We start from the raw sequence: 51144 nt of genomic DNA, 5'->3' as shown, positions 1-51144 counted from the left end.
CCTGGTGGGTTTACACACCTAGATCGCGGGCAGAAAGCTATGCGCCTGGGCCTTGAGCCACGCCTGCTCGTAGCGCCCGTCGCCCAGGCGGGTGAGCAGCTCGCCGGTTCCCAGGAATCGATAGACCTGGTCGGCCGTATGGATTTCGGAATCGGTGGTACGTCGGCACAGATGTTCAGGGCGCAGCTGGCCGGGGTGGTCGAGCCCGACGGTGGCTACGACTTCCTGCATGGCCGCGACCGTGCGGCGATGGAAGTTGTATACGCGTTCGCCCTTGTCGGGAACCACGACCGCGCGCTGGCGCCATTTGTTCTGTGTGGCAACGCCGGTCGGGCAGCGGTCGGTATGACAGGATTCGGACTGCACACAGCCCACGGCGAACATGAAGCCGCGCGCGGAATTGCACCAGTCCGCGCCCAGCGCCATGTTCGCGGCCATCTTGAAGCCTGAGGTGATCTTGCCCGAGGCACCAATACGTACCCGATCGCGAAGGCCTGCGCCCACCAGCGTGTTGTGAACCCAGATCAGACCCTCGCGCAGCGGCGTGCCGACATGGTCGGCCAGCTCCAGCGGCGCAGCCCCGGTGCCGCCTTCGGCGCCGTCGACCACGATGAAGTCTGGGGTGATGCCGGTCTTGAGCATGGCCTTGGCCAGCGACATGAACTGCCAGCCATGGCCTACGCATAGCTTGAAGCCCACTGGCTTGCCGTTCGCGCCCTCACGCAGGTCGGCGATGAATTCCATGAGTTCGATGGGCGTGGAAAACGCGGAATGCGACGGCGGGGATACACAGGTCTGGCCGATTTCGATACCACGCGCTTCCGCTATTTCGGGCGTGACCTTGGAGCCTGGCAGTACCCCGCCGTGGCCGGGCTTGGCCCCCTGGCTGAGCTTGATCTCGATCATCTTGACCTGATCGTCGTTGGCGACCTGTACGTACTGGTCGCGATCGAAGCCGCCATCGGCGCGCCGGCAACCGAAATAGCCACTGCCGATTTCCCAGATCAGGTCGCCGCCGAATTCCTTGTGATGCCGGCTGACCGAGCCTTCGCCGGTATCGTGGGCAAAGCCGCCCCTGGCCGCGCCGAGATTGAGCGCCCGAATGGCGTTCGCCGACAGCGAGCCGAAGCTCATCGCGGAAATATTAAGCGTGGAGGCTTCATAGGGCTGGGTGCATTGCGGCCCGCCGATGCGCACCCGCGGCGGCGTTTCGCTGGGGGTTTTCGCGGCGATCGAATGCACCAGCCATTCGTGACCTTCGGCATACACGTTATGTTCGGTGCCGAACGGGTCGGCATCGTTGACGTTCTTGGCGCGCTGGTACACCTGCGAGCGATGTTCGCGCGAAAACGGCGCGGCCTCGGTATCCGACTCCAGCAGATACTGGCGAATCTCGGGGCGGATCGCTTCGATCATCCAGCGAAAATGTGCCAGCAACGGATAGTTGCGTAACAGTGCGTGCTCGCGCTGGAAAAAGTCGTGCAGGCCCATGCCCAGAAACGCGACACTGATCAGAAAGAACAACCCGAAATAGCGCGGCATGCCCAGGGTGAGATAGCCGAACCCCACGGTCGCGACAACGAAGGCGATTAAAGCGAGATAGCGCATGGACTCAATCTATGCGGTTGGAAGCGGCGCGCCAAGACTGCGCGTTCATTTCTGGCAGACCGGGCAGAAGAAGGTACTGCGTTGACCGATCACTTCGCGACGGATCGGTCCGCAGCCCCGCGGGCAGGGTTGGCCGGTTTTGCCGTAAGCGGCCAGACGCAACTGGAAATACCCGGTGTCGCCATCGACGCCAATATAGTCGCGCAATGTCGTGCCGCCGGCCACAATGGCATCGGCCAGTACCTGCCGGATGGCTGCAGCGAGCGCATCGTAGCGTTTGCGCCCGATACGCCCGGCGGCCCGGCGCGGATGTATACGCGCTGCATGCAATGCCTCGCAGGCGTAGATATTGCCTACGCCGACCACGGTCGCGCTATCCATGATGAACGTCTTCACCGGCGCGCGGCGCCCGCGCGAACGCGTATAAAGCCAGGCGCCGTCGAATGTGTCGCCGAGCGGTTCCGGCCCAAGATGTGCAAGCAGCGAAAAATGCTCCGGTGCGTCGTCGAGCCAGAAGATCGAACCGAAACGCCGGGCATCGTTGAAGCGCACGGTCCAGCCATTATCGAGCACGATATCCACATGGTCGTGGGTGGCCAGCGGGGTATCGGCTGGCACGATACGCAGCCGCCCGGACATGCCCAGATGCAGGCACATATGGCCGGTCTCGGCTTCGAACAGCAGATACTTGGCCCGCCGGTGCACGGTGCGGATGGTTTGGCCCGGCAATTTTTCTGCCAGGGCTTCGGATACCGGCCAGCGTAGCTGGGGCTGGCGCACGATGACCGTACGCACGCGCTGGCCGCGCACATGCGGTTCGATCCCCGCGCGCGTGGTTTCGACTTCGGGCAATTCGGGCATCGCGCCATTCTGCCATGATCGTTGAACGAGACCGGATTTCGGCACGATTTCGAGCAACGCGGCGGGTAATTGAAATGTGTATATTGCCCGAGCCCGTGCCCGCTGAAGCTCGTGACTCCGAGGGGTGGGTTCTTGAATCAACAGCTTGTGTGAACTTTGGCTTGGGGTCTCGCACGGTTGTGCTAAGCCAAAGGTTCGGCTGACTCGCGAGTGCAAAAAGACTCTGCCGGAACGCAAGTGTTGAAACAAAAAAACCGGCTCAAGGCCGGCTTTTTCGATCCAGACCGGCATAGCCGGTCAAACCAAGATCACTTGATCTTGGCTTCCTTGAAGACGACGTGCTTGCGCGCCTTGGGATCGTATTTCTTCATCTCGAGCTTGTCGGGCGTGTTCCGCTTGTTCTTGTACGTGGTGTAGAAGAACCCGGTATCCGCAGTCGAGACCATGCGTACTTTTTCGCGCATTATGCTTTCTCCTGCTTGCGGATCTTGGCAAGCACAGTGTCGATACCCTGGCGGTCAATGATGCGCATGCCCTTCGCAGACACGCGCAGGCGCACATAGCGCTTTTCAGATTCCACCCAGAAACGATGCCAGTGCAGGTTGGGCACAAAGCGACGTTTCGTCTTGTTGTGGGCGTGCGAGACGTTGTAACCGGTGACCGGCTTTTTGCCGGTGACCTGACAGATCTGGGACATGACTAACTCCTGGGTCGCGCGCTCATGCGTCAGCGAGCCGCGCATTTAACCATCAAAAACCGCGCGACACAACCGTTGTGCGCCAGAATTTGCGGGCAGACGGTACGAAACGCGACCGCCCGCCAGCTCGGCTGCTGTCTTAGAAGTTTACGCGTGCGCCCACACGGATTTCGTTATCGAAACCGATATCCCGGCGCGAGGTTTCGATATCGCTGGCCTGGAAGTCGGCGGTCAAGGCCACGGCCTCGTTCAGATAGCCCAGTGCGCGCACGCCATAGCGTACGCCGTCGGCATCGCCGAGGCCCGAGCCGAGATCGCCGTAGTCGACCCAGCCGACGTGCGGATTGATCTCGATCTGCCGGTCTACCATCCAGCGCAGGCCGACATCGGCGCCGTAGCCGTTGGAGTCGGCGTCGCGCCCGCCGGTACCGGGTACGTTCTCGAGGTTCAGGCGTTCAAAAGATACCTGGCCATAATAGCCGATGCCGGTGCCGTCGCCGCGGCCGAAATCGTAGAAGTCGTTCGCGCCGACGCCGATGCTGGTGCGGTTGGCGTCGAACGCGCTGCTGTCGACGTCGAGCCAGTCGTAACGACCATTGACGAATACGTTTGGCGTGATCGCGACCGAGCCTTCGAGCGCGTAACCGTCATAATCCTGGCCGGTGCCGTGGGCATTGCCGTCGACGACCCAATCACCTTGGAAATAACTGTAGCTCGGTGCGCCGGGCGTATCGTTGGGCGCGGCGAAACCGACCAGCGGAACGACAGCCAAGCCGAGGGCGATGACGGTGTTTTTCATGAAGACCATTCCAGTTGTCAGTAATATTGGTGACCGTTCAAGATTTTGAACGAAAAGAATTTATGCGATGGTGACGATGCGATAGACACATGTCAAAAGTTCTGCGGTGTAGCCCTGAAATATATAAAACACCCCGCCGTAGCGGGGTGCCGGGACCGCGGCCGCGCACCCGCGCGACCGCTTGAACCTCAACGCGGTGGCGCTAGAAGCTGTAACGCGCGCCAACGCGGACTTCGTTGCCGAAATCGAGATCGGCCGGGCCGATGTCGTAATCGGTCTTGGCGTATTCCGCCGACAGCGCCACGTTGTCGGTCAGGTAACCGACCGTGCGCAGGCTGTAGCGCATGCCGTCGGCCTTGCCCAGATCCACGCCGTCGCCGGAGTTGCGGCCGTAGTCGACGTAGCCGATGTTCGGGTTGATTTCGACCATGGGATCGACCATCCAGCGCAGGCCGGCATCGATGCCATAACCCGTCGCACTGGTGTCGGCGCTGCCAACGACATCATCGAACTGCAGCCGTTCGTAGGAAACCTGGCCGTAGTAGCCAAGGCCGGTGCCTTCGGCTCCGCCATAATCGTAAAAGTCGTTCAGGCCCACGCCGATGCTGCCGCGATCAACATCCGTGCGCGAGTTGTCGACGTCGAGCCGGTCATAGCGGCCGTTGACATAGACATGGGGCACGATGGCGGCCGAGCCTTCCAGACCGAAACCGTCGTAGTCGGCGCTCGTGCCGTCGACCTTGCCACTGGGGATGTAGTCGCCCTGGACATAGGTATAGCTCGGACCCTCGGGGGCGGTCGGGGCGGCCATCGCAGCGAACGGCACACAGGCGGCGCCGAGCAGAATCGCGGTTTTTTTCATGATGTACTCCAAAACAGTGGTGCCGGGAAGGGTTCCGGCTGCGGACAGAAGTCTGTCTGCGCACATCATCTTAATTTTAAATTAACGAAACATTAACGCAGCTTAACGCTTCTTGAAACCCTTGCGCGCCAACGCTATAGCAAACCCCGTTCGGCGAATGACACGGTTTGGCGCGCAGCAATAACCAGGTGATCGAGCACCCGAACGTCCACGAGAGAGAGTGCGTCTGCCAACCGATGAGTAATATCCCGATCCGCCGCGCTGGGCTCGGCGACGCCTGACGGGTGGTTGTGGGCCAGAATCACAGCGGCCGCGTTGTGACGCAGCGCCGCCTTGACCACTTCGCGCGGATAGACGGCTGCGCCGTCGATCGTGCCGCGAAAAAGCTCCTCGAAGGCGATGACATGGTTGCGCGTGTTCAGGAACACGCAGGCAAACACTTCGTGCGGTACGTGGGCCAGCTTGAGCGTGAGATAGCGGCGGGTGGCTTCCGGCGCGCTGAGTACATCGACTTCGGCCAGCGTTTCGGTGGCGTGTCGACGTGCCATCTCCATGACCGCCTGTAGTTGCGCGAATTTGGCCACGCCAAGGCCGTGCGTGGCGCAGAATGTCTGCTGGTCGGCGGCAAGCAGCGCGCCCAGGCTGCCGTATTCGGCAAGCAGCTGCCGGGCGAGATCGACCGCGCTGGACCCGCGCACGCCCACGCGTAGAAAGATCGCCAGCAGCTCCGCGTCCGAGAGCGCGCCCGCGCCGCGCTCCAGCAGTTTCTCTCGTGGCCGCTCGGCGGCAGGCCAATCGGAAATACCCATACCGCGCCCTCCCTATTATTGTTGTCGGTCGTGGTGGTTGATTCATCCTGTAGGCGCCGGCCGGGCGCCGTCCAGTCAGGCAGGTACAATGTTTGTTATGTCTATGCTTGCCCATCGCAAAATTCTGCTCGGCGTAACCGGCAGTATCGCGGCCTATAAGTCGGCCGTGCTGATACGTCGTCTGGTCGAAGCCGGTGCCGAGGTTCAGGTGGTGATGACCGAATCGGCAAAGCGATTCATCACGCCGATGACGCTGGCCGCGCTGTCCGGAAGGGCGGTGCGCGAAAGCCTATGGGACGAGGCCGCAGAGCTGAACATGGGCCATATCGAGCTGGCGCGCTGGGCCGATCTGATCGTCATCGCGCCGGCCTCGGCCGATACGCTTGCGCGCCTGGGTGCCGGACGCGCCGACGACCTGTTGTCTACCGTGTGTCTGGCGAGCCACGCCGACGTATTGGTCGCGCCTGCGATGAATTACGTGATGTGGGCGCACCCGGCCACCTGTGCGAACGTCGAGACGCTGGCTGCGCGGGGCGTGCACTTCGTCGGTCCGGCCGAGGGCGAGCTTGCCGAACGCGAAACCGGCGCGGGTCGCATGGTCGAGCCCGAGGTCATCCGCGATGCGATCGTCGATTATTTCGAAGCGGCCGGCGGCGACGGTGTGCTCGCGGGTCGACACGTCGTGATTACGGCCGGGCCGACGCGTGAAGCACTCGATCCGGTGCGATTCATCACCAACCACTCCTCGGGCCGTATGGGCTATGCCCTGGCTGGCGCTTGTGTCGATGCCGGCGCGAGCGTCACGCTGGTCTCCGGGCCCACCGCGCTCGATGTGCCGGCGGGTGTGGAACGCGTGGATGTGCAGTCGGCTGCCGATATGCACGCCGCCGTGATGGCCGTTATCGACAGCGCGGATATCTTCATCGGCGCTGCCGCGGTTGCCGACTATCGGCCGGCGACCACCGCGGCTGACAAGATCAAGAAATCGGACGGCGATACGAGTCTGGCGCTGACTCGTACACGCGACATCATCGCTGATGTGGCGGCTGCCCATCCTTATCTGTTCACGCTCGGCTTTGCGGCCGAAACCACCGATATGCAAGCAAGCGCCCGCTCCAAGCGCGAGCGCAAGAAACTGTCGATGGTGGCTGGCAACGTTGTCGGCCCGGAACACGCCTTTGGCCGTGACGACAATGCGCTGTTCGTGGTCTGGGACGGCGGCGAACGCGAACTCGCGAAAGCGAGCAAGCATGAATTGGCCGATCAGCTGGTCGCGCTCATTGCCGAGCGCATGGCGGCAGAGGTCGGTCTGTTACCTGATTCACCGGAAGGAATGCTTTGATGTCCACCCTGCAAGTCAAGGTGCTCGACGCCCGTCTGGGCCGTGATTTCGATATGCCCGGGCGGGCGACTGCCGGCTCGGCGGGTATCGATCTGCGTGCCATGATCGAGCAGCCGCTCACGCTCGCCCCGGGCGATTGCGAACTCTTGCCGACCGGCCTGTCGATTTATATCGCTGATCCCAATCTGGCCGGCATGATTCTGCCGCGCTCGGGGCTGGGTCATAAGCACGGCATCGTGCTGGGCAATCTGGTCGGGCTTATCGATTCCGACTACCAGGGGCCGCTCATGGTGTCCTGCTGGAACCGAGGTCATGCCGAATTCACGATCGACGTGGGTGAGCGCATCGCACAGTTCGTGCTCGTGCCGGTCATTGCACCGGAGTTGCAGGTGGTCGAAGAATTCGACGAGAGCACGCGCGGTGTCGGCGGGTTCGGCTCGACCGGCACGCGTTAGGCCGCGCGCATGAACCCCTTTGACCAGAATAAACGTATGTCACTCGATCCCGAACAGGCCGCACGCGTTGCCCGCGTGCTGGGCGAGGCACTGCCCTATATTCGTCGCTTTGCCGGCAAGACGGTCGTGATCAAGTATGGCGGCAACGCCATGACCGATCCAGAGCTCAAATCCGGCTTTGCGCGTGATATCGCGCTGATGAAGCTGGTCGGTTTCAACCCGGTGGTAGTGCACGGTGGCGGCCCGCAGATCGGCAAGCTGCTCGAACGCGTCGGCAAGCAGACCGAGTTCATCAAGGGCATGCGGGTCACCGACGAAGAGACGATGGACGTCGTCGAAATGGTGCTCGGTGGGCTGGTCAACAAGGAGATCGTGAACCTCATCAATCAGCACGGCGGTCGCGCGGTGGGCCTGACAGGCAAGGACGGCGGGCTGATTCATGCGCGCAAGCTGGCGCTGGTGGGTGACGACACCGATCTGGGTTTCGTCGGCGAGGTCTCGCATATCGACCCGCGCATCGTGAAACGGCTGGAAGCCGATGACTTCATTCCGGTGATCGCGCCGATCGGTGTCGGCGCGGATGGACGCAGTTACAACATCAATGCCGATCTGGTGGCCGGCAAGATCGCCTCCGTGCTCGAAGCCGAAAAGCTCATGCTGCTCACCAATACGCCCGGTGTGCTCGATGCCGAAGGCCATTTGCTGACGGGTCTGTCGCCGGCGCAGGTCAGCGAGCTGATCGAAACCGGCGTTATTCACGGCGGCATGCTGCCCAAGATCGAATGCGCGCTGGATGCCGTGGCTTCGGGCGTGAAGTCGGCCCATATCGTCGACGGCCGGGTGGAGAATGCGGTGTTGCTGGAATTGTTCACCGACGCCGGGGTGGGTACGCAGATCACCAGTCAACGCACAGAACCGCCGGCTGCGAATGATCCCGAGCCGGCCTGAACGCCAGGCCGGCTCGGGCGGATCAGCAGCGCCGCCGCGTCACGCTTAAAAGGTGGCCCAATCGGCGTCTTCGTCCAGCGCAGGCTGTGTTTTTACCGGCGCGGGCTGAGGCTTTGTTTCGATACGCGTAGCGGTCGCAGCATGTTTGGGCAGCCGGTGCGGCGGCAGGCGTTGGCGCCTGACCCGGCAGCTTGAAGAACGCAATCTGACGCTGGAGCACGGCGGCCTGTTCTTCCAGAGAGAGACTTGCTGCTGCCGACTCCTCGACGAGAGACGCATTCTGCTGGGTCATGGTATCCATTTGCGATACCGCGATATTGACCTGATCGATGCCGTGGGCCTGTTCGTTGCCGGCGGCTGCGATTTCGGAAATGATGTCGCCGACCTTGTTGATCGACTCGACGATTTCGCTGAGTACCGTGCCCGACAGTGCGACCTGTTTCGAGCCGTCGGCCACCTTGTTGGCACTGTCCTCGACCAGCGTCTTGATGTCCTTGGCCGCGGCCGCGCTGCGGCTGGCCAGATTACGCACTTCCGAAGCGACGACGGCAAAGCCGCGCCCCTGTTCGCCGGCGCGTGCGGCCTCCACTGAAGCATTGAGCGCGAGCAGGTTGGTCTGAAAGGCGATATCGTCAATCAGGCCCACGATTTCGCTGATACGCCGGCTCGAGGCGTTGATTTCGTCCATCGCGTCGACCGCGTTCTTGACGACGTCATTGCCTTCGCTGGCACGGGTGCGCACCTTGCGCGAGAGCTGATCGGCTTCGGTGGCGTTGTCGGCATTCTGTTTGACCGTTGCCGTCATCTGCTCCATCGACGCCGCGGTCTCTTCCAGGTTCGCCGCCTGTTCCTGCGTACGCGTGCTCAATTCATCATTGCCGGAGGCGATCTCACGTGCACCGGTGTGTACGTTTTCGCTGAGCTGGCGTAGTGACGACACCAGGGCGGCAAGGCGCTCGCGCTGGGCGCTCATGGCAGCAAGCAGTTGCCCGATTTCATCTTTTCCGCTGACCTTGATTTCGCGACGCAGATTGCCATTGGCGACGTCTTCGACCACGCCGACCGCGTAGCGCACGGGGCGCGTGATACTGCGTGTGATCACCCAGGCGAATACGATGGCCAGGGCGATACAGATTGCAGCGAAAATCAGCAGGGCCACCAGCGCCTCGCGTTGCTGGACTTCGAGCGTTGTAATGGAGCGCGCCGTCTGCGCCTGGGCGGCTTCGTCAATGGCCTGTGCCATCGATTCCAACTCGTATATGGAGGATTTGTATTCGCCAAACGCCGTATTGGCCGCGGCGGTCGACGTGAGCTCGCCCGCGCGGATCCGGTCGTAGACACGATTGAAGCCCTCGCGATAACCGGCGAGCGCTGTCCTTGCATCCTTGTAGAGGGTGTGCTGCTTGTCGCTTATCGCGATCTGGTCGCCGCGCTCGAGCGCGGCGAGCAGAGCCTGGTGATTATCGTCCCATGCCTGCTTGTAGCCGGCATACTTCTGTTCGTTGGAGATATTGATGAAAATATCTTTCTCGTAACGCCGTGCTTGCAGCGCGAGATTCTGAACTGTGGCCGAATTAAGGGCGACTTGCGTATCGACGTTAATGGTTCGTTTCGCCGTCGTGGCCACGTGGTTCAGGCCATAGGTGGCCACTGCGGTGTCGATAATAAGAAGGAGCGTCAGTAGCCCGAACGCGATTCCAAGACGGGGCCCGATTTTAAAGCCGTTGAGCATGGTGAGGACCGGTAGAAAATATCGGTTTTCTATCGGCGTACGACTCGGTTGCTTTAGTTGAGCGCCGCAGGGCCTGCAAGGCGCAGTTTATAGCGCCGCTCGTCTCAATCCACAGTAAGCCGGCGCCGGTGCGTTCGGATCCTGGTCGAATGGTTTGAACGCCTCCGCGAGTATGCGACCGTCGAAGGTTTGGCCGTCGGCGAAATCCTCTTCAGCCAGGGGAAGCCCTAGCAGCCACGCGATAGTCGGCGCGATATCGATGTTTTCGGACTGCTCGGGGAGCCGATCGAACGGTGTCGGGCCGGGGATGGAGGCCGTGACCTCTCGGCCGCGATGAATGAAGTCGATACCGCCCGCGATGAGCATCGTGTTATGGAATGTGACTGGATGGCCATGGTTGCCAGGGATGGGGTTCGCGACACCCACCGGTTCGCCGAAGTTGAAACCGTCGTCTGCCGCGAGCACGAGATCGCCGAGATTGGGATGAGCTGAGGCCGCGATCGAGCCGGGCAGGTTGCCGGGCGGAGCATCCGCATTCGGCGCGGTATACCAGGCACCGAGGATATGCTCGACTTGGGGCGGCAGAAACGCCAGGCCGCCGCACATGGAACGTACGCGGGTACAGGTCTGGCCGTTAGGTTCGGAAAGGCAGGCGCGGACGGTCTCGAGAGTATTCTGTCGGCTTGCCGGTGTGGCATCGGGGTTGCTGATATAGAGGCTGTCGGTACCGCCATTGTCCACGGCGAGCATTGGCTCATAGCCGCACTCGGCAAAGCCGTCGAGTGTGGCCTGTACCGAAATGTTGTCGCCGATACCCAGTTGATCGGAGAAGTCCATGCCATGATCGCTGGCAACGATCAGCACCGTGTTCTCCCATTCGCCACCCTCGCGCAGCGCTTCGACGATCTCGCCGACATGGGTGTCGGTCGAGAGTATTTGCCCGGCCCGCGCTGCAGCGCCAAAGGCGTGGGCGACACGATCCACCGAGCCGAGATTCACGAACAGAAAGTCGGCACCGGGTATGCGTTCGATCACTTGCGGGGTGGTGAAGTCGTCCGGGGTGTATTCGAAACCGGGGTCAATATAGCCTTTCGAACTACGTGGATCCCAATGGTCGTCGGGCGCGAGATTTACGATGCCGGCATCGTTGGGCTGCAAATCGGCGGCGTCGCCTTCGAAGATTTCGTAGAGATAGGTTTTCGAAAGTACGGCGGCAGTCGAGAATCGGGGGTTCGGCGGGTTGTTGCCGCGTCGGCATTGTTCGTCGATATGTGTGAACAGCGTCTTTGCTTCCAGCTCGTTCGGGTTGTCGAGATCCTCGGCCTCGGGCGTGTCCGGTTTGGCGTCGCGATCCCAGAAGTTGTTGGTCGGAATACCGCTACGCCCGCTGTACATGCCGGTCATCATGGCGACATGGTTGGGAATGGTTTCGGCCGAGAACACCGCGCGGCTTTCAGCGTAGAACGTGCCGCTTTGCTTGAGCGCGAGCAGGTTGGGCGTGTTGGTGCCGATTTCGTCCGGCATCAGGCTGTCGATGACCAGTACGACAACCTTGAGCGGCGTATCGGTCAGGTCGTCCGGTATCTCGGGCTCCGCTTCGCTGTTGTCGGTGGGCAGCGAGTTGGCACCGCTGCCTGCTGTCAGGTCGACGGTGTCGTCGTCGCTACAGCCGCCAAGCAATGCCACGCATACAACAACAAGCCAGGCGGCAATACGCCATTTCGTCGACATCGTGCTCCCCCCAAATCCCATGCCATGGGCGCCGTGTGCTGCATTGCCACGCCGGCGTGCCTGCAGAATGCAGGTTGGCACGAGCATGCTACGGCTATCGGGTTTCAACCATATGACGTGCTTGAACGGCCGGTCAGCGTCTATCACTCAGATCGCGCAGGTAGGCCTCATTGGGAGTGACGACATAAACACAGCGGCTATCTTCAAACGCGACAAACGGCCCAGGCAGTGCCTTTGGAGCCACGTCGGCGTTCTTGTCCGATACTGATTGTTCGCTGCAGCCGCGTGAAGAGACCCGGCCGATCTGACGCCATTGGCCGTCGATCTCGCCGTAGGTCCGACCGCTTGGATGACTTGATGCCGGGTTCGTGACGATCCACCAGAACGTCATGGCCTGGCATTGCACGCGTACCAGCGCACAGCGGCCGGGTGCGTTTAGACACCACGGCATTGTCTGCGGGACAGCCGCGATGAGTTCAGTCGGTACGGCTGCATCGCCCGGCATGATATCGAATACCGCGGTGACCGCGTCGGGGTCGTTCGTATCGACCGCGAGTGCGGTGTCTCGGCCCGATGAAGGTTGGAGTACCGCCGCGATACGGCGAGCGGCAAGCGGATGGCCTTTGGCGAAATCGCTGTCCTGTAACCGCTTCAATTCGGCGATGCCATAGGCGCCGAGCTCGTCGCGCATATAGGGATAGTCGAAGCGCTCCGGCGTGACCCGAGACTGGGTCAACCGTTGCGCCTGGTCGTGCGCGCTTAGTGCGCGCAGATCGGCCAGGGGCGTGTTGACGAGAATAAGCGTGCCGACGACGATCAGGCCCATGACGACGTTGATTCGCTGCAGTCTTGCGCTTGCCTTGGCACGCGACCACAGGATCACCAGCGCATAGCTGAGCGCGTAGGCCGCGATCAGGGCCAGCAGTACGGCCGCCCAGAGGCGGTCGACGCTCAGCCCGTGCTGGCCGATACGCAGCCCCAGCGCCCAACTTGCCAGAACGACGTTGAGCGGCAGGAGTATGACGGCCACCCAGACCAGTGCGCGTAGTGGGCGCGGATACCCCGACTCGTGCGGTGCTTCGAGAAATGCCGTGGCGAACAATGCCAGCAGTACCACACTGAGCAGCATCATCAGCGACGCCGCCCGGCCGGTCGCCCATATCTGTTCCAGGCCAACCCATGGCAACGCCGTGGCGAAGAGCACGATGGCCAATGCGACCGGTACCAGCAGCACCCGTAGCAGGCCGCGGGTGATGGCGCTCAGAGTCGCGATCAGTCGTGGCTGATTGCGTATGACCACCAGCGCTATGCCGGCGATCAGGCCATTGCACAGGTAAACGAACAGCGTGTTGTCGAGCAGCTGAGAGAACAGGGTGATACCAATGGCATCGAACAGCTGCGCCCATAGTGCGAGCACTCCCCAGGAGATGCCGACAAACGTACTGACGAGCACAACGCTGAATACCTGCTCGTGGGTGTAGATCAGCAGCTGCGGATAGTCAAAGACGGGTTTTGCTGCGCGGGCCAGGCACGTAGATAGCTCGCAAGCACGAATACCGCGGCGCCGATGCTCAGTGCAAAGCTGAACACGAAGTTCTCGGTGTGGTAGCTGCGATTTTCGAACGGCTCGCACAGCCAGCCCAGATGCCAACCGAGGCCGAACAGCAGCGGCGCCAGCACGGCGGCCGCGATCAGATTGCGTATGTCGTACAGGCGTGTGCCGCCCAGATAAAACAGGAGGGGCAGCAGACCGACGACGGCATAGGCGCCGTAGAGCCAGCGCAGATCGTCGAAATCGTCGATAACCTGCGCAAGCCCGTAAAGCGCGAGCGCCTGTGCCACGGCGAGGGCGACCAGCGCATAGCGCGTTAACCGGTCGAGACCCGGCGTGTAGTCGCCGTTCGCGTTGGCGTGACGCTCGCTCACGCCACGCCGTATTCGTCGCGATAGCGTTTGATTGCGGCCAGCCTGTGATCGTCCAGTCCGGCGCGTTCGGCATAGCCGATCACGTCGTCTAGGGTGGAGACGGCCACGGTGGGGATGCCCTCGTCGGCAGCCAGTGCCTGCAGCGGCGAGCGCGCATCTGTGCCGCGTTCCTGGCGATCGAGCGCAATGAGCACGCCGGCGACTTCGCTGCCCGCGTTGCGAATCAGGGCGATGGCTTCGCGCACGGCCGTACCGGCAGTGATGACGTCGTCGACGATCACCACGCGCTGGCCCAGCGGCGCGCCGACCAGCGTGCCGCCTTCGCCGTGGTCCTTGGCTTCCTTGCGGTTGTAGGTAAACGGTACGTCGTGGCCATGATCGGCGAGCGCACAGGCCACCGTCGCGACCAATGGGATGCCCTTGTAGGCCGGCCCGAACAGGCTGTCGTACTCGATGCCCGAACTCGTCAGTGCAGCGGCATAGCCCGCGGCCAGGCGTTTCAGCCCCGCACCGGAGGCGATCGCCCCCATATTGAAGAAGTACGGGCTCACACGGCCGGACTTGAGTTGGAACTCGCCGAACTTGAGCGCGTCGTAGGTATCAGCAAGGGCTAGAAACTCCTGACTGTGTTCGGTCGGCTCGGCAGACATCGGCGGTTCCCGGCGTAGTTGGATCGTGCACGGTTGGCAAGCACGTATGATAAGGCCTGCGCGATGCGCCCGCGACCGGCTCACGGCTCGGTCACCGGCGTGCAAGCGTTTGTACAGAAAGCCATACAGGTTCAAAGCAAGGGAACGTCGATGCGGGTCATGTCCTTCAACGCCAACGGTATTCGAGCCGCGCAGCGCAAGGGTTTTTTCGAGTGGATGGCGAGTCAGGACCCGGACGTGGTCTGTATTCAGGAGCTCAAGGCGCAACAGCATCAGCTCGAAGGTGTCGAGGCGTTCTGGCCCGAGGGCTACCACTGCTTCTATGAAGAGGCGACCAACCGCAAGGGTTATTCGGGTGTGGCGATCTATTCCAAGCGCGAACCCGACGCCATCATTCGCGGCATGGGCCACGAAGAGTTCGATGCCGAAGGCCGTTATATCGAGGCCCGCTACAAGATGCCCGATGGCGATCTGAGTATTGCCAGTCTTTATGCACCGTCGGGTTCCTCTGGCGATCATCGCCAGGATTCGAAAGAGCGTTATCTGGTGCACTTTCCCGAATTGCTGGCGGCCCGCGTGGCCGCCCCGGGCGATTATCTGGTTTGTGGCGATCTGAACATCGCGCACAAGGAAATCGATCTCAAGAACTGGAAGAACAACAAGAAGAACTCGGGCTTTCTGCCGCACGAGCGCGAATGGATGGACCGGCTGTTCGGCGAGATGGGGCTGGTGGACGTGTTTCGCGAGATCAACCCGAACGAAGACCAGTTCACCTGGTGGTCGAATCGCGGCCGGGCCTGGGACAACAACGTGGGATGGCGGATCGATTATCACGTCGCCACGCCCGCGCTCGCTGCCAAAGCCACCGCCGAATCGGTGTATCGCGCCGAGCGGCTTTCCGATCATGCGCCGCTGACGATTGATTACGATGTCGAATTCTGAACTGTCTACGCCGGCCGGCGATGGCAAGCGCGGCTGGCGCGCCGCGCTCGAAGTCTATGGCCAGCCCCGGGTCATCGGCATGGCGTTTCTGGGCTTCTCGTCCGGCCTGCCGTTTCTGCTGGTGTTTTCCACGCTCTCGGCGTGGCTGGCCCAGGAAGGCGTGTCCAAGACCACGATCGGGTTCTTTTCATGGATCGGGGTGATGTACTCGATCAAGTTCTTCTGGGCGCCAGTGGTCGACCGTTTCCCCTTGCCGGTGCTCGGGCGGCTTCTGGGCCGACGACGTGCCTGGATGCTGTTGGCCCAGTTCGGTCTCGTGACCGGTCTGATCGCGATGGCGATGACCGACCCGACCGAGAACCTGGCTGCGATTGCCTGGTTCGGGCTTCTGGTGGCGTTTTCTTCGGCCACCCAGGATGTGGCGATCGATGCCTGGCGTATCGAAGCCGTCGACGAAAGCATTCAGGGCGCAATGGCCGCGACTTACCAGGCCGGCTATCGCATTGCACTGCTGACAGCCGGTGCGGGCGCGTTCTATATCGCCGCCGGCACGACCTGGCCGTTTACGTATTTCGTGATGGCTGGGCTCGTGGGTGTCGGCATGGTGACCGTATTGCTGGTGGCCGAACCGGAAGCCTCGGCACGCGCGTCCCTGCTGCCGGACGAACCGTGGGTGAATGCCCATCTGGCGCGCTGTGACTTCCTGCCGGAGAAATTGCGCAAGGCGTACGGCTGGGTACTGGGCGCAGTGATCTGTCCGCTGGTGGATTTCTTTTCTCGCTACGGTGTACCCGCGCTCATGATCCTGTTGTTCGTGAGCCTGTTTCGAGTCACGGATATCACGCTGGGTGTGATGGCCAATCCGTTCTATCTGGACATGCACTATTCGCTCAACGAAATCGCGAGCGTGACCAAGCTGTTCGGTATTGCAATGACGCTCGGCGGGGCCGCGCTGGGTGGCGTGCTGATCGTGCGCTACGGCATTCTCAAGCCGTTGCTGGCAAGCGCCATTCTGGCCGCATCCACCAATCTGGCGTTCGCCTGGCTCGCCGCGCAGGGCCCGGATGCGCAGACGATGCTGCTGTTCAACACCGGCCTGATGGATATGGCCACCCGGCCTGACAGCGCTGCATTTCTCTGGACGCCGTTGTTGAACACCCCTTGGCAGCCCGGCAATCCAGGGCTGCTATCGCTGGCGTTGACGGTGTCGGCAGACAACCTCTCCGGCGGCATGGCGGGTTCCGCGTTCATCGCCTATTTATCTAGTCTGACCAACACTCAGTACACCGCGACCCAGTATGCGTTGTTCTCGTCACTGATGACCTTGCCCGGCAAGTTCATTGGCGGCTTCTCGGGCTGGGTGGTCGACAGCTTTGGTTATATGACGTTTTTCAGCTATACCGCGCTGGCCGGCGTCCCGGCGATTTTGCTGGCGATGTGGCTGTTTCGTATTCACCGGCATGAAAAACCGGCCCACAAACAACAGGAATCGGCGTCTTCATGAAGCAACCGAATCATCTGCTCAAAGCCCTGGTCGTCGTATTGCCGGCCAGCTTCCTACCGCTGGCCGCATTTGCGGCCTCGTCGTCCGACCCGACCCGGGTTGATGCCATGGCCCTCTACAATCGCGGCGCGGCCGTGGTGCAGACCACGCGCGATATCGATCTCAAATCCGGTGATCAGACTATCGGTTGGCCCATTTCCGGGCGTCTGCGTGCGGATACCGTCTGGCTGGAAGGTGAAGGCGTGCGCCTGACCGGATTGACGGCGCGTGCGGGCGACGACAGCGGCCAGGGTCTGCTCGCCGGGCGCGTCGGCCAGCCGGTTACGCTATTGCGCGACAACGATGCCGGTGACGCGCGTTCGCGTGAGGCCACGCTCGTCGGCGTCAACGGCGATACGCTGCTGGTACGTGTCGACGACCGCATCGAACGTCTGACCGGCGATTCGCCCTGGCGAGTGGCCTGGCCGGCCGGTGACGATAGTGGCGACGGCCTGCAACTGGATATCGATGCCGACAAGGCCGGCAAGCAACCCCTGACGGCGACGTACCAGATCGACGGGCCGAGCTGGCAGGCCAGTTATACAGGGCGTTTCGATGCCCAGGCCGGCCAGCTCGAACTGGCCAGCATGGCTATCATCGACAACAGCGCGGGCGCACGTCTGGCCGCCGAAAAGGCCTGGCTGGTGGCGGGTGATGTCGCGCGTACCAACGGCCATGCGCCGACACCGATGATGATGGCCCGCTTCGAAGCCAAGGCCAGCGATGCCGGTGCGCCCGAGGCCAATGGCGATACCTACCGCTATGCGCTCGAGGATGGCATCGACGTGGCCGCAGGCGGCACGCGTGCGGTTTCGATCATGGCCCCGAAAACGTTCGACGCAACGCGCAGCTATCGTGTCGAGAACAGCTTTTACTCGGTCAGCCGTGAAGGTCAGCGTAGCCACGCCCAGATTCGGCTTGCGTTCGACAATACCGCCGAGGTGCCACTGCCCGCAGGCGCGGTCCGAATCTATGACAGCAGCGGTAGCGCGAATCTGATGGGCGAAGATCGTATCGACGATACGCCCAAACAGGCGCCGGTCACGCTCACGCTCGGCACCGCCTTCGATCTGACCAGCGAGCGCCGCCTGGTCGAGGATCGCAAGACCGGCGAGAACGAGCGTCGGCGCACTGTCGAAATCACGCTGCACAACGCCAGCGCAGACGCCGCGACGGTACAGGTCGTGGAAAACTTGCCGCAGGGCGCGACGGTCGAATCGGCGGAACCGAAGACCGCTGATGACGCGCCGGCCAATACCGCCGAGTGGCAGATCGACGTACCGGCCAACGGCGAGCAGACGCTGCGCTATACCGCGGTGTGGTCGAACTAGGGCGCGAGACCGTGGCGACACGTGATCTCGCGGTCATCGGCATACGACTGATCGCCTTCTACCTGGTCGCCCGCGGCATCGTGGTGCTGGCTCAAAGCGCGCCTTATTTCTGGGCGGAGGGCCCGTCCGGCGGCCAGCCCATGCTCTATGTGACCGTGGCGATACAGATCGTAGCGCCTCTGGTTCTGGGGGCGCTGTTGTGGGCCAGTGCGCCGTGGCTCGCGAGGCTGGTTGTTCGCGGCCGCACGGCGCATATGGACATGGGCGGTTTAAGCGCCGAGTCTGTCGCAGCGACGGCGTTCGGCGTGGCCGGCATCGTCATACTGATCCACAGTCTGCCGCAGCTGTTCGTCACGCTTGTCACGGTCTGGGAAGTGAGTCGACAGGGCGGGGCGACATCCATGCCCGGCCAATGGTTACAACCGGCGGCGATGGCGCTGCGCTGCGTACTGGCGTTCGGGGTCATGGTGGGTGCCCGCACCATCGCGCGCTGGTTACTTGCAGCACGTAAGGCGGGGCTCTATCGCGAGGATCGCTGAAGCGATCGTGGCTAGTGATCGCGTTTGACGATCTCTGCGGCGATCGCCCGCAGCGGATCGGCGTCGCTGGCGAAAACTGCCAGTGCGGCCAGGGCATCGTCGTGTAGACGCATTGCATAGTCGCGTGCCGCATCGAGGCCGAGTAGCGCAGGATACGTGGCCTTGTCATGGGCGATATCCGCGCCCTGCGTCTTGCCGAGTGTCTGTGTGTCGGATTCGATATCGAGCACGTCGTCTCGGACCTGAAAAGCCAGGCCGATGTTCTCGGCGAAGCGATCCAGGGCGTCGCGGCGATCGGCATCCAGCAATGGATCGGTATCGGCGGCCATGCGTACGCAGGCGCGCAGCAGTGCGCCGGTCTTGTGTTGGTGCAGACGCTCGAGCGCGGCCTGATCGATGGCCTTGCCTTCGCTGGCCATATCCAGCACCTGGCCGCCCACCATTCCGCGCGAGCCACAGGCTTTGGCGAGGGTGAGCGTCCGTGCATTACAGATCGCTGGCTGTGCGGCCGCGCTTTCGTCGCCGGCCAGCACTTCGAACGCCAGGCTTTGCAACGCATCGCCGGCCAGAATGGCGATCGCCTCATCGTAGGCGATATGCACCGTGGGCTGGCCGCGGCGCAGCGCATCGTCGTCCATGGCCGGCAAGTCGTCGTGAATGAGCGAATAGGCATGAATCAATTCGACCGCTGTGGCCGGTGCGTCCAGTTGTTCTAGCGCCAGTCCCAGGGTCTGGCCGGTGGCATGGACCAGGCGTGGACGCATGCGCTTGCCGCCGCCCAGCACGGCATAGCGCATGGCGCCGTGCAGCGTTACGGGCTCGGTTTCTGCCGGCGGCAACGCGCGCTCCAGCGCGGCTTCGATACGGGCGCTAAGGTCGGTCGGGGCATCGATGGCCATGGGCAGGCAAGCCGTTGTTGAGCGGCGCGTTGATAGGCGATGGCGCGCTAGCTAGCCACTAAAGATTGAAGCGGTCAAATACGGAGCCCGGCGTACGGGCTGAACGCGCGTTGAAGATTCGATGACAGCACGCCATCGCAACGAACTGTGGGCCGGCCTGCGTGGTCACAGAGCGGAATTTGCGGATGAATCGACGCGCCGGACCGCGCAGGACAACGCATGAACGCGAAGTACAAATCACTCAGACAAACCGCGGTTTGTGTCGTGGCCACCCTGGTGGTCGTGACATGTATCGGTGTATGGAGCGCGGCTGCCAGCGAGCCGGCACGAGCCGTGGTGGAACGTTTCGACAGTTTGCTCTTGAGCACGATGAAACAGGGCCGCGATCTCGACTTCGCCGCGCGTTACGACAAGCTCGCGCGGCGTATCGATACCGATTTCGATATGCCGCAAATTGCCCGCCGCAGCCTTGGAAAAAGCTGGGACGCGTTGGATGCGGCCCAGCAGCGCGCCTACATCACGCGCATGCGCCGGATGCTGATCGCAGGCTATGCCCGAACGTACGACCAGTACGCGAACCAGCGTTTCGATATCGCCGGTCGGGAAAAGATCGATCCCGAATCACGCCAGGTCGATGCGGCACTGATCGCGCCCGACGGTACGCGACAGGTCACGCGTTATACGCTTGTCGATGAGCGTGGGCGATGGCGCGTGGTGCGTATGTCGCCGTCGATGGGTTTCGATGCATCGAGGGCGGCCGAAATCGTGCAGCGCGATGGTGCGCAGGCTGTGCTCGCCTGGATGGATCGCGGGCTGGCGCGTTATCCGCAGCTGCCGAAAGCCTAGCCGGCGAGCATGCGCTCGACCGTGTCCCAGTGGTCGGTGCGAATACGCGGCCATTCGAGCTTGAGCCAGGGCGTATAGAGCGACGGATTGTCGACGAGCTCGCGATCCAGCATTCGTGGCGTGACCGCCTGGCTTGCAGCGATTTCATTGGCGTTGGTCGCCACGGGCGTATCGGATTGGGCCACGTAGACCGAGCACAGCTCGTGTTCGGCCCCGATATCGCCGAAATGCGCGTGGTACTCGAAGCGATACAGGAACGTGAGTTCGGCGTTCACGCCCAGTTCTTCGTGCAGACGACGGGCAGCGGCATCGTCGAGCGTTTCGCCGCGGCGCGGATGGCTGCAGCAACTGTTCGCCCAGTAGCCGCCCCAGAGCTGCTTGCCCGGGGCGCGTTGTTGTAGCCAGACCTTGCCCGTGCCGTCGAACAGGAAGATCGAAAAAGCACGGTGCAGCACGCCGTCGCCTTCATGGGCTTCTGCCTTGGGCTTGTAGCCGAGCACGTTGTCTTGGCTGTCGACGAGAATCAGCGGCTCGTCGTCGAAGGATACGATCGGGGCAACGGAAGAAGGGTCGGACATGAACGGCTACCGGATTTCGGTAATGAATGTGTTATAGCCCGCGCTGCGCATGGCAGATGCAATCGCCTGGCAGTGGTCGGGTTCGCTGATCGCGATCATCGCGCCGCCACCGCCGCCGCCGGTGAGCTTGGCGCCCAGCGCGCCGTTATCGCGCGCGATCTGGACCAGTTCCTCAATCTCGCGCGAGGAGACCTGCAGCGCATTGAGCAGGCCGTGGTCGATGTTCATGAGTTCGCCGAGCTCGACCAGGTCGCCTTTGCGCATGGCCTCGGCGCCGGCCAACGCCAGTGCATCGATCTGAGAAAAGATCGATTCATATCGTTCCGGGTTTTTCTGCCAGGCAGCACGCACGCTGCCCACCGTCTGCATGGTGAGCGTCGCCACGCCCGACAGGCCGATGACTACCGGAATGGGGTGTGGCGTGGTCAGATCCTCGATATCGGCACGGCTATTGGCGTTGTCGCGGCGAAAGAGAATCGGCTTGCCGAACGTCGCCAGCGTGTTGTCGATGCCCGATGGCGTGCCGTGAGCGATTTTTTCGCAGTCGAAGGCAAGATTGGAAATCTCGCGCTCGCTGATTTCGATATCGAAACAACGTGCCATGGCACGGATCACGGCGACCGCGAGCGCAGCTGATGCGCCGAGCCCGTTCGCGCGCGGGATATGCGGAAAGACGTCGATACGCATGCCGCGATCGGCCAGGCCGAGGCGCTCGGCGATAAGCGTGATCGACGCATGCAACGAGCTGATCGCGCGTTCCGGCTCCGCCAGGCGCATTTCCACGCCCCAGCGCGGAATGACCAGATCGATATGGTTGGCTTGCGCGGTGACTTCCGCGCGCACATGCAGCGGAATAGGCGCAGCGATCGCATGCCGGCCATACACCACGGAATGCTCGCCGAGCAGGATGATCTTGCCGTAACCGATATCGCCGGCGGTATCGGCGTGTTCGATCACGTCCTGATGCGTGTTCGTACTCGTATTAACCTGCTCGAGCCGGGCGGTGTCTTCCAGCTCGGCGATGATCTCGCGTGCTTTCCATACCTTGATATCGCCGGCGGCGATCAGCCGGTCGACTACATCGTCGAAGATCGCGGCATCCGCACCCGCGGCCATCGCGACGCTGCGTGCATGCAACGTCATATGGCCGCGCTGAATGCCGTGCGTCGAGAGTGCCTTGATCGCGGCAAAGTTCTGGGCCAGGCCCACCGCACCCATGACTTCGGCCAGTTCGGCCGCGGATTGAATACCCAGCACGCGATGCGCGATCTTGACTGCCTGGTTCGACTCGACCTGGCCGCCCACCGTGCCGATCTTGAGTGGAATATCGAGTTCGCCGACCAGATCCCCGGCCGCGTTGGCATACCAGCGGGTCAGCGAACTGTAGCGCCCGGTGCGCGCGGCATAGGCATGGGCCGCAGCTTCAATCGCGCGCCAGTCGTTGCCGGTGGCAATCGCTACGGCATCGATGCCGTTCATGATGCCCTTGTTATGGGTCGTGGCCCGATAAGGGTCCGTTTCGGCGAACTCGTTCGCGAGGATGATGCCGTCGCGCACTTCCTCTCCCGAATAATCGCCGGCGGTGAGACGGGCAGTCGGGATCACCGCTTTCGAGCGCACCAGCGCGCGGTCAGTGAGATTCGACAGAATGCGCAGGAAAACGCGTCCGCCCGAGACCTTTTCCACCAACGGCGCGGCGCCTTCGCACATCGTATTGACGAGATTCGCGCCCATTGCATCGCGCGTATCCACAAGCAGGTGCACGACCAGCATTTCGCCGTGCGCGGCGGTGCTGCCGTGGGTATGCACCTCGATTTCACGCGCGCCGCCACCGCGCGCGACCATGTTCGGATGCAGGCTGTTGGCCAGATCCAGAATTTCCTGGGCGTTCTGCAGCAACGCCTGGCGCGCGTGTGCCGCATGCGGCACGCCCACGATCTGTATCTGGCCGATGAGCAAAGGGCGCTCGGCATGACTTTCGAACCCGCCGGCGCCACGCACGATCTTGGCCGCGGAGCTGACTGCGGCGATGATCGAGGGCTCTTCGACCACCATCGGTACGAGATAGTCGCGGCCGTTGATCTGGAAATTCAGGCCCAGGCCCATCGGCAGCCCGAATACGCTGATCACGTTCTCGATCAGCCGGTCGGCCTGGGCGGCATCCATCACGTGGGCGCCATCGACGAGCATCTCGTATTCGCGCTCGTCGATGACCTCGCGCTCGAGCAGAACGCGCAGCCGGTTGGCGACGGAAAACTTGTAGAACGAAGGTATCCGGGAATGACTCATCGCAATTGAAAGCGTTTCGTAAAAGGGCGAAAACGAGGCCGGAGCCGGGTTCCCGCTAAAGATCAGGGGCGCAGTTTATCGCAGACCGATGGCAGACCGGCGTCAGCCCGGCGATTGCGGCGTCCGACAGGCCACGCCGGCGGCGCCGAAATCCAGGTCCACGACCCGTGCGCCGGCCTGTTCAAGCGCGGCGTGCAACCGCTTTTCCTCATCACCACGTTGTGCGAACACCAGACCCACATCGCCGCCACCGGCGCCCGATGTCTTGAATACGCCGCCGTGCTTTGCCGCCAAATCGGCCAGTTGAAAATGCTGCGGTGTGACAATACCGGCGCCGGCCGCGGCATCGAGTCGACATAGCGCAGCAAAATAATCGGCGGCGAGCGTGAGAAAGCTGCGCGTATCATTGAGGCTACCCACGACGGCGTCCGCCAGCGCGCGCAAATCTGCCATGTATCGGGCATGGGCGTCCGGCGCGCGGTTGCCGTAATCCGCTACGCGTTCGACGAGGTCGGGTGTGCTCGCGCCAGTGCCCGTAACCAGCGCGTAGGCCGCGAGATCGGCAGGCCAGGTGAGCGGTATGGGCGTGTGATCGCGGGTATAGCTGATCAAACCGCCGTAGACGGCGGCTGCCACGTCGCCACCGCTGCCGCGTCCGTTCTGGGCTGTGCGATGGGCGGCGATCGCGCGCATTGCCAGGGCGCCCTTGTCGAGCGATTCACCGCTTGCCTGCGACAGGGCCGCGGTCAGCGCGGCAGCCACCGCCGCGCTCGATCCCAGCCCGAGCTTATGGCCGTCCTGGGCAAAATCCCGGCTATCGATCGTAACGTGCTGCGCGGTCAGGCGTGTGCCCAGCGCTGCAGCGCTATGCGCGCGTACTGCCTCGAACACAGCGAGCTTGCTGCGTGTGGCGGCGTCGAACTCAGGGGGGGGCTGAAGGTCGGCGCCGAGATCGAGATCCCGAATACCCAGATTCGCAGCGGTGAGGCGCCAGCGCGCATCGGGCGAGGGCGTGGCTCTGACATGCACGCGCCGATCGACAGCCGTGAGCAACGCCGGCGCGCCGGCGAGTACCGCATATTCGCCGATCAGAAACAGCTTGCCGGGGGCGCTGGCTTCGACGGTCACGTTCAGTCGAGCGGGTGGGCGCCGGGCCCAGGCCGCTGATACGCGTATCCAGCACGCCAGGTACGCCGGCCAGTACAGCCGCAACCTCAGCTGTATGTTCGGGCGCACAGATCGCCTTGACCTGGGGCCCGGCGTCGATCGTGAATAAACCGGCGTACCGGCAGCGCGCAGCGCGCGTATGGCGTGCATCGCGGCAACCGTCGCGGCATTCCAGTAGATCAGCCCGGGGCGCGTCGACAGCATCAGGCCGTGCAGCTTCAGACAGCTCATTTCCGTGAGCGCGCCTACGGTTTCGAAATCGCGGGCGGCGATGGCATCGCGCATGCTCGCCAGATCGTCCGGTGCTCGTGCGACCCAGGCATCGTAATAATCGGAACGCTCGTCGAGTGCGGCCATGCCGGCGGTGGAATTCACGCTTTTCGCGTTGCGATCGGTAATCGCGACGACCACGCCCAACGGCCAGTCCTCGGCATTCAGTAGCGGCTCGGCGTAGGCGTCTTCGCCGCCGTCGGCCTGGCCGCGGTGCATTTCCACGATGCCGCCGAATATCGAACGCGCTGCCGAGCCGGAACCCTGGCGGGCCAGAATCGATAAGTCGCGCGCACTCGTTTCAAGGCCAGCGGCTCGACAGGCGGCCAATGCCAGCGCGCTGTAACCCGACGCAGACGACGCCAGGCCGGCACCAGTGGGAAAATTGTTCCAGGATTCAACGCGGGCGCGATGCGCGATGCCGGCGCGTGCGCGAATCAGGTCTAGAAACTTCGTGAATGGCGCAGCATCGACCTTGCGCCCGCCGATATCGACGCTGTCGCGTTCGGCGCCGGGATGAAAACCCACGCGGGTATCCGTATAGAGCGCATCGAGCGTGATCGAAATGGAGCCCACGGCCGGCAGATTGAGCGCCGCGTCGCGTTTGCCCCAATACTTGATCAGGGCGATGTTGCTATGCGCGCGTGCAGTGGCAGGCGAAATCGGTGCAGCACTCATGTGGCGGGTTCAAAGCCGGTCGAAGTCAGACGAAAGGATACGCGAAAGCGCTGGCGCGGCGCAGTTGCACGGCGTATTACAAGGTGCAGCATTTGCTAGCATATCGGTATTCAACTTGGCCTGCCGAACTCGGCACAGCCGCGAAGACAAGAGATCGCGATGCCTGGAATCAGTGGACTGGCGCTATATCTGCCGCCCTATCGTGTACAGCTCGCCGACTGGTGCGAATGGAACGACCAGTCCTGGGACAAGATTCGTAACGTCGTCGGGCGCAGTTTTCGTATGCGCGGGCCGGAACAAAGCGTGTATACGCTCGCGGCGAACGCAGCCTGGCGGCTGATTCAGGCCTACGATATCGATCCGCGTGATATCGGCTATCTGGCGCTGGGTACGGAATCCTCCAGCGACAATTCGGCTGGCTCGGTCATCGTCAAGGGCATGCTCGACGATGCGCTGGCTGCACACCGCATGCCGGCGATGTCGCGCGAATGCGAAGTGCCGGAATACAAGCACGCCTGTCTGGGCGGTGTGTATGCCATGAAAGGGGCGTTGCGCTATCTCGCGACCGACGGCGCGACGCGCAAGGCGATCGTGATCTGTTCGGATATCGCCGAATACGAGCGCGGAAGCAGCGGCGAGCCCACGCAGGGCGCTGGCGCGGTTGCCATGCTGCTCGAAGCCGAGCCGCAGTTGCTGCATGTGGATCTGGCGGGCGCGGGCAGTGCGTCGGACTATCGCATGGTGGATTTTCGCAAGCCGTTCGCACGTTTTCGTGGCCAGCCCAGCCGGATCGACGGGCAAATGCAGGATCTGCCGGTCTTCAACGGCCGCTATTCGACCAGTTGTTATATCGATGCCACCCGGCATGCCATGAATGCGCTGCTTTCCCGCCAGAGCGAGCGCTCGCGCGACTATTTTCATAGCGTGGACGCCGTGTTCATGCACCGCCCGTATCACAAGATGCCGGCATCGGGCTGGGCGATGGCCTATCTGTTTGCGCTTGCCGAAGGCGATGCCGCCGCGCGCGCCGAATTACGGGAATACTGCGCACAAGCGGATGTGGATTACGAAGCGGTACTCGCCGAGATCGGTGGCGCTGCGCCGGATATGCGCGAACGCGTGCATGCCGGGCTGAGCGGCGACGATGCGTTTCCGAAGGCCTCGCTACTGCTGCGCGGGCTGCGCCACAGCGACTTCTGGCAGGCTATGGTGGCCGACAAACTATCGCTGGGCAGCGAAATGATGCGCGATCTGGGCAATCTCTATACCGCTGCCTTGCCCGCATGGCTTGCAGCCGGCTTCGTCCAGGCATTGCGCGAAAAAGCGAATCTCGACGGCCAGCGCTGGCTCGCGCTGGGCTATGGCAGTGGCGATGCCGCCGAAGCCTTGCCGATGCGGGTCGCCGACCACTGGCGCAATGCCGCCGCACGCATCAATTTCGTCGAAGCACTGGGCGACCCCCTGGATCTCGACCAGGACCAATACGTGGCTCTGCACGATGGCCGCGTAGCCGCGCTCGACCCGGTGCCTGCGCACGACGAATTCGTTGTCGATGCGATTGGCGAACGTGACGAGCCGGACTTTCGCGATGTGGGCATCGAGTACTACCGCTACGTCGCCAATGGTCACACGTTGAACCGCACGCGCTAACAGCGCGCGGTCCAACGCGTGAACTACCAACCGTCGGCTTACGGGCAGGGGTTGGGGTTGTCGGCGTGAATGGCCTCGATCGATTCGACCAGCTCGTCCGACAGTTCGATATCGGCGCTGGCGATATTGGTTTCCAGCTGTTCCATCGTGGTGGCGCCGATAATGTTCGACGTCAGAAAACTGCGGCTGTTCACATAGGCCAGTGCCATTTGGGCCGGGTCTATGCCGTGCTTGCGTGCGAGGGCCACGTAGTCGGCCGTGGCCTGCTTGCCGCGGGCGTTGGTATAGCGCGAGAAACGTTCCCAGCGCGTCAGGCGAGCGCCTTCGGGCGCGGCACCATCTAGATATTTGCCGGTGAGCATGCCGAACGCCAGCGGCGAATACGCCAGCAGTCGGACATCCTCGCGCTCGGCGCATTCAGCCAGGCCGATTTCGAACGTACGGTTGAGCAGCGAGTAGGGGTTCTGGATTGAGACCACGCGCGGCAGATTTTCGTTTTCGGCGGCGCGCAGGTAGCGCATCAGCCCCCACGGCGTTTCGTTGGACAGGCCTACGCAGCGAATCTTGCCTTCCTCGACGAGACGGCCCAGCTCGCCCAGTGTTTCCTCGATGGGCACCGCATCATCGTCTTCGGCATGGGTATAGCCGCGTTTGCCGAAGGTGTTGGTGGAGCGGTCCGGCCAGTGCACCTGATAGAGATCGAGATAATCGGTATGCAACCGGTCGAGGCTGGCTTCCAGCGCGCTGCGGATCTGTTTGGGCGTGAGCCGTGTTTCGAAGCCGTCGCGCAGATAGTCCATCTTGGAGCGGCCGGTGACCTTGCTGGCCAGCACCACATCGTCGCGCCGCCCCGAGGCCGCCAGCCAGGAGCCGATATATTCCTCCGTTCGGCCCTGCGTATCGGCCTTGGGCGGGACCGGATACATCTCGGCGGCATCGATGAAGTTCACGCCCTGATCGAGCGCATAGTCGATCTGGCGGTGGGCTTCGTCTTCGCTGTTCTGCTCGCCGAAAGTCATGGTGCCGAGCGCAATACGACTGACGTCGATATCGCTGCGGCCGAGTTTGCGGTATTGCATGAAAGGTCTTCTTTATTGACGTGTAACGAGGCGCTTGCGCCAACTCAACGCGAAAGCGCGGCTTCGCGCTGTTCGAGCAGGCGCCGGATGATCGGCCCGATGATGATTTCGATGGCCATGCGCATCTTCGTGCCGGGCACCACCACGGTATTCGGACGCGACATGAATGATCCATGGATCATGGTCAGCAGATAGGGAAAATCAACTGCCCAGTGCGCCGGGTCACGAAAACGGATCACTACCATCGATTCGTCGTCGTTGGGCACGTCGCGCGCCACGAACGGATTTGACGTATCCACCAGCGGCACGCGCTGGAAATTGACGTCGGTGCGGGTGAACTGGGGCGTGATATAGCGCACGTAGTCGGGCATGCGCCGCAGGATCACCTTGGCAACGTCCTCCGGCGCATAGCCGCGCACATCGATATCGCGCCGGATCTTCTGGATCCATTCCAGGTTGATGGTCGGCACCACGCCCACCATCAGATCGACGTGCTGGGCGACGTCGACCTGATCGGTGACCACGCCGCCGTGCAGGCCCTCGTAGAGCATGAGCTCGGTATCGGATTCGATCGGCGCCCAGTCGGTGAAGGTGCCTGGCTCTCGGTCGAACTCCGCGGCTTCGATCTCGTCGTGGAGATAGCGTCGGGTCTCGCCGGTGCCGCGATCGCCGTATTCGGCGAACAGTTTCTCCAGCCGGTCGAGCCGGTTGGCGCCCGGGCCGAAGTGGCTGAAGTTCTCGCCGCGAATGGTGGCGCGCCTGACGGCCTTGGCCATCTCGCGCCGGCTGTAGGCATGGAACGCATCGCCATCGATATAGGCGGCGCGTACGTGCAGGCGATGAAAGATGTGTTCGAATGCGATACGTGCGGTCGATGTGCCGGCACCGGATGAACCCGTCACCGCGACGATCGGATGGATCACGGACATGTTGCGATAACTCCCAGTACTGCGGCCAACGAGCGAGCGTTCCGGTCGGCGCCATAGCTGCCGACCAGAATGCGCGATCAGGGTACGGATGAACAGCTGCTGAAGCGCTGGTCACCGCTGACCAACCATACCACCGCTGTGCGCTGAACCGCAGCGCGCTGTGCTTGGGCGGCAGGGCTTTTGCATACGTTGCATATCCTGCTGCGACGCCTGTGCGACGGGCGCATTGCAGTGGGAAAACAATCGGTTTGTGGTGCGCCGCAGCTTGACACGAACCGGTCTATACCATTTAGTGAAACCACTCTATCCAGAATCCACGAAGGGGGATTTATGCGGCTCAAAACCATCGGTTTGGCCATCGCGTTCGGACTCGTCACTGTGGCGGGCTCCGCGAACGCCGAAACCTGGCGCTTCGGTCTCGAAGAGATTGAGGGCAGCGTCCAGTACGAATATGCCAAGGAATTCAAGGAGCGCATCGAGGAAGAGAGCGGCGGTGACATCACCGTGCAGCTGCTGCCTTATGGCAAGTGGGGGTCCAGCTATTCCGCACTCTATGACGCGATCCAGAACGGTGCGATTCAGATCGGCTTCGGTTCCGGCTTCCTGGGCGGCACCGTGCCGGAAAGCCAGCTCATGAGCCTGAACTTCGTCATGCCGGAAGACGAGCTCGAAACCGCGAAAGCGCTCAACTCGGATACGTTCCTGAAAAGCGATGCTTGGCAGCAGTCGTTTCGCAAGCGCGGCCTCGTGCCCCTGGCGGGACTGCCCGAGGGTTATCAGGTTTGGACCGCGAACAAGGAAATCCGCAGCCCGGAGGATATGAAGAATCTGCATATCCGGGTGATGGATAACAGCCTCTTGCGTGCGACCTATCGTGCCTATGGTGCCGCGCCGATCACGATCGCCTACGGCGAGCTCTACAGCGCGCTGCAGCAGGGCCAGGCGGATGCCAACATCCAGCCGGTGTTCGCGCATGAGGAAATGGGCTTCTACGAAGTTCAGGACTACATGATCTTCGCGAATCAGTCGCAGTTCGTCGGTAACGTCATCGGCAATCTCGACTGGTGGGAAGGCCTGTCCGAGGACCAGCAGAAGATGGTCGAACAGACGACCCAGGAGCTGGTGCAGGTCGGTCACGATATCCAGAGCCAGTTCAACAAGGAGCGTCTGGATACGATCAAGGACAAAGGCGATATCCAGATCATCGAACTCAGCGACGACGAGCGCGCCAAGTTCGAGGAGAAAGCCAAGCCGGTACGCGATACCTACGTCAACGAGGTGGGCGAACGTGGCCAGGCCTCGCTTGATGCGCTGCTCGAGGCCATCGACGAAAACAAGGGCGATAGCGCCAGCCAGTAACGACTGTCGCCGCCTGGCCCGATCGTATGATTGGGCATGACCCTGAGCCCGGGCAGTACGCTGCCCGGGTTTTTTTGTGCCCGAATGCGGGATAAGTGTGCGGCGTATCACCCGTTTTGGGATGGTCGGCGTCCAAGGCATGCGTGTGCTGAGAACCAGCCCTGTCGGTGGTTAAAGCCCGTATTCATGCGCGCCGATGCGATTGCCGACACTGTCGCAGGCATGACCTTTTTTGGTGCGATGCGATTCTTATGGTGCCGGAGCGCGGCCGCGCTCGGACGCGGTCGGGCGACGGGCTGTGTGACAGCGACGCATCGTGCGGGTAAGTCGCGCCGCGCCTGGGCGGCGGTGTCCGGACGCAGGCGGTTGGAGCGGCGCAGGCGTCGCGGCAGTACCCGGGCCGGCTATTGTCCGCCGATGGACGGCAGGAACAACGAGATCTGTGGGAACAGGATGAGGATGAAGGTCGCCAGCATGAGAATGGCGATGAACGGCGGTGTGCCGCGAATCACGTCCATATAGGGCCGGCGGAACACCGCGATCGCGGTGAATATGTCGCAGCCGAAGGGCGGTGTGGCCGAGCCGATCGCGGCCTGTAGCGTGACGATCACGCCGACATGTACCGGATCGAGGCCGGCGGATTGCACCAGCGGCTTGAAGATCGGTACCAGGATCAGAATGACCACGATCGGGTCGACGAACATACAGCCGACGAAGAACGCGGCTGCGATCAGCAGCAACGCCAGGATCTGGTTCTGGCCGATCGCATCGATGGCCGGCCCGAGCAGCTGTTCGGGTACGCCCGCGGTGCCCAGCGTCTGAGAGAATGCCGCGCCCACCGCGACAAGAATGAAAACCACCGCGGTGATCATGCCTGTGGAGAGCGCAAGTGAACCGAGATCGCGGATCGAGACCTGACGATAGATGATGACTTCGAGCACCAGCGCATAGGCCACGGCGATCGCCGACGCCTCGACGGCACTGAAGTAACCGCCGTAAATGCCCCCCACGACCAGCACGGGAAAGCCCAGCGGCAGGATGGTCTTGCGTAGTGCGGTGAAGCGTTCGCCCCAGCTTGCTTTCGGTTCAGCGGGAATGCCCTGAATGACCGCGCCGATATAGCAGTAGATCGAGAACATGCCGAGGATCAGCAGCCCGGGCAGGATGCCGGCTAGAAACAGATCGCCGATCGAGGTCTTCATCACCACGCCGTAGACGATGAAGCCAATGGACGGCGGGATCAGCAGCGCGATATCCGAGGCATTGATGATCAGCGCGAGCGCAAATTTGTCGGGATAACCCTTGGCTAGCAAGCGCGGACGCATGGGCCCGCCCATGGCTACGACCGTTGCTTGAGTAGAGCCCGAAACGGCGCCGAACAGGGCGCAGGAAGCGGCTGTGGTAATCGGCAAGCCGCCGCGCATGTGGCGGGTAAACGCATCTACCAGATCGAGCAGGCGGTTGGCGGTATGACCCTTGGTCAGAATATCGGCGGCAAAGATGAACATCGGTACGGCGGCGAGCACCCAGCTGCCCACGCCACTGATCATCCAGCTCACGGCCTGATCCGGGCCGAAGAACGTCATGCCCGTGAACATCATGTAGAGCGTGCCCACGGCCAGCGGCACCATCATCGGGAACCCGAGCATCAACAGCACGAGCATGATCAAGCCCAACCACATCAGCATGCGCTACCCCTCGTCATCATCGTTACAGCCGAAAAGCGTACGGGCATCAAACGCCGTGCGGCTCTTGGCTGGTATGGGTCTGTCCGCTATCGTCGAGCGGGATGTCGGAATATTCTTCTTTTTCGTTGAACGACCGATAGATATCGTCGCTGATCAGGTTGCGAACGATAGTGAGCAAGTACTGCACGCCCGCCAGCGTGAAGCCGATCGGTAGCGCCAGATTGACCATCCATAGCGGCACACCGAGCGATGAGCTGGCCCGGCCACGTTCGTAGAGCGTGATGTCGTACTGGGCCGATTTATAGGCGAAATAGAACATCAGCGCGCCGGTACCCAGACAGATGACGATCAGCATCGCCTTGCGTGCCCAGCCACTGAGCTGGTCGTAGATAGCCGACATGCTGATATGCCGGGCGCACCGTGCGGCATAGCCGACGCCGACGAACGTCATCACCACGATCAGCATTTCGGTGACTTCGTACGTGCCGGGAATGCCGCGATCGAAAAGCAGATTGCCCACGACATGGGCACTCATCAGCCCTGCCATGATCAGTACGCTGCCGGCGACGACAACGCGCTCAAGCCAGCCGAAGGCCTGATCGATCGCGTTGAGTGCCGATAGAAGAATGTTGCGGTTCCCGGCTTGGCCGGCGTTGTCTTCGCTCATATGTCCGCCTCGCGTTCATTCGCCCTGACTACCACCGGCTGATGCGTTTTAGTCTGCCGATCTGTATGTCGACCTTGCGCGAACCCTGGTAGCAATAACGTCGGTCGTTGTGCCCGATGTCCTTTTTGACGGTACAGGCATCGTTTAGCCGGCGCTACTCGCCATTCGGACAACAGCCGCGTTGGCCGCGACCATCGCGTATGGCGTGTTACGGCTAGCAAAAGCGATGCCATGCGCCGTCGGGCGTGCCGTTCGCCCGGCCCTGTTTGGCCTGCCAACGGCGATCGAATGCCTAGGGCAGACGGCGATAGGCCATGTCGAATACAGCGTGGCCCTTGCGGAGTCCTCTGGCTTCGAAACGGGTGCCGGTACGCGGTGGTTCGCTTACAAAGCCCTCCCGATCGCCGACGTTCTCGAACGATGCGTGCGCATCGAGCACTTCGCGCATGTGCTCGGCGTAGTTGGCCCAGTCCGTGGCCAACCGCCACAGGCCGCCGGGTTTGAGCACGCGCGCAATTTCGTTGGCGAAACCGGGCTGAACGATACGCCGCTTGTGGTGGCGCTTCTTGGGCCACGGATCCGGAAAATAGAGCAGCACGTTATCGAGGCTGGCGTTGGCAAAAGCTGTTGCAAGCACTTCGACGGCGTCGAGATTGAATACTCGAACGTTCGACGCCGCGGCGTCATCGACCGCCCCGAGCAATCTCCCGACGCCGGTGAGATAGACCTCGATACCGATGAAATCCTCATCGGGGTATCGGGTCGCAAGGTCGGCCAGCACTTCGCCGGCGCCGAAGCCGATTTCAAGTGTACGCGGCGCCTCGCGGCCGAACTCACGGGCCCAGTCGATCGGTGCATCGGGCATCGACAAGCCGTAACGTGGCCACAGCAGATCGAGATTTTTTTGTTGTCCGCTGGTCAGACGGCCTTCGCGGCGTACGAAGCTGCGGATACGGCGTTCGTGCGTCGTGTTCACGTCGTGCGATCTCGCGTGGCGCGCCCGCGGCCGTGGTCGGCCGTGAGCGCAGGCAATAGAAGGAGGCTTAGAAGGGCAGGTCGGTCATCGGCGAAGACGCGGAGGCGTAGCGTCGGCGCGGCATGCGCCCGGCGAGAAACGCCATACGACCGGCAATCACGGCATGGCGCATGGCCTGGGCCATGAGAATCGGCTTGTTCGCATGGGCGATAGCCGAATTCATGAGCACGCCGTCGCAACCCATTTCCATGGCAATCGATGCGTCCGAGGCCGTGCCTACACCGGCATCGACTAGCACCGGCACATTGGCGTTCTCGACGATCTCGATCACGTTGTAACGATTCTGAATACCCAGCCCGGAGCCGATTGGCCCCGCCAGCGGCATGATCGCGACACAGCCGATGTCTTCCAGCCGGCGCGCGGCAATCGGGTCGTCGCTGGTATAGACCATGACCTCGAAACCATCGTCGACCAGTTGCTGGGCGGCGACGAGCGTTTCGCTCATGTCGGGGTAGAGGGTTTTCTTGTCGCCCAGGACTTCGAGCTTGACCAGATTGTGGCCATCTAACAGTTCACGTGCCATGCGACATGTGCGTACCGCGTCTTCCGCGCTGTAGCAGCCGGCGGTGTTCGGTAGCAGGGTGTATTTCTCGGGCGGGATGATATCGAGCAGGTTGCGCTTTTTGGCCGCCTCGGGATCGTTCAAGGCCGGCGTGCGCCGGATCGCCAGTGTTACGATTTCAGCGCCCGAGGCCCGGATCGAGGCGTCGGCTTCATCGAGATTGGCATACTTGCCGGTACCCACGAGCAGCCGTGATTCGAATTTGCGCCCGGCGATGGTGAGCTGGTCGGATTCGGCAATCGCCTGGCCGCCGCCGATGGCCTGCACGATTTCCAGCGTATCGCCGGGCGCGATCATCGTCTGTTCGTAACGGTCGCGGGGCACGATCTGCCCATTATGCTCGACGGCGATACGCTGATCGCCATAGCCTAGATTGCTGACCAGTTGCGCGAGCGTGGCATGCTCCGCGCACTGGGTGGGTGCACCGTTGACTTCGATCTGCATGATGTTATCTGACGTTGTCGAAAGTGATGAGCAGGCCGTCTCGCCTGTCGAGACGCGCTAGAATAACGCGCCTCATGGCTGCATGCGACTTGCGCCGGCCGGTGTTCAAGCGCCATCGTTCGCGAGGAACGCGCCGCGGCGATGCGTGGTCTACTCGCCTAGTCCGCAACGCGTATCGCGCCGCTTCGATAATTTCAGTATGGCCTTGCCCGCATGAAACGTACTTTCCGCATTCTGCTTGCCGTGTTGGGCGTGCTCGTTGCGTTGATCGTGGTGGCGGTCATCGCGCTGCCGCTGATTCTCGACCCCAACGACTACAAGCCCCAGATCAACGCTGCCATCGAGCGCCAGATCGGCCGCGAGGTGAATATCAGCGGGGATATCGGCTTGTCGGTGTTTCCGTGGTTGGGCCTGGAACTTGGCCGGGTCGAGGTGGCCAATGCCGAGGGCTTTGGCGACAAGCCCATGGCCGAAATGAATTCGGCTGAAATCAGCGTCAAACTGCTGCCGTTGATTACGCGCGAGATCGAGGTGGGCACGGTCAGCCTCAATGGATTGCGCCTGCGCTTGGCGCGCAACGCCGATGGCCGCAGCAACTGGGCCGATATCAGCGAGCGTCTGAGCGAAGGCCAGGCCGAGGCCGAAGAGGCTGAACAGACCGAAGCACCCGATGACACGGATACCGGTACACGCACGCCTGGCGGCTTTACCCTGGAATCGCTTCAGATTGGTGCGATCGATATCTCGGATGCCGCCGTGTCTTGGCAGGATGCCACCACCGGCGCCGACTATCGTCTGACCGATGTAAAGCTGTCGACCGGCCGACTGGTTGACGGGCAGCCCGTACGCACCGAGTTTTCCGGTGATCTGGCCGCGCCGGGTGAAAAGCTGACCGCCGATTTCAACGTGGTAGCGCGCGTCGAACCCAATATCGCCGACCAGTTCTATCGGTTCTCCAATCTCAGCTTCAATGTACTGGCGGCCGGGGACGCGGTGCCCAACGGCAAGCAGCAGGCGTCGCTTTCCGGCAACGGCGAATACGACGCGGCCGAGGGGCGCTTGAAACTCTCTGGGATGACATTCCAAGGGGCCGGTTTGAACGTGACCGCCAATTTGGACGGCACCGGCCTGAATGCCCAGCCCTCGTATGCGGGCCGGGTCACGGTCAAGCGTTTTGATCCGCGCGCGGTGATGAACGAGCTGGCCATCGATGCGCCGGCCACGCAGAAATCCGGCGCGCTGTCATCGGCAGGCTTCGATGCGCAGTTCGATATCAACGACAAGCGCGCCGAATTCAAACAGATACTCGCGACACTCGATGACAGCTCGCTCAAAGGCTCGGCAAGTGTCGAAAATTTCGATCGGCCTGCGTTCAAGTTCGATCTCGATCTGGACGAACTCAACGTCGATGATTATCTGCCGCCGGGCAGCGCCGAGCAGGCGAAAAGCGAACAGCCAGCCGAAACCGGCGGCGGCGATAAACAAAAAGCCGCCGAAATCGATCTGTCCGTCCTCAAGGATCTGCGTCTGGACGGTCAGCTTTCGGCTGGCTCGCTGACGGCTGCCAATATTGAAGTCACGCATGCCGAGCTCACGGTGGCAGCGCGCGATGGAGTGCTGACCATCGAACCGCTCACCGCCGATCTTTACGACGGCAATGTGCGTGTCAACGCACGCGTGGATGCATCGAAAGACACGCCGCGCTATGCGCTCAAGGGCAATCTCAACGGCTTGCAGTTTCAGCCGCTGCTCAAGGATGTGGCCGATACCGATCGTGTCGCCGCGCTCGCCAACATGAGCGTCGATATCACGAGCGCGGGCAAGCAGGTGGCCTCGATGAAGCGTGCGCTCAACGGTAATGTGAGCTTCGATCTGCGTGATGGCACGTTCAACGGATTCAATCTCGGCCAGCTGATCGCCGCGGCACGCGCCCGCCTGGGCGACGGCGACGTCGCTGCGAAAAACAACGGTATCGGTCGTGAGGAGCAGACACCGTTCAATCGCTTCGCGGCCTCGTTCGCAGTCAGCGACGGCGTGCTCGCAGGCAAGGATCTGCAACTGGTTACGCGCGTGCTCGAAGCGACTGGCTCGGGCAGCTACGATCTTGCCGACAATGCGCTGGACTACACCGTGGCCGCCGTCGTGCCGGACGATGCCTCCGGCAAACTCAGCGAGCTGGCCGGGTTGAGCGTACCGATCAAGCTCACCGGCAACCTGATGTCGCCGAACTATAGCCTCGATGTGGGTACTGCCCTGCGCGGGGCTGCCGAGAAGCGGCTGAGCGAGGAGAAGGAAAAGCTGCAGGACAAAGTACGCGAGAAACTCGAAAAACGAGGTAAGGAAGTCGATGCCGATACTCGTGCGCGCATCGAGAAAGGCTTGAACAGCCTTTTCGGTGGCAGCAAGAAGGCCGCCAAGGCCGAGTCCGATTCGGGCGAAGCGGCCAACGCCTCGCCAGAGAGCGCCGATTCCTCGTCGGAGTGAGCGCGGGCCGCGCTGCGCGCGCACGCTGCTCATGGGCGCCGTGATCGCGCTGGCCGTGGCGGGCCAAGCCGCGGCGGTCACGATCGAGCGCATGCAGGTCGAGCGCGATGACACGCGCTATACGATCGCGGCATCGATGGTGCTGTCGGTGTCATCCGTGCACGCGTTTCGCGCGGCGAGCGACTATGAACGTCTGCCCGAGTTCAATCCGAGCATTATCAGCAGCAAGCGTTTGCCCGGCTCGCGGCTGCGTTCGAACATCCGTTTGTGCGTTGCGTTGTTCTGCAAGCAGATCAAACAGGTGATGCGCTACGAAGAAACACCACCGGACGCGATCACGATGCAGGTCGTGCCCGGTGCGGGTGATCTCAAGCGAGGCCATGCCGACTGGCAAATCAGCGCCGAGGGTGCGAACGCGGCGCGTCTGGTTTTCGACGCCGAGATCGAGCCGGGCTTCTGGGTGCCGCCGTTGATCGGTCCGTATCTGATCGCGCGCGAACTGCGGCGCCAGGCGCGTGTGACTGCCGAATCCATCGAACGTCTTGCCAGCGATTATGACGACGAAACCGAATCCGGCAACTGAGCGCGCGCCCGAGGCAATAGCCGGTGCGTTGCTGACCTGGTTCGATGCCCATGGTCGTCACGACCTGCCATGGCAGCATCCGCGCACCGCATATCGCGTCTGGGTGGCTGAGGTCATGCTGCAGCAGACTCAGGTGGCCACAGTCATCGGTTATTTCAACGCCTTCATGGCCCATTTTCCCGACGTCCATACGCTGGCCGCCGCGTCGAACGATGATGTGATGGCGCATTGGGCCGGGCTTGGCTACTACGCCCGGGCGCGCAATCTGCATGCGGCGGCAAAGGCCATCGTTGCCGAATACGCCGGTGAGTTCCCGCGCACGGTGGACGAGCTGATGGCGCTACCCGGCATCGGCCGTTCCACAGCCGGTGCGATCGCCGCACAGGCCTTCGGCGTGTGGGCGCCGATACTCGATGGCAATGCCAAGCGTGTGATCGCGCGTCTGGCGGCGCTGGAGGCCAAGCCCGGTACCTCGGCCTATGAGAAACCGCTCTGGCAGCTGGCCGAGCGCTATACGCCGCGTGTACGTGTCATCGATTACACGCAAGCCATAATGGACCTCGGGGCTACGCTGTGCACACGAAGTCGCCCCGACTGCGAGCGGTGCCCGCTGGCCGATCGATGCCATGCCTATGCGAATGGTAGCCAGACACGCATCCCGGCACCACGCAAGCGCGCCAAACGCCCACAGCACGAAACCCGGGTGCTGGTCGTGATGGACGAAGCCAATCGTGTGCTGTTGGAAAAACGCCCGCCGGCCGGCATATGGGGCGGCCTATGGAGCCTGCCCGAAGTTGCGGTCGATGCTGATATCTCGGTGCTGTGTGAAAGGCGTTTGGGTTTGAGCGTGGAAAACGTGCGGGAACTCCAGCCCATCCATCACGGTTTCACCCATTTCGAACTGCGGATTCATGCCACACGTGTACAGGCCGGAGACAGGGCACGTATCATGGACGCTTCGCTGCAATGGTTTGCCGCAACTGCACGCCCCGGCGTGCCGGCACCCATCGCAAAGCTTCTGGACAGCCCGCAACAAACGCTAGCGCTATGAGCCACACCGTACACTGCGTCAAACTCGATCAAGAAGCCGAAGGCTTGCCGCGCCCGCCGTTGCCCGGCGAGCTTGGCCAACGCATCTACGAGCATGTGTCGATGCAAGCGTGGCAGCAATGGATGACCGAACAGACGCGCCTGATCAACGAATACGGCCTGCACCTGGCCGACCCGAAAGCGCGCGAGTTCCTGATGGAACAAACCGAAGAGTATTTCTTCGGTAGCGGCGAGACCGCCGAAACGCACTACGTACCGCCCGAACAGTAGCCTGATCGAACCTCTCCGAGGTTGACGTTAGGCGCGAGGATCGGTTTAATACGCGCTCTTCAAGATCGCCTTGCACGATCTGGCCGGATAGCTCAGTTGGTAGAGCATGCGACTGAAAATCGCAGTGTCGGTGGTTCGATTCCACCTCCGGCCACCATTCTTCATCCCCTCGTTGTTAAGGCTCGATTGCGCCGTAGCGCAATGCCGCCGATTCGATCGCGGCATCCGAAGCTTTTCGCGTGGATGTGTCTTGTCCGGCGTTTTACACTCGCGTTGAGGTAAACCGGCAGGCACAGGCGCGATGACGCAACTGACGACGACCCGCTGCAGCGGCAGCGAAATTCAGCCCTATGTGGACGAACTCGCGGCATTGCGTATCCGCGTGTTTCGGGATTTCCCTTATCTCTACGATGGCGATATCGACTACGAGCGCGATTATCTGGCCACCTACGTGAACTCATCGCGCTCGCTCGCATTTCTGGTACACGACAGCGGTCAGCTCGTGGGCGCGACGACTGCGTTGCCGCTGCAAGACGAAGAACCTGCGTTTCGAAAGCCGCTTGCCGATGCTGGCTTCGATGTCGCACGGGTATTCTATTTCGGCGAATCGTTGTTGTTGTCGAACTACCGCGGGCACGGGCTCGGGCACCGGTTTTTCGACGAACGCGAGGCTTGGGCAAAGCAGGCCGGCGATTTCTCGCACGCCTGTTTTTGTGCGGTTCAGCGGCCGGAAGAGCACCCCTTGCGACCGGCCGGCTACCAGCCGCTGGATGCGTTCTGGCAGCGTCGCGGTTTTGCGCGTCGAGACGATATCAACGCGTTTTATCGTTGGCGCGATATCGATCAGCGCGAAGAAACCGATAAGCGTCTGACCTTTTGGATACGCGCACTCCACTGAGCGTCGCAGACCGGCTCGGTCGCCTGGTCGCGGACGGTGTTCGCGACACTGGTGTGAAACTTGCGTTAGGGTAAGGTCAGCTTCACGGCAGGCGTTGGGGGGACGCGTTTGAACACTAAATTATCGGTAGAGCATGTCTATAAGGTTTTCGGTGCGCACCCGAAACGCGCGCTGGAACGCATCGAAAAAGGGCAGACAAAGGACGAGATCTTTGCCGCCACCGGCATGACGGTGGGCGTGTCCGATGCCAGCTTCGACGTTGAGGAAGGCGAGATATTCGTGGTCATGGGGCTCTCCGGCTCCGGCAAATCCACGCTCGTACGAATGCTCAACCGCCTGATCGAGCCCACCGCAGGCTCGGTTCGTATCGACGGTCAGGACATCACGCGAATGACGCACAAGCAGCTTATCGCGCTGCGTCGTCGCGAGATCAGCATGGTGTTCCAATCGTTTGCGCTCATGCCGCACCAAAGCGTGCTTGAAAACACCGCGTTTGGGTTGGCGGTCGCTGGCGTCGCGCGCGAACAGCGCGAGGAAACGGCGCTGGCGGCTCTGGATGCCGTTGGCCTCAAGGCCAATGCCCACAGTTATCCCGACGAGCTCTCCGGTGGCATGAAACAGCGTGTCGGCCTGGCGCGCGCGCTCGCGGTCAATCCCGGCATTCTGTTGATGGACGAGGCATTTTCGGCGCTCGATCCGTTGATCCGCACCGAAATGCAGGATGAGCTGCTTCGGCTACAGTCGGAGCATGCACGCACCGTCGTGTTTATCACCCACGATCTGGACGAAGCCATGCGTGTGGGCGATCGCATAGCGATCATGCAGGGCGGTACGGTTGTTCAGGTGGGTACGCCCGAGGAAATCGTGCGCGAACCGGCTAATGAATACGTGCGCTCGTTCTTTCGCGGGGTCGATGTCAGTCATGTGTTCACTGCGGCCGATGTGGCCCGCCGCGATCAGGTCACGGTCATGGAACGCCCGGGCGTGAGCGTGCGCGCAGCACTGGAGCGTTTGCGCGAGTACGACGGTTCGGCCGCCGTGGTGCACGATCGCGGCCGCGCCTATCAAGGGGTGGTGAGCGTCGATTCGCTTATGGCCTGTATCGACAGCCTGGGCCGGCGCGATGAAGGGCGTATCGAAGATGCCTTTATAAACGACATCCAGCCGGTGTCTGCCGATACCCCGTTGACCGAACTCATGACCCAGGTCGCAGAAAGCGCGTATCCGGTGCCGGTCGTGGATGAAAACGGGCGCTACAAGGGTTCGATTTCACGAGCGACGCTGCTGCATACGCTCGATCGTACGGATAAAGGGGCAGCATGATGAGTCTGCAAGCCGGTATCGGCTCGTTCTGGCAAGCGCTCAAGGAAGCGTTCGTGGTCGACCTGCCAATCGGCGAAGGTTTCACGGCGGTTGTCGATTTCATGCAGGCGCATTTCGACCTGTTCTTTACCGCCATCGCCAATGCAATCAGTTTCGTTGCCGACAACCTGACCACGTTCTTCAATTATCTGCCGCCGCAGTTGGTATTTGGCGTGCTGGCGATCCTCGCGCTCTGGCGCGTGGGTTGGCAGTTCGCGTTGTTTGTCCTCGTTGGCCTGTATGTCGTGCTGGGCATGGATCTGTGGCCCGAGTCCATGGATACGCTGGGCCTCGTGATCGCGGCGACGCTAGCCGCACTCGGGCTGGGCTTGCCGCTCGGTGTGGCGATGGCCAAAAGCGATCTGCTTGCTGCCACCGTGCGGCCGGTGCTGGATTTCATGCAGACGCTGCCCGCGTTCGTATACCTCATTCCGGCGGTGATCTTTTTCGGCACGGGCCGTGTGCCCGGCACGATTGCAACGGTGATTTTCTCCATGCCGCCGGCGGTGCGCATGATGAATCTGGGTATTCGCCAGGTGCCGGCTGAAAACGTCGAAGCCGGGCGCGCTTTTGGCTGCAATCCGTTGCAACTACTGTTCAAGGTGGAGTTGCCGCTGGCATTGCCCTCGATCATGGCTGGTATCAATCAGACCATCATGCTGGCGCTGTCGATGGTAGTGATCGCATCCATGATCGGCGCGGGTGGCCTGGGAGATCCGGTGCTTGCCGGCATTCAACAGCTGCGGCTGGGGACGGGTTTCGAAGGCGGGCTCGGCGTGGTGATCCTCGCGATCATCCTCGATCGTCTTACTCAGAGTTTCGCGCAGCGCAGTCGCCAGCGCACAGCGATCACCACACGATTAAAGCAGTTTTTCGCGCGCGGGGAAGGCGCGCGCAGCAACTGAGATAACGCGCGGGGGCGCGTGTTATCAGGCAATGAATCATTCGAAGGGAGACCACAACCATGCATAAGCATTCATTCAAACACTGGCTGGGCACCGCGGCGATGGCCGCGAGCCTAACGTTCGGCGCCATGGGCTCGGCCCAGGCCGCAGACGATACGATCGAATTCGGCTGGACCGCCTGGTCGGACGCCGAGTTCATCACCAAGCTCGCCAAGCAGGTCATCGAGGAGCACACCGATTACAACGTCAAGCTCACGCTGTCGGCGATCGGCGTGCAGTATCAGGGCGTGGCCAACGGCGATCTCGATGCCATGCTCATGGCCTGGTTGCCGGATACGCACGCTGACTACATGGATCGCGTCAAGGACGATGTCGACAATCTGGGGACGATGTACGAAGGCGCGCGTTTAGGCTGGGTCGTACCGAGCTATGTGCCGGAAGATCAGGTGGCATCGATCGAGGATCTCAAGAAAGCTGAGGTCCAAGAAAAGCTCGATGGCAAGATCCAGGGCATCGACCCGGGCGCCGGCCTGATGCAACTGTCGAATGACACGATGGAGGAATACGGACTCGGCGACTACCGCCTGGTATCGGCCAGTGGTGCGGCCATGACGGCGGCTTTGGCGCGCGCGGAAAAGCGTGACGAGTGGATCGTGGTCACCGGTTGGACGCCGCACTGGATGTTTGGCCGCTGGGACCTGCGTTTTCTCGACGATCCGAAAGGCACGCTCGGCGAAGCACAGCATGTCGACGTGATTGCGCGTAAGGGCTTCAAGAAAGACTATCCCGAAGTCGCGGCTTTTCTGAGCAACTACAAGCTGAACCTGGAAGATCTCCAGGCCGCGATGGATGAAGCCCAGAAAACGAGCTACGAAGAAGCCATCCAGACCTATATCGAAGAAAACGGTGAGCAGATCGAAGGCTGGTTCGAACAAAGCTGATCTTGCGGTAAATCGATCGCTCAGGAAGGCCCGGCATTGCCGGGCCTTTTTCGTGCGCGCTCGTCGGCGATTGATGTCGTTGCATGATGAAGGCTGTTAGCCTCCGCGCCTGGTTTACGGGTGGCGTCGTGCCGACGGGGCACGTGCTGGCGGTTTATTGAACAGGATGATTAAATGACCGAGTCGAATCGCTCCGCAGTGCTCTTTTTTGGTGCGGCCATGACGTTCGTCGTCACCATGATGGGCACGACGCTGCCGACCCCGCTCTATCCGATTTATCAGGCAGAACTGGGTTTTTCGCAGCTGATCATCACCGTGATTTTCGCGGCTTATGCGGTGGGCGTGATCAGCGCGCTGATTGTCACGGGCAGCTGGTCGGATCAGCTCGGACGTCGGCCCATGCTAGCCCTTGGCCTCATTTTTTCGGCAGCGAGCGCCTGTGCATTTCTCTGGGGCGGTGGTCTGGCGCCGCTGTTGCTCGGGCGTGTGCTATCCGGCATTTCGGCGGGCATATTTACCGGCACGGCCACCGTGGCCGTTGTCGAGCTGGCGCCGGCGGCTTGGGCGGGCAGCGCTACTCTGATCGCGACGGCGGCGAATATGGGCGGCCTGGGGCTAGGGCCGTTGTTCGCCGGTGTGTTGTCGCAGTATCTGCCCGCGCCGCTCACGCTTTGCTTCGTGGCCGATCTCGTGCTGATCGCGATCGCCGGTATGGCCATCGCGCTGGTGCCGGAAACGGCCGAACGCCCGGCACGGCCACGCCTGCGAATCCAGTCCTTACAGGTACCGCCCGAAGTGCGCGGTGTTTTCATACCGGCTGCGATTGCCGGCTTCGCCGGATTTTCGGTGCTCGGTTTGTTCACCGCCATCGCTCCGGCTTTCATGGGTAAGATCCTGAACTATGACAACCACGCCCTGACCGGCGCGGTGGTATTCCTGCTGTTCGTGGCGTCGACGGTGGGCCAGATCGGCCAGGCCCGGTTGCCGCAAAAGTGGCGCCTGCCGCTGGGTTGTATCGGCTTGATTATCGGCATCGCACTGGTTGCGATGGCTATCGTCATGTCGTCGCTGATGGTGCTGGTCACGGGTGCGATCGTGGCCGGTATCGGCCAGGGCGTGGCGTTTCGTGCCGGCATGGGCGCTGTGACTGCCGCGAGTCCGCCCGCGCGCCGCGGCGAAGTCGCATCAACGTTTTTCGTAGTGCTCTATATCGCGATCTCGATTCCCGTGGTGGGTATCGGCCTCGCTGCCCAAATGTTGGGCCTGCGAGCGGCCGGTATCGGTTTCTCGATAGCGGTCGCCGTACTGGCCGCAGCAGCACTGGCGGGTCTGATCATTCGTCGTCGCGCATCGGATTGATCGGTTTTCGGCAGCAGGTGCTAGGCGGATTCGCGTTGCTGTAGCCGCCACATTGCAGCGTAGTGGCCGTCTGCGGCGAGCAGATCGGCATGACGGCCGCGTTCGATGATGCGGCCGTCGTCCATGACCACGATTTCGTCGGCATCCACGACCGTGGACAGCCGATGGGCGATCACCAGTGTGGTGTGGTTGGCCGCCAGTTCGGCCAGCGCGGATGTGATGGCCTGTTCGGCGTGGCTGTCGAGCGACGACGTCGCCTCGTCGAAAATCAGGATCGCCGGATTCTTGAGAATGGCACGCGCGATGGCGATCCGCTGTTTCTCACCGCCGGAGAGTTTGAGGCCGCGCTCGCCCACGAGCGTGTTCATGCCGTCCGGCAGCCGTGCAAGCAGACCGTCCAGATGCGCCATACGCGCTGCACGCGCGACCGCCTCTGGGTCGGCGTCCGGTTGGCCGTAGGCGATGTTGTATTCGATCGTGTCGTTGAACAACACCGTATCCTGGGGCACCACGCCGATGGCGTCGCGCAGGCTGGCCAGCGTCAGATCGCGAATATCCTGACCGTCCACGGTAATGCGGCCGGCGTCGACATCGTAAAACCGGAACAATAGCCGTGCGAGCGTCGACTTGCCGGCGCCGGACTGGCCGACGACCGCCAACTTGCGGCCTGGCGCGATGGTGAAATCGATACCGCGCAGAATCTGGCGCTCGGTGTGATAGCCGAACTGGACGTTCTCGAAACGCACGGCCGGGCGCGTAGCGGCAAGCGCTTGGGCATGGGGCGCGTCGTCGACGGCGGCCTCGACGTCAAGCAGACGAAACATCCGGGCCGTATCGGCCAGTGATTTCTTGAGTTCGCGATAGACGAAGCCCAGAAAATTCAGCGGCACGAACAGTTGGATCATGTAAGCATTGACCATGACCAGGTCGCCGATGGTCATGTTGCCGGAAACCACACGCGAGCCGGCCAGCATCATCATGGCCGTGATAGCGATCGCGATCACGGTCGCCTGGATCGTATTCAGCGTACCCAGCGACAACCGCGAACGCCGTAGGGCGGCTTCCCAGCCGCGCAGCTCGCGGTCGTAGCGGTCGGCCTCATAGCGTTCGTTGCCGAAGTATTTGACCGTTTCGTAATTGAGCAGGCTGTCGACCGCACGCGTATTGGCCTGTGCGTCGAGCCGGTTGGATTCGCGCACATGGCGGGTGCGCCATTCGGTCAGTAACGTCGTCGCGGCGATATATATGACCACGCTGACTACCACGATCACGGCAAACCATGCGCTGTAGTAGAACAGCAGAATGCCCGCCACGAGCGCGATCTCGAGCAGCGTGGGAATGATATTGAACAGCATGAAGCGCAGCAGAAAGCTGATGCCCCCAATACCGCGTTCGATATCCCGCGATAGCCCGCCGGTGCGCCGCGACAGATGAAAGTCCATATCGAGCGCGTGCAGATGCTCGAATACGGTCAGCGCGATCCGCCGCATGGCGCGCTCGGTCACCCGGCCGAATACCAGGTCGCGCAGTTGGCCGAACAATACCGAGGCAAGCCGCAACGCGCCGTAGGCCAGCAATAGCACCACAGGCAGTGCGACACGTGCGCTTTCGTTGGCATCCAGAGCATCGACGATATGCTTGAGTACGATCGGTAGCAGCACTGTCGCGCCCTTGGCGCCGATGAGAAACACCAGCGCCACGGCGACCCGCACGCGATGTTCCCACAAGTATGGCCACAGCCTGGACAGGCGGCGCCATTCGTCGCGCGGCGCCTCGTTTTCGGTCGAGTCGTTTTTCAATTCAATCCAGACGCGAACGGGCCGGCGTCACCCAGCCGGCCCGGTCTCGTTTTCTTCGAGCGGTTGTTGTAACTAGCCGTCGTTGCGCTGGTCGAGCGGCTGTTGCGGCACCTTGCGCAGTTTGGACGTGTCGTAGCCGTAGTCGCCGACTTTTTGTACGAGCGAATCGTAGGTTGCGTCGTCGATCTGCGGGGTGCGCGCCATGATCCATACATAGTCGCGCTTGTCGCGCGCCACGATCGTGGTTTCGTAGGCGTCGTCGACATACGAGATGACGTACTGCATGCGCAGTACCCAGTAGAAGCGCATCGCCCAGATGGCGTTGTTCGTGTCGTCGAGCACGCTGCCCACCGGGTGCATGGTCTTCTGTTCGCCGTCGAAACCGCCTTCGCGGTAGGTGAATGTCGTTTCGATCTTGCCGGGTTCGGTCTGCTCGTAGCGCTCGATCGAGTTGTAGGCATTTTCCGTCGCACTCGGCGGAATATGGGCAATGACATACCACTTGCCCATATAGCGGTCGATATCGACCTGCTCCTCGACCGGGAAATCAGCGGGCGGCATCAGGCTGCAAGCGGCCAGCAAAAACGGCGCAAGCAGAACAGTGAACTTCTGGAGAGCTGTCATCGGAACGTGTCGTTATCGAGATTGTTTCGATGATACGCGCGATATGCGGGCCGTGGATTCCGCCGGTCGACAAATCAGCGCGCGCGCACGACGCGTTCACGGGTGCCCAGTGCCGCCGACAGCATTTCGAAGGGGATCGGACGCGCCACGTAGTAGCCTTGGGCGTAGTCGACGCCGATAGCGCGCAGCGCGTCCAGCATGGCCCGTGTTTCCACGTGTTCGGCCACCGTCAGCAAGCCCATCGCCTGGCCGACCTGGTTGATGGCCTCGACTATGGAACGCTCGACCGGATCGGTGAGGATGTTCGATACCAGCTTGCCATCGATCTTGATGAAATCCGACGGCAGGTTCTTGAGATAGGAAAACGAGCTCAGGCCGCTACCGAAATCATCCAGTGAGAAGCGGCAACCGAGCGCGCGCAGCGAACGAATGAGTTCGCCAGCGCGGTGGGTGTTGGTGACCGCGGCCGTTTCGGTGATCTCGAAGACCAGCCGATGTGGATCAACGCTCGATGCCTCGATCAAACCGCGTGCGTAGTCCACGAAGTGTTCGTCGGTGATCGATTGGCCGGAGATGTTGATGCTGTAGTGCTCGATGGCCGCATGATCGTCGCCGGCCTGGGTGATCAGCCGGATCGCGCGGTGCAGTACCCAGCGGTCGATACGCGGAGCGATATTGTAGCGTTCGGCGGTAATCAAGAAGTTCTGGGGCGAAAGAATCGAGCCGTCCGTGTCGCGAACGCGCAATAGCAGTTCGACCCCGCAACGCTCGTGTTCGCGACGGTCGATCGGCTGTATGAACTGGGCAAATAGCTCGAAGCTGTTGCTGTCCAGCGCCTCGCTGATCTGTTGCATGCGTTGCATGTCGCCGTGGCGGGTGAGCGTTTCGTCACTGTCGCCGTGGTAGACATAGACTTGATTGCGGCCTTTTTCCTTGGCCAGATAACAGGCCGTATCCGCCCGGCGCAACAGTTCGGTGGCATCGATTGCCTCGCGGTCGATGGAGGCAACGCCCACGCTGGCACCCAGTCGGAAGAGCTTTTCGTCCCAACGGAAACGGAAGCGATCGATTTTCGTGCGCAATTCCTCGGCCTTGGCTTGCGCGTCACTGGGGGACATATCGCGCATGATCAGCCCGAATTCGTCGCCGCCTAGACGAGCTAGCGTATCGTTGGCACGAATACAACTGCCCAATCGCGCGGCAATCTGACGCAGCATCTCATCGCCGGCGTTGTGGCCGCAGGTATCGTTGACCAGCTTGAACTGATCGAGATCGATATAGCACAACACATGACTGTGTTTTTCGTCGACCACGGCCAGCGCTTGATCAAGCGATTGTTCGAACGCACGCCGGTTGGGTAGATCCGTAATCAGATCGTGGTTGGCCTGGTAGGCCATTTCCCGCGATATCTGCTGTAGCCGCGTGATGTCATGCAGCACGATGACGGTGCCGGTTATCACCTGATCGCTATCGCGGATCGGCGAGATGGTGACCTTGACGGTATGGCCGGTTTTCTCGGGTGCTCGGTCGTAGAGCGTCAGGTCTTCGTCGTGCTCCTGCAGTGCGCCGCTGGCCAGGCACTTATGAACCAGCCCGTTCACCGCCACGTTGCGCTCGGTATCGACGAAATTGCAGAGCTTGTCGAAATGCCGCCCCGTGGCGTCGTCGACATTAACCCCAAGCATCTGTTCCGCGCGCGGGTTGAGATAATCGACTGCCCCGGCGGCATTGGTCGTGATCACCGCGTCGCCTATCGAAGCCAGCGTGACCTGGGCGCGCTCCTTCTCCTCATTGAGCGCCTGCTGCGTTTCTATCAGGCGCGTACCGTCTCGGCATACGCCTTCGCTGCCGATCGCATTGCCGGCTGCGTCGTCGATACGGCGAGACGATATCAGCAGCCAGGCAATCTCGCCGCTGCGGCGATAAACACGGGTGGGGTGCCGATGCAGTTGCGTACTGTCGAGCAGCACGCGCTCGTCTTGTGCGTTGGCAAGCACGTCCCGCAGGGGGCGGCCTTCCAATTCGCCCGGGCGGTAGCCGAGCATGTCCGTCACCGTGTCGGTGATCCAGCTGATTCGACCTTCGTTGTCGGTGTGGTAGAGCACATCGGTCACGTTGCGCAACAGTCGTTGTACGCGCTGGTGGCGTACCAGCAGCTTGTCGCGATAGCTTTGAACCCGGCCCACGAGATTTTCGACGGCGTCGACAAGGCGAGCGTTGGCGCCAGTCAAGACCGGTGGGCGGTGTGATGCGCGTTCACTGACGATATCGGACTGATCAAGCCAGCTGATCAGCGGTGCGAGCGTCTGCTCGCGATTTGATTGGGTGGACTTAAGCGCAAGCCAGCAAAGTAGGAGTGTGCTGAGGATCGAGATACAGGCCAGGCCGAGCGTAGTCATGCCTGCGAGTGCGCCCGCTCGATAGCTCGCGCTCAGTACGACGATCTGGGTTGCAAGCACTACGCTGAGTGCAACCGCGATGGCAATGAGGCGGCGGGGCGCAAGCTTCATGGCCGGTGAGTTCCGGGCAGATTAAAGTGGCGATCAGTCGAAAAGCGCAAGCGGCGATTGGAAAACATAACTTTTGCGATAGCCTCTATCGACGTTTGCAGGCTCGAATCATAGCGCAAACAGTACGAAAAACCACTGTGTAGCGTTGCCTTTAGTTCCGGGATGCTACGAATTTTCAAGGTCCACGTATAGGATGTAGCGATGGCTGCCGATTTATATCAACGAAGACCTGCGAATCGAAACCGGGACACGGGACGTTAACGTGTTTTTACGGCGTCCAATAACATTGTCCTCCGCTCAAGTGCCGAGCATTGTTCGACGCTTGCGAGTTCGCCTGAAAGCGTCGTTGAACCAAAGCGCGACGTATTCGCTGGCCAACATGCGAATGTTTGCGATCGTTGCGGTCGTCTGTCATCCGCTTTTTTACGTGTATTGGACGGAGTTCCAGCCGCAAGGGTTTGAGAGTGTGTGGCTGCGCGCTTTCAGCGTGATCGTCGCGCTACCCATGCTCTTTGAGCGTTACCTGTTCCGCGCGGATGAGTGGCGACGCGGCATCACCGTCTACTGGTTCCTGATTCTGATCTACCAGTTGCCGTTCTTCTTCGTGTTCATGGCGTTGATGAACCATTTCGTCACGGTCTGGGCTCTGTCGACGATGGCAGCCTCGTTATTTCTCGTTCTGCTGGTATTCGACTGGCTGATGATCATGCTGATGGCGCTGATCGGCACAGCCGCGGCATGTCTGGCCTATGTGGCGATCGGGGGCGATATGGGCGAGCAGTCCGACACATTGGCCCAGTTGGTACCGACCTATCTGTTCGCCTTGCTGGGCGGCAGCGTTTTTAACTACAAAACCGAGCTCGTAGCGCGAGAGAAGCTGGCCGCGATCACCTCGGCGGTGGGTACGATGGCGCACGAGTTGCGCACGCCAATGCTCGGGATTCGCAGCGGTGCGCGCGGTTTGCAGAATTATTTGCCGGCCATCTTCGAAGGCTTCGATATGGCGCGGGCACATGGGCTACCGGTCAAACGCATACGCACTGCCCACTATCGCGAGATGCATTCGGTACTCGATCGCATCCACACTGAGGCGGAATATACGAACGTCATCCTGGATATGCTGCTCGTCAATTCGAGCCGTACCACGATCGACGAGACGTCCTTCGAGGTCAGTTCGGTCGGTGCATGCGTGCAAACCGCGCTCGAGCGGTATCCGTTTCATTCCGTGCGTGAACGCGAACTGGTGCACTGGGATGCCAGCGCAGACTTTCGTTTCTATGGATCGCCGCTGCTGATGGTGCACGTGCTTTTCAATTTGCTGAAGAACGCGCTTTATTTTCTTGCACGAGCGGATGCGGGTGATATCCGTATCTGGGCCGAGCGAGAGCCGGGCGGTGCGCATCGGCTGTATTTTCGCGACACCGGCCCCGGTATACACCCGGA

45 protein-coding genes and 1 tRNA gene (1 of these 46 only partly in view) are annotated in these 51144 nt (G+C 61.8%); 21 read left to right on the top strand and 25 right to left on the bottom strand.

Features of this window, described 5'->3' with window-relative positions:
- Positions 1 to 18: 18 nt before the first annotated feature.
- The 7 genes from SSPSH_RS04050 to radC all read right to left on the bottom strand — a co-directional run bounded on the left by SSPSH_RS04050 (position 19) and on the right by radC (position 5636).
- Entirely contained in the window at positions 19 to 1608 is a 1590-nt protein-coding gene (locus SSPSH_RS04050; RefSeq protein WP_006912361.1) for an FMN-binding glutamate synthase family protein, read from the bottom strand.
- 45 nt (positions 1609 to 1653) lie between these two features.
- On the bottom strand, positions 1654 to 2469 hold the full coding sequence (gene mutM / locus SSPSH_RS04045) for a bifunctional DNA-formamidopyrimidine glycosylase/DNA-(apurinic or apyrimidinic site) lyase (RefSeq protein WP_006912360.1): 816 nt from the start codon (positions 2467 to 2469) through the stop codon (positions 1654 to 1656).
- Between the two features lie 308 nt (positions 2470 to 2777).
- A complete protein-coding gene (gene rpmG / locus SSPSH_RS04040) occupies positions 2778 to 2933 on the bottom strand; it encodes a 50S ribosomal protein L33 (protein WP_006912359.1) in 156 nt (51 codons plus the stop codon).
- Positions 2933 to 3166, bottom strand: a complete 234-nt coding sequence (gene rpmB / locus SSPSH_RS04035; RefSeq protein ID WP_006912358.1) for a 50S ribosomal protein L28 — start codon at positions 3164 to 3166, stop codon at positions 2933 to 2935. The genes rpmG and rpmB overlap by 1 nt, the downstream gene beginning before the upstream one ends.
- Before the next feature lie 139 nt (positions 3167 to 3305).
- The gene (locus SSPSH_RS04030; protein ID WP_021031389.1) at positions 3306 to 3965 is read right to left on the bottom strand and encodes a porin family outer membrane protein; all 660 of its coding nucleotides are present in this window, start codon (positions 3963 to 3965) and stop codon (positions 3306 to 3308) included.
- Between the two features lie 202 nt (positions 3966 to 4167).
- Entirely contained in the window at positions 4168 to 4827 is a 660-nt protein-coding gene (locus SSPSH_RS04025) for an outer membrane beta-barrel protein (protein WP_006912356.1), read from the bottom strand.
- 134 nt (positions 4828 to 4961) lie between these two features.
- Positions 4962 to 5636, bottom strand: a complete 675-nt coding sequence (gene radC, locus SSPSH_RS04020) for a RadC family protein (protein ID WP_006912355.1) — start codon at positions 5634 to 5636, stop codon at positions 4962 to 4964.
- A gap of 97 nt (positions 5637 to 5733) precedes the next feature.
- Here radC and coaBC point away from each other — a divergent pair, with 97 nt between their 5' ends.
- Genes coaBC through argB form a run of 3 tightly spaced genes read left to right on the top strand, consistent with a single transcriptional unit; the run spans position 5734 to position 8381 of the window.
- A complete protein-coding gene (coaBC, locus tag SSPSH_RS04015) occupies positions 5734 to 6978 on the top strand; it encodes a bifunctional phosphopantothenoylcysteine decarboxylase/phosphopantothenate--cysteine ligase CoaBC (RefSeq protein WP_040607417.1) in 1245 nt (414 codons plus the stop codon).
- Positions 6978 to 7433 (top strand): dUTP diphosphatase, encoded by a 456-nt coding sequence (dut, locus tag SSPSH_RS04010; RefSeq protein ID WP_021031387.1) that lies wholly within the window; start codon positions 6978 to 6980, stop codon positions 7431 to 7433. The genes coaBC and dut overlap by 1 nt, the downstream gene beginning before the upstream one ends.
- Positions 7434 to 7469: 36 nt before the next feature.
- Positions 7470 to 8381: an acetylglutamate kinase gene (argB, locus tag SSPSH_RS04005; RefSeq protein ID WP_051339744.1), complete on the top strand. Its 912-nt coding sequence runs from the start codon at positions 7470 to 7472 to the stop codon at positions 8379 to 8381.
- Between the two features lie 22 nt (positions 8382 to 8403).
- Here argB and SSPSH_RS04000 read toward each other — a convergent pair whose 3' ends face one another.
- The 5 genes from SSPSH_RS04000 to pyrE form a co-directional block, all read right to left on the bottom strand.
- Entirely contained in the window at positions 8404 to 10113 is a 1710-nt protein-coding gene (locus tag SSPSH_RS04000) for a methyl-accepting chemotaxis protein (RefSeq protein ID WP_006912350.1), read from the bottom strand.
- A gap of 87 nt (positions 10114 to 10200) precedes the next feature.
- Positions 10201 to 11844, bottom strand: a complete 1644-nt coding sequence (locus SSPSH_RS03995; protein WP_006912348.1) for an alkaline phosphatase family protein — start codon at positions 11842 to 11844, stop codon at positions 10201 to 10203.
- Positions 11845 to 11977: 133 nt separating this feature from the next.
- On the bottom strand, positions 11978 to 13297 hold the full coding sequence (locus tag SSPSH_RS03990) for a DUF4153 domain-containing protein (RefSeq protein ID WP_021031386.1): 1320 nt from the start codon (positions 13295 to 13297) through the stop codon (positions 11978 to 11980).
- A gap of 29 nt (positions 13298 to 13326) precedes the next feature.
- Positions 13327 to 13770: a hypothetical protein gene (locus tag SSPSH_RS18940; protein WP_021031385.1), complete on the bottom strand. Its 444-nt coding sequence runs from the start codon at positions 13768 to 13770 to the stop codon at positions 13327 to 13329.
- Entirely contained in the window at positions 13767 to 14420 is a 654-nt protein-coding gene (gene pyrE, locus SSPSH_RS03980; RefSeq protein WP_006912346.1) for an orotate phosphoribosyltransferase, read from the bottom strand. The genes SSPSH_RS18940 and pyrE overlap by 4 nt, the downstream gene beginning before the upstream one ends.
- A gap of 150 nt (positions 14421 to 14570) precedes the next feature.
- Here pyrE and SSPSH_RS03975 point away from each other — a divergent pair, with 150 nt between their 5' ends.
- From SSPSH_RS03975 to SSPSH_RS03960, 4 genes are read left to right on the top strand one after another with little or no spacing between them, the layout of a single operon-like run.
- Positions 14571 to 15362, top strand: coding sequence for an exodeoxyribonuclease III (locus tag SSPSH_RS03975; RefSeq protein ID WP_021031384.1), 792 nt, complete (start codon positions 14571 to 14573; stop codon positions 15360 to 15362).
- Positions 15349 to 16866 (top strand): AmpG family muropeptide MFS transporter, encoded by a 1518-nt coding sequence (locus SSPSH_RS03970; RefSeq protein WP_006912344.1) that lies wholly within the window; start codon positions 15349 to 15351, stop codon positions 16864 to 16866. Before SSPSH_RS03975 ends, SSPSH_RS03970 begins: the two co-directional genes overlap by 14 nt.
- Complete coding sequence (locus tag SSPSH_RS03965) at positions 16863 to 18236, top strand: DUF4139 domain-containing protein (protein ID WP_006912343.1); 1374 nt, start codon at positions 16863 to 16865, stop codon at positions 18234 to 18236. The genes SSPSH_RS03970 and SSPSH_RS03965 overlap by 4 nt, the downstream gene beginning before the upstream one ends.
- 11 nt (positions 18237 to 18247) lie before the next feature.
- A complete protein-coding gene (locus tag SSPSH_RS03960) occupies positions 18248 to 18775 on the top strand; it encodes a hypothetical protein (protein WP_152522731.1) in 528 nt (175 codons plus the stop codon).
- A gap of 11 nt (positions 18776 to 18786) precedes the next feature.
- Here SSPSH_RS03960 and SSPSH_RS03955 read toward each other — a convergent pair whose 3' ends face one another.
- Positions 18787 to 19674, bottom strand: a complete 888-nt coding sequence (locus tag SSPSH_RS03955; RefSeq protein WP_006912341.1) for a farnesyl diphosphate synthase — start codon at positions 19672 to 19674, stop codon at positions 18787 to 18789.
- A gap of 219 nt (positions 19675 to 19893) precedes the next feature.
- Here SSPSH_RS03955 and SSPSH_RS17725 point away from each other — a divergent pair, with 219 nt between their 5' ends.
- Positions 19894 to 20520, top strand: a complete 627-nt coding sequence (locus SSPSH_RS17725) for an ABC transporter substrate-binding protein (RefSeq protein WP_006912338.1) — start codon at positions 19894 to 19896, stop codon at positions 20518 to 20520.
- Here SSPSH_RS17725 and idi read toward each other — a convergent pair.
- Genes idi through mvaD form a run of 3 tightly spaced genes read right to left on the bottom strand, consistent with a single transcriptional unit; the run spans position 20517 to position 25502 of the window.
- On the bottom strand, positions 20517 to 21098 hold the full coding sequence (gene idi / locus SSPSH_RS03945) for an isopentenyl-diphosphate Delta-isomerase (RefSeq protein WP_006912337.1): 582 nt from the start codon (positions 21096 to 21098) through the stop codon (positions 20517 to 20519). The genes SSPSH_RS17725 and idi overlap by 4 nt on opposite strands.
- Before the next feature lie 6 nt (positions 21099 to 21104).
- Positions 21105 to 23450, bottom strand: coding sequence for a hydroxymethylglutaryl-CoA reductase, degradative (locus SSPSH_RS03940; protein ID WP_420852593.1), 2346 nt, complete (start codon positions 23448 to 23450; stop codon positions 21105 to 21107).
- A gap of 39 nt (positions 23451 to 23489) precedes the next feature.
- On the bottom strand, positions 23490 to 25502 hold the full coding sequence (gene mvaD, locus SSPSH_RS19145; protein WP_021031383.1) for a diphosphomevalonate decarboxylase: 2013 nt from the start codon (positions 25500 to 25502) through the stop codon (positions 23490 to 23492).
- Between the two features lie 159 nt (positions 25503 to 25661).
- On the opposite strand from mvaD, the gene SSPSH_RS03925 reads away from it, so the two are divergent.
- Positions 25662 to 27152: a hydroxymethylglutaryl-CoA synthase family protein gene (locus tag SSPSH_RS03925; protein ID WP_006912333.1), complete on the top strand. Its 1491-nt coding sequence runs from the start codon at positions 25662 to 25664 to the stop codon at positions 27150 to 27152.
- A 38-nt stretch (positions 27153 to 27190) separates the two neighbouring features.
- On the opposite strand, the gene SSPSH_RS03920 is transcribed toward SSPSH_RS03925, so the two are convergent.
- Together SSPSH_RS03920 and SSPSH_RS03915 are read right to left on the bottom strand one after the other, a co-directional pair.
- Positions 27191 to 28231 (bottom strand): NADP(H)-dependent aldo-keto reductase, encoded by a 1041-nt coding sequence (locus tag SSPSH_RS03920; protein WP_006912332.1) that lies wholly within the window; start codon positions 28229 to 28231, stop codon positions 27191 to 27193.
- Between the two features lie 44 nt (positions 28232 to 28275).
- Positions 28276 to 29160, bottom strand: a complete 885-nt coding sequence (locus SSPSH_RS03915; RefSeq protein WP_006912331.1) for a phosphoribulokinase — start codon at positions 29158 to 29160, stop codon at positions 28276 to 28278.
- 330 nt (positions 29161 to 29490) lie between these two features.
- On the opposite strand from SSPSH_RS03915, the gene dctP reads away from it, so the two are divergent.
- Positions 29491 to 30519: a TRAP transporter substrate-binding protein DctP gene (gene dctP, locus SSPSH_RS03910; protein WP_006912330.1), complete on the top strand. Its 1029-nt coding sequence runs from the start codon at positions 29491 to 29493 to the stop codon at positions 30517 to 30519.
- Between the two features lie 404 nt (positions 30520 to 30923).
- On the opposite strand, the gene SSPSH_RS03905 is transcribed toward dctP, so the two are convergent.
- From SSPSH_RS03905 to thiS, 4 genes are all read right to left on the bottom strand, one after another.
- The gene (locus SSPSH_RS03905; RefSeq protein WP_006912329.1) at positions 30924 to 32207 is read right to left on the bottom strand and encodes a TRAP transporter large permease; all 1284 of its coding nucleotides are present in this window, start codon (positions 32205 to 32207) and stop codon (positions 30924 to 30926) included.
- Between the two features lie 46 nt (positions 32208 to 32253).
- Positions 32254 to 32874 (bottom strand): TRAP transporter small permease, encoded by a 621-nt coding sequence (locus SSPSH_RS03900; protein ID WP_006912328.1) that lies wholly within the window; start codon positions 32872 to 32874, stop codon positions 32254 to 32256.
- A gap of 292 nt (positions 32875 to 33166) precedes the next feature.
- Complete coding sequence (gene trmB, locus SSPSH_RS03895) at positions 33167 to 33850, bottom strand: tRNA (guanosine(46)-N7)-methyltransferase TrmB (protein ID WP_006912327.1); 684 nt, start codon at positions 33848 to 33850, stop codon at positions 33167 to 33169.
- A 67-nt stretch (positions 33851 to 33917) separates the two neighbouring features.
- Positions 33918 to 34916 carry a sulfur carrier protein ThiS gene (thiS, locus tag SSPSH_RS03890; RefSeq protein WP_006912326.1) on the bottom strand — a complete coding sequence of 333 codons (999 nt, stop codon included), beginning with the start codon at positions 34914 to 34916 and terminating at the stop codon, positions 33918 to 33920.
- A gap of 213 nt (positions 34917 to 35129) precedes the next feature.
- Between thiS and SSPSH_RS03885 the strand changes: the two genes are divergently transcribed.
- The 10 genes from SSPSH_RS03885 to SSPSH_RS03840 all read left to right on the top strand — a co-directional run bounded on the left by SSPSH_RS03885 (position 35130) and on the right by SSPSH_RS03840 (position 44768).
- Entirely contained in the window at positions 35130 to 37400 is a 2271-nt protein-coding gene (locus SSPSH_RS03885; protein WP_006912325.1) for an AsmA family protein, read from the top strand.
- 31 nt (positions 37401 to 37431) lie between these two features.
- The gene (locus SSPSH_RS03880; protein WP_006912324.1) at positions 37432 to 37983 is read left to right on the top strand and encodes an SRPBCC family protein; all 552 of its coding nucleotides are present in this window, start codon (positions 37432 to 37434) and stop codon (positions 37981 to 37983) included.
- Positions 37955 to 39034: an A/G-specific adenine glycosylase gene (mutY, locus tag SSPSH_RS03875; protein ID WP_006912323.1), complete on the top strand. Its 1080-nt coding sequence runs from the start codon at positions 37955 to 37957 to the stop codon at positions 39032 to 39034. Before SSPSH_RS03880 ends, mutY begins: the two co-directional genes overlap by 29 nt.
- Positions 39031 to 39303 (top strand): oxidative damage protection protein, encoded by a 273-nt coding sequence (locus SSPSH_RS03870; protein ID WP_006912322.1) that lies wholly within the window; start codon positions 39031 to 39033, stop codon positions 39301 to 39303. Before mutY ends, SSPSH_RS03870 begins: the two co-directional genes overlap by 4 nt.
- A gap of 81 nt (positions 39304 to 39384) precedes the next feature.
- Positions 39385 to 39460 (top strand) — tRNA-Phe (locus SSPSH_RS03865).
- A 144-nt stretch (positions 39461 to 39604) separates the two neighbouring features.
- Positions 39605 to 40201 carry a GNAT family N-acetyltransferase gene (locus SSPSH_RS03860; protein ID WP_006912321.1) on the top strand — a complete coding sequence of 199 codons (597 nt, stop codon included), beginning with the start codon at positions 39605 to 39607 and terminating at the stop codon, positions 40199 to 40201.
- 108 nt (positions 40202 to 40309) lie between these two features.
- Positions 40310 to 41524, top strand: coding sequence for a glycine betaine/L-proline ABC transporter ATP-binding protein ProV (gene proV / locus SSPSH_RS03855; protein WP_006912320.1), 1215 nt, complete (start codon positions 40310 to 40312; stop codon positions 41522 to 41524).
- Positions 41524 to 42468 carry an ABC transporter permease gene (locus SSPSH_RS03850; RefSeq protein WP_006912319.1) on the top strand — a complete coding sequence of 315 codons (945 nt, stop codon included), beginning with the start codon at positions 41524 to 41526 and terminating at the stop codon, positions 42466 to 42468. The genes proV and SSPSH_RS03850 overlap by 1 nt, the downstream gene beginning before the upstream one ends.
- Before the next feature lie 59 nt (positions 42469 to 42527).
- Complete coding sequence (locus tag SSPSH_RS03845; RefSeq protein ID WP_006912318.1) at positions 42528 to 43409, top strand: glycine betaine ABC transporter substrate-binding protein; 882 nt, start codon at positions 42528 to 42530, stop codon at positions 43407 to 43409.
- A 174-nt stretch (positions 43410 to 43583) separates the two neighbouring features.
- Positions 43584 to 44768 carry an MFS transporter gene (locus tag SSPSH_RS03840; RefSeq protein WP_021031381.1) on the top strand — a complete coding sequence of 395 codons (1185 nt, stop codon included), beginning with the start codon at positions 43584 to 43586 and terminating at the stop codon, positions 44766 to 44768.
- A gap of 20 nt (positions 44769 to 44788) precedes the next feature.
- Here SSPSH_RS03840 and SSPSH_RS03835 read toward each other — a convergent pair whose 3' ends face one another.
- The 3 genes from SSPSH_RS03835 to SSPSH_RS03825 all read right to left on the bottom strand — a co-directional run bounded on the left by SSPSH_RS03835 (position 44789) and on the right by SSPSH_RS03825 (position 49701).
- Positions 44789 to 46567, bottom strand: a complete 1779-nt coding sequence (locus SSPSH_RS03835) for an ABCB family ABC transporter ATP-binding protein/permease (protein WP_006912316.1) — start codon at positions 46565 to 46567, stop codon at positions 44789 to 44791.
- Positions 46568 to 46639: 72 nt separating this feature from the next.
- Positions 46640 to 47191, bottom strand: coding sequence for a lipocalin family protein (locus tag SSPSH_RS03830; protein WP_006912315.1), 552 nt, complete (start codon positions 47189 to 47191; stop codon positions 46640 to 46642).
- Between the two features lie 74 nt (positions 47192 to 47265).
- On the bottom strand, positions 47266 to 49701 hold the full coding sequence (locus SSPSH_RS03825) for an EAL domain-containing protein (protein ID WP_006912314.1): 2436 nt from the start codon (positions 49699 to 49701) through the stop codon (positions 47266 to 47268).
- A 466-nt stretch (positions 49702 to 50167) separates the two neighbouring features.
- Here SSPSH_RS03825 and SSPSH_RS03820 point away from each other — a divergent pair, with 466 nt between their 5' ends.
- On the top strand, positions 50168 to 51144 hold the 5' portion of the coding sequence (locus tag SSPSH_RS03820; protein ID WP_161627800.1) for a sensor histidine kinase. Its footprint extends 184 nt past the window's final position; the window shows 977 of its 1161 coding nt (coding positions 1-977); the start codon lies at positions 50168 to 50170; its stop codon lies off the right edge, out of view.

This window comes from Salinisphaera shabanensis E1L3A, assembly GCF_000215955.2.
Classification (GTDB): Bacteria; Pseudomonadota; Gammaproteobacteria; order Nevskiales; family Salinisphaeraceae; genus Salinisphaera; species Salinisphaera shabanensis.
This window is presented reverse-complemented; position numbering and strand designations above follow the sequence as displayed.

Coding starts and splice junctions, on each gene's coding strand:
- SSPSH_RS04050 (WP_006912361.1), bottom strand. CDS start 1,608: ATGCGCTATCTCGCTTTAATCGCCTTCGTTGTCGCGACCGTGGGGTTC.
- mutM (WP_006912360.1), bottom strand. CDS start 2,469: ATGCCCGAATTGCCCGAAGTCGAAACCACGCGCGCGGGGATCGAACCG.
- rpmG (WP_006912359.1), bottom strand. CDS start 2,933: ATGCGCGAAAAAGTACGCATGGTCTCGACTGCGGATACCGGGTTCTTC.
- rpmB (WP_006912358.1), bottom strand. CDS start 3,166: ATGTCCCAGATCTGTCAGGTCACCGGCAAAAAGCCGGTCACCGGTTAC.
- SSPSH_RS04030 (WP_021031389.1), bottom strand. CDS start 3,965: ATGAAAAACACCGTCATCGCCCTCGGCTTGGCTGTCGTTCCGCTGGTC.
- SSPSH_RS04025 (WP_006912356.1), bottom strand. CDS start 4,827: ATGAAAAAAACCGCGATTCTGCTCGGCGCCGCCTGTGTGCCGTTCGCT.
- radC (WP_006912355.1), bottom strand. CDS start 5,636: ATGGGTATTTCCGATTGGCCTGCCGCCGAGCGGCCACGAGAGAAACTG.
- coaBC (WP_040607417.1), top strand. CDS start 5,734: ATGTCTATGCTTGCCCATCGCAAAATTCTGCTCGGCGTAACCGGCAGT.
- dut (WP_021031387.1), top strand. CDS start 6,978: ATGTCCACCCTGCAAGTCAAGGTGCTCGACGCCCGTCTGGGCCGTGAT.
- argB (WP_051339744.1), top strand. CDS start 7,470: ATGTCACTCGATCCCGAACAGGCCGCACGCGTTGCCCGCGTGCTGGGC.
- SSPSH_RS04000 (WP_006912350.1), bottom strand. CDS start 10,113: ATGCTCAACGGCTTTAAAATCGGGCCCCGTCTTGGAATCGCGTTCGGG.
- SSPSH_RS03995 (WP_006912348.1), bottom strand. CDS start 11,844: ATGTCGACGAAATGGCGTATTGCCGCCTGGCTTGTTGTTGTATGCGTG.
- pyrE (WP_006912346.1), bottom strand. CDS start 14,420: ATGTCTGCCGAGCCGACCGAACACAGTCAGGAGTTTCTAGCCCTTGCT.
- SSPSH_RS03975 (WP_021031384.1), top strand. CDS start 14,571: ATGCGGGTCATGTCCTTCAACGCCAACGGTATTCGAGCCGCGCAGCGC.
- SSPSH_RS03970 (WP_006912344.1), top strand. CDS start 15,349: ATGTCGAATTCTGAACTGTCTACGCCGGCCGGCGATGGCAAGCGCGGC.
- SSPSH_RS03965 (WP_006912343.1), top strand. CDS start 16,863: ATGAAGCAACCGAATCATCTGCTCAAAGCCCTGGTCGTCGTATTGCCG.
- SSPSH_RS03955 (WP_006912341.1), bottom strand. CDS start 19,674: ATGGCCATCGATGCCCCGACCGACCTTAGCGCCCGTATCGAAGCCGCG.
- SSPSH_RS17725 (WP_006912338.1), top strand. CDS start 19,894: ATGAACGCGAAGTACAAATCACTCAGACAAACCGCGGTTTGTGTCGTG.
- idi (WP_006912337.1), bottom strand. CDS start 21,098: ATGTCCGACCCTTCTTCCGTTGCCCCGATCGTATCCTTCGACGACGAG.
- mvaD (WP_021031383.1), bottom strand. CDS start 25,502: ATGAGTGCTGCACCGATTTCGCCTGCCACTGCACGCGCGCATAGCAAC.
- SSPSH_RS03925 (WP_006912333.1), top strand. CDS start 25,662: ATGCCTGGAATCAGTGGACTGGCGCTATATCTGCCGCCCTATCGTGTA.
- SSPSH_RS03920 (WP_006912332.1), bottom strand. CDS start 28,231: ATGCAATACCGCAAACTCGGCCGCAGCGATATCGACGTCAGTCGTATT.
- SSPSH_RS03915 (WP_006912331.1), bottom strand. CDS start 29,160: ATGTCCGTGATCCATCCGATCGTCGCGGTGACGGGTTCATCCGGTGCC.
- dctP (WP_006912330.1), top strand. CDS start 29,491: ATGCGGCTCAAAACCATCGGTTTGGCCATCGCGTTCGGACTCGTCACT.
- SSPSH_RS03905 (WP_006912329.1), bottom strand. CDS start 32,207: ATGCTGATGTGGTTGGGCTTGATCATGCTCGTGCTGTTGATGCTCGGG.
- SSPSH_RS03900 (WP_006912328.1), bottom strand. CDS start 32,874: ATGAGCGAAGACAACGCCGGCCAAGCCGGGAACCGCAACATTCTTCTA.
- thiS (WP_006912326.1), bottom strand. CDS start 34,916: ATGCAGATCGAAGTCAACGGTGCACCCACCCAGTGCGCGGAGCATGCC.
- SSPSH_RS03885 (WP_006912325.1), top strand. CDS start 35,130: ATGAAACGTACTTTCCGCATTCTGCTTGCCGTGTTGGGCGTGCTCGTT.
- SSPSH_RS03880 (WP_006912324.1), top strand. CDS start 37,432: ATGGGCGCCGTGATCGCGCTGGCCGTGGCGGGCCAAGCCGCGGCGGTC.
- mutY (WP_006912323.1), top strand. CDS start 37,955: ATGACGACGAAACCGAATCCGGCAACTGAGCGCGCGCCCGAGGCAATA.
- SSPSH_RS03870 (WP_006912322.1), top strand. CDS start 39,031: ATGAGCCACACCGTACACTGCGTCAAACTCGATCAAGAAGCCGAAGGC.
- SSPSH_RS03860 (WP_006912321.1), top strand. CDS start 39,605: ATGACGCAACTGACGACGACCCGCTGCAGCGGCAGCGAAATTCAGCCC.
- SSPSH_RS03850 (WP_006912319.1), top strand. CDS start 41,524: ATGAGTCTGCAAGCCGGTATCGGCTCGTTCTGGCAAGCGCTCAAGGAA.
- SSPSH_RS03845 (WP_006912318.1), top strand. CDS start 42,528: ATGCATAAGCATTCATTCAAACACTGGCTGGGCACCGCGGCGATGGCC.
- SSPSH_RS03840 (WP_021031381.1), top strand. CDS start 43,584: ATGACCGAGTCGAATCGCTCCGCAGTGCTCTTTTTTGGTGCGGCCATG.
- SSPSH_RS03830 (WP_006912315.1), bottom strand. CDS start 47,191: ATGACAGCTCTCCAGAAGTTCACTGTTCTGCTTGCGCCGTTTTTGCTG.
- SSPSH_RS03825 (WP_006912314.1), bottom strand. CDS start 49,701: ATGAAGCTTGCGCCCCGCCGCCTCATTGCCATCGCGGTTGCACTCAGC.